Raw genomic sequence first — 56,341 nt, 5'->3', positions numbered from 1 at the left:
GTTGCCCTGGCCTGGGCGGCTAACCCCCAGACAAGGCCCAGCATCAGGTAGAAATGCCGCCAGTGATCGGTGTCGATCTGCACGCCTTGCAGGATGGTGGTGAACAGCACCGACCACAGAACGATCGCGTGGTTTTGCGTCGGCGTACGCTGGAAGACGAGCCGCCATCCCACATAGAAAGTCGCCGCCATCAGCGAGAGCCAGGCGATGCCGCCGAGCCAGCCATAGGAGGCGAAGGCGTTGATATAGACGTTGTGCGGATCCTGTTGGTAGAAAATCCAGCGGAAACGCAGCGGGCCAAGGCCATTGGGGTCGTCGAGCAGCATCGGAATCGAGCGCAGCTGGCTGCCGAACCGACCTGTGACACCCTGATCGTAGCTCTGATCGAGGCTGGCCCGGACCTCGAACACGGCGCGGATGTCCTCGAATGACAGCGCGATCATCAGCGCGACGAAGGCGAAGATCAGCGTAGCCAGCGTCAGGAGGACGATCCGCGCCCGGCGTGACGCGCTTGGCGCGGTCAGGAAGGTCAGCACCACCATCAACAGGACGGAGCCTGCGAGATTGCCCCATCCGCCGCGGGAGAAGGTCAGGAACAGGGCTGCAAGCGGCACGCTGATCGCGAAAAGGCCACGCAACAACCCGCACCGGCCGATGAGGATATGCTGGATCGCAAAGGCGATCGGCAGGACCAGGAACGGGCCCAGCACGTTGGGGTCCTTGAACGTTCCCGACGCGCGTTCATAGAGGGTGAAGATGCTGCCGAGGCCCGCGACGTTGAAATACCCCAGGATGCCGGCGATGCCGGCGCACCAGGCCGCGACGAGATAGCCCTTCCGGAGCGTCTCCAATCGCCCCAGCGCGTCCTCGGCCATGATGGCCGCAAGGACGACGGCCGTGATCATCAGGTAGAGCGAGACCGCGATGAAGCGAACCGAGTCGGGGTCGCTCATCCACGGGATCAGGGAAAAGAAGCCCCCGATATTGAACGCCAGCAAGAGCATCGCCAGCGGCAGCAGCTTCTGCGAGAAGCGGATGCCGGTCATGGCGAAGACGAACAGCACGATCAGGAACGATATCTCATAGGGCGACGGCTCGATCAGGGCGACCCAGCTCGACGCCGTCAGAAGCCAGAGTGAGCCGCGCTTGATGGCGGCGTGAGATACCGTCAGGCGGCTGTGTCCGCCGCCTTTGTCTCCATCCCTTTCCGCGAGCGCGCTCAATAGGCGTTCTCGTTCTTGGTCAGCAGCGAGAGCGGCGTCTTCACCAGGATGTAGAGGTCGAGCAGCACCGACCAGTTCTCGATGTAATAGAGGTCGTGCTCGACGCGGCGCTGGATCTTGTCCTCGGTGTCGGTCTCGCCGCGCCAGCCATTGACCTGGGCCCAGCCGGTGATGCCGGGCTTGACCTTGTGGCGGGCGAAGTAGCCGTCGACGACCTGCTCATAGGCGCGGTTCGAGGCGGTGGCGTGGATCGCATGCGGGCGCGGCCCCACCAGCGAGAGATCGCCCTTCAGGACGACGTTGAGGAGCTGCGGCAACTCGTCGATCGAGGTCTTGCGGATGAAACGGCCGACGCGGGTGACGCGCGGATCGTCCTTGGTGACCTGCTTGGCGGCGGCGAAATCGCTCATCTCATGGTAGAGCGAGCGGAATTTCAGGACTTCGATCAATTCGTTGTTGAAGCCGTAGCGCTTCTGCTTGAACAGGATCGGCCCCTTCGAATCGAGCTTGATCGCAATTGCTGTCGCGAGCATCAGCGGCGAGAGCGCGATCAAGGCGAGCGTGCCGACGATCTTGTCGAAGACGAATTTGACGACGATGTCCCAATCGGCGATCGGCCGGTCGAACACGTCGAGCACGGGCACGGCGCCGATATAGGAATAGGAGCGCGGCCGGAACCGGAGCTTCGACATATGCGCGGAGAGGCGGATGTCGATCGGCAGAACCCAGAGCTTGCGCAGCATGGTGAGCAGCCGCGCCTCGGCCGAGATCGGCAGGGTGAAGATCACCAGGTCGAGCTTGGTGCGGCGCGCGAACTCGACGAGATCGTCGATCGTGCCGAGCTTGGGGTAGCCGGCGACGAGATCGGGCGAACGGTCGTCATTGCGGTCGTCGAACACGCCGCAGACGCGCAAGCCGGTGTCGCGCTGCGCTTCCAGTGCGCGGATCAAGGCCTCGCCCGCCTCGCCGCCGCCGACGATCGCCGTGCGCCGCTCCAGCCGGCCCGAACGCGTGAGCTGGCGCACACTCAGCGTTACGACGAGCCGCTCGCCGAGCAGCGCGGCAAGGCCGCCGGCATAGAACCCGAGCAGCCAGATGCGCGAGACCTGGTCGCCGATCTTAAGGAAGAAGAAGGCCGCCAGCGCGATCATGAACAGGGTCGTCCAGCCGGTCACCAGCCTGACCGCCATGGCGATGAAATTTCTGAGCGCGCCGACATGGTAGAGCTGCAGCGCCTGAAAGGAGGCGAGCGCCCCGATCGCCAGCGCCGGAATCGTGACCTGGTAGGGCAGGGCGTTGTCGATATTGCCCGCCACATAGAGCCAGTAGACCAGCCCGCCCACGCCGACGACTGCCAGCACGTCGAAGAGCCGGACGAAGCCCTCGATCATCACGGGTGAGAGCGTCGGCTTGACCGGCATCGCGGCGATGCGCTCGGCCAGCGGGTGGAAGGCGCGGGTCGCGCCGCCCTTGGAAGGACCGAACATCTCGGATGTCGCGGCCGCGGCCGCGTCGACCTTGATCAGATCGCGAACATCGAAAGCGCCCATGACATGCCATCCCGGTCCGGCCGGCAAGCCGAGGCTTCCGGTCTTCTTGTCCTGCGTCTAGCGGAAAATGTTCACGGAAGGCTTAATCGGACCCGTCGTTCTTGCGGAGGATTCGCAAGGAAATTGGCTGGAAACGCCGCGTCGGCGAGCGCCGTTCCGGCGGTTTTGAGCCTTGCAAAAACGCGAAATCGAAAAGGGCGATTTTCGCTTGGCCGATCAAGGTATTAATCCAGGGTTTTGGCCGTCGTTTTCTATGGTTTTTGTCTTGGAAAAGTTGTTTTAAGTTGACAAAAAGCAACGTTGCGGGCATATCTGACTGCGATGAGTGTCTGAGAAGCACATTTCTGAGCGGACCATGAGAACGGCTTTGGGCCGTTGTCGCGATGCCGCCGTGCTGCTTTCGCGGTGTTTCCGCCGAAGCCTTTCAATCCGGATGCCGTCTTTCAAAACTCGAACTTTTGCCTAGCTGCCTAGCGTCGCCCCCGCGACGTCCAGCGCCGGCTTCGCCCGTGTGCAACATGTCTTTTCATTGGTTGGTTCTGCTCGCGGCCATCGCCGTCGAGATCGTCGCGACGGCGGCGTTGAAGTCGGTCGTCTCGGCGCCGTTCATGGTCACCCTCCTGCCGCTCATCCTGATCGGCCTGTCCTTCACCCTGCTCAGCGTGGCGCTGCGCGTCATTCCGCTGGCCGTCGCCTATGCGGTCTGGGAGGGGCTCGGCATCGTCGGCATCGCCGCCGCCGGGCACCTGCTCTTCGGCGAGCATCTCACGCCGACGCGGATCGTGGCGCTTTGCGCCATCATCGCCGGTATCGTGCTGCTCGAGCGTGGCGTCGGCGGCGAGGCGGAGGAGCATGAGGGGAGGCTGGCATGACCACCCCCCTTCTGCCGCAAGGCCTCGCCATCGCCTGGTTGATGCTGGCAGTCCTGCTCGAAGTCTCCGGCACATATCTGCTCAAGCTCTCCGACGGCATGAAGCGTTGGCTCACCGGCGGTGTCGGCATCCTGCTCGTGGTCGGCGCCTTCGCTGCCCTGGCTCAGGCGATCAAGGGCATGGATCTCTCCGTCGCCTATGCCGTCTGGGGTGGCGCCGGGCTGGTGATCACCGCGATCGTCGGCATGCTCGCCTTCGGCCAGCGCATCCGCCCCTCCGGCTGGGCCGGGATCGCGCTCGTCATCGCCGGCGTCGTGGCGCTCAAGCTGCTGTGACGCGGGCGGTCACCGCGTTGCGATAGGCGGCGATGACGCCGTCGATCATGGCGTCCAAGGAGAAATTTTCGCGCACATGCCCGGCGAGGTCGGCGGCTTGCGCCTGTCGCTCGGCGTCGGGGGTGGCGAGCGTCGCCCTGACCGCCTCGGCGAGGATGACTGGATCGTTGGCGGCGATCAGCCGATGCCTGTGGCGCGGGCCGTAGATTTCGTTGATGCCGCCGACATCGGTCGAGATCAAGGGCTGGGCCGCCGCCGCCGCCTCCAGGATGACATAGGGCAGCGATTCCGCCCGCGACGGGATCACCATCACGCGGGCCTTCGAAAGCGCCCTGCGGATCGGCGCCGGCGGCTCGAAGACGCATTGCTCTGCGATGCCGCGATCGATCGTCATCTTGCGCAGTTCGGCCTCGTCTGGCCCGGAGCCGACGATCAGGATGCGCGGCGTCAGCGCGTGCTGGCTCTTCAGCAAAGCGAGTGCGTCGATCAGCGTGTCGACGCCCTTGGCCGAGCGCAGTTCACCGAGATAGAGGAGGTCGAACGCCGCCTCGGCATGGTCGATCGGCTCGAACTCTGCCTCGGAGATGCCGTTCAGCACGATGCGGTGGTCGGTTCGCGGCATGTGCCCGACATAGGCCTCGAAGCGCCCGGCGATGAAGCGGCTCTCGAACAGGAACATGTCGGTTGCGCCTTCGAGCAATCGCTCGACGGCCATGTAGATCTTATGCTCGGCCCCGCCGGGCTTGTAGTTGAAGCTGCCGCCATGAGGCGTATAGGCCGTGGCATAGCTCCGGCCCAGGCTGAACAGCGCGGGAATGCGCCCATACACCCCGCCCTTCGAGCCATGGCAATGGACGATATCGGGCTTCAGCGCCTTGCGGACCGAGATCTCGCTCATCTGCGCCTTCGCGTCGGTCAGGCTCGGATAGCGCGACATCGGCACGCGGGTCACGCCGAGCGAAAGCTGGGGTGAGAGCTCGCGGAAGACATCGTCGGCGCGGGCGCCGCCCGTGGTGGCGTCGCAGAAGATACCGACATGGTGGCCGCGTTCGACCTGGCCGCGGGCGAGATCGAGCACGTGCCGGAACAGGCCGCCGAGCGGCGCGCGAAAGACATGGAGAATGCGCAACGGCTGCGCCTGCGTGCTGTCCGTCATCGGAAGCGCTCCGGACAGATCAGAACCAGCGTTCCTTGATGACGATCGTATCGCCCGGCTGGACGGCGTAGGTGATCGGCACCGTCGCGGTCACCAATTGGCCGTCGACCTGCCGCGTCACCTCGGCCGAGGAACGTTGCCCGCGCGGGGTGAAGCCGCCGGCGATTGCGACAGCCGTCTGCACTGTCATGCCATTGACGTAAGGAAACTGGCCGGAATTGGTGACCTCGCCCAGGACGAAGAACGGGCGGTAGGTGTCGACCTCGACCGAAACCTTGGGCTCGCGCAGATAGCCGCGTCGCAGCCGGCCCTCGATCGCCTTTTCCAACTGCTGGGTGGTGTGCCCTTGCGCCTCGATCGTGTCGATCAGCGGCATCGAGATGCGGCCTGCGCCATCGACCGCATAGATGTTCGAGAGGTTGTCCTGCCCGAAGACGATGATGCGCAGGCGGTCGCCGCTGGCGAGCCGATAGGGGCCGCTCGGCTGGGCCACGGCGTAATTGGCGTCGACATAGCGCGGTGCGCAAGCGGTCGCGGTCATTGCGATGGCCAGAGCAAGAGGGGCGAGATGGCGACTCATCACGAGCAATACCCATGCGGAAACTGAAATCAGGACTAGGCTGATATGGTTAAGAAAACCTGATGATGAACAAGGTTCGGCTGTCCGTTGCCGGCTTTAACTCGACACTAACCTTACTGGGCTTTGATGATGGTCGCGTTCTCTCCGGAGCGCCGCCAAGTGTCCGTGAAGGGAAGCGTCATGACAGCTCAGACCGAGAGCCAAGCGCGAACCGAGAGCCAGGCGCGTGATGCCGGCGAGGCGCGCGGTGACATGCTCGATCTGGCGGCGCTATGGACGGCGATCAAGCGTCGCAAGCTCTGGATCATCGCCCCGACGGTGGCGGCGCTCGGCCTGTCCTTCGTCGCGGTCAACCTCGTCCCCGCCCGCTACACCGGCGAGGCGCGCATCCTTCTGGAGAACCGCGACAGCTTCTATACGCGGCCGGGGCAGAGCACCGGCGAAAGCTCCGGGCAGCAATTCGACAGCGAAGGCGTGCAGAGCCAGGTCCAGGTCATCATGTCGCGTGACCTGGCGCGCGAGGCGATCAAGCGCATCGGCCTCGTCGGCAATTCCGAGTTCGATGCGGGCGCCGGAGCGCTGAGCGCATTGAAGAAGATCGGCGTGATGATCGGAATCGGCGGCCATCCGGCCGATCGCTCGCCGGAGGAGCGCGTCCTCGAGAAATATTACGACCGCTTGCTGGTCTATCCCGTCGGTCGTTCGCGCATCGTCTCGGTCGAGTTCACCTCGCGTGATCCCGAGCTCGCAGCCAAGGGCGCCAACACCATCGCCAGTACCTATCTGGAAACGCAGGAGGCGGCCAAGCAGGACACGGCGCGCAGCGCCTCCTCCTGGCTCTCGACCACGATCGAGCCCTTGCGCAAACGCCTCGCCGAGGCCGAGGCCAAGGTCGAGGAATACCGCTCGCGCAATGGCCTGCTGGTTGGCGCCAACAACACCACGATCACCTCCCAGCAGCTCACCGACCTCTCGGCTCAGCTTTCTGCCGCCCGCAGCCAGCAGGCCGAGGCGCAGGCCAAGGCCGGCCTGATCCGCGACGCGATCAAGCAGGGCCGCACCTTCGAGATTCCCGATGTCGCCAATAACGAGCTGGTGCGCCGCCTGATCGAGCAGCGCGTCAACCTGCGCGCCCAGATCGCACTCGAATCGCGCAATCTTCTCTCCGAGCATCCGCGGATCAAGGAGCTGAACGCCCAGCTTGCCGATCTCGAGGGCCAGCTCCGTGCTGCCTCCGAGCGTGCGGTACGCACCCTGGAAAACGAGGCCAAGATCGCCGGCCAGCGTGTCGAGAGCTTCACCGCCGCCCTCGATGGCCAGAAGAAGAGCGCCTCAACCGCGAATGACAGCGAGGTGCAGCTGCGCGCCCTGGAGCGCGAGGCCCGCACGCTGCGCGACCAGCTTGAGCAGTATATGCAGCGCTACCGCGAGGCGATGGCGCGCGATACCCAGAACGCCGCCCCGGCCGATGCCCGCATCATCTCGCGTGCCGTGGAGCCGACCGAGCCGTCCTTCCCCAAGAAGATCCCGACCATGGTCGTGGCGACGCTGGCGACCTTCATGATTGCGCTGGCTGCAGTCGCCTCGCGCGAATTGCTCAGCGGGCAGGCCGGTGCGCCGTCCGGCAAGCCGCAGCGTGCTCCGGGCTGGGTCGGCGGCGGCACGACCGCTCGCACCGACCCGCGCCGCGAGCGCGTCGCGGGGCTGCTCACCCATGCCGGCAGGCTCGGCCAGATCACGCTCGACCTCGATCGACCGGAAGAGACGCTGGCCGATCTCGCCGAGCGGATCGACGAGCCGCCGCGCGGCATGGCCCCCATGGTCGTCGTGCTGGATGGGGGTGGCGACGGCGCGACGACGGCGCGCGACCTGGCCGAACTTTTGTCCCAGCGCTGCCGCTGCATCATCGTCGATCTCGTCGTCGACGGGGATCTCAGCCAGCCTGGCTTCTCGGAGCTGCTCGCCGGCGAGGCGCTGTTCTCCGACATCATCACGCGTGCCGAGGGCTCGCGGCTGCATCGCATCGGCCCCGGTCATGCCGGCCGCGACGCGGTGCTGGCGGCGCCCGACCTCGTCGAGGTCGCGCTCGATGCGCTCTGCGAGACCTATGACTGGGTGCTGGTGGCGGCAGCCTCAAGCGACGACAGCGCCGTTCTGGCGCCGATCGCCGGGCGCGCCCAGGGCGGGCTCGTCATGGCCGGCCAGGTCGGCAACGGCCACGCGGTCGAGGCCGCCTATCGGCTCTCGGATCTGACGAAGGCGCCGGTCGCGCTCGTGCTCGATGCGCCCGTGAACTTCACTGGTGCGATGGCGACGATGCGCCAGCATGACGAGGAGCCGGCCTGAGGTTTGGATCTCGTTCGGAAACTCCAGCCCTCATCCTGAGAAGCCATTCCTGTGGGAATGGCGTCTCGAAGGATGCTCCCGGAGACTCCCGAACCACCTGGAGCATCCTTCGAGACGCTACTTCGCAGCTCCTCAGGATGAGGGCTGTGGGAATCCCTGACGGTCTCCGAGGGCCTATTCCTCGCTCGCGCTGCGGCCCCGGTTCAGCCAGCCCGAGGTGCGCTGCGCCAGTTTCAGCAGCACAGGCGAACTCTTGACCCGGCGCTTGAGCGCGCGCTTGGCCCGGGCCACGCCGGCGAAGGCGCGTCCCTTCACTGTGAGCGGCAGGAAGGTGTCGACCAGTTCGTCGCGGTCGTCGCAGATCGTCGTCTTGTAGCGTGCTTCGCCGACGCCAAGATCGAAGACGCTGATGCCTGCATGGCCTTTCAGCTTGATCAGATCGACCAGCAGGATCTCGCCGGGGCTGGTCTTGGCGACCTCGCTGTCCATGTCGAAAGAGGTCGCCATCCCGGAGAAGCGCTGGCCCTGAACCGCGCCGACATAGGTCGCGACCGAATGGCCCTCGACATCGAGCGAGTAGAGTTCGAGCGCAGGCGCGACCGCGCCTCCCGTCGCGGCGGCGCGCTGCAGGAAGGAGCGCATCGCCGGATCGGCGAAAGGATCGGGCACGCCCATGGCCCTGAAACGCGCGGCCTTCTGGATCAGGAAGGCGTCGATCACGCTGGCGATCTCGGCCTCGCTCTGCGCCTTGACCAGTCGCGACGCGCCGAAGCTGGCGAAGCGGTTGCGCTTGTTCTTGAGCTTCTTATGCGCGTGGCTGCTCATGGCACGCCGCAGCGCACCTTCGGAATCGCCCGGCGTGAGCGCCAGCTTATAGGCGCCGCTCGGGCTTGGCCCTGCCGCGAGCAAGGCCGTCGGGTTCGCCACGCCCTGCCACAGCGTCGGCTGGTTGACGAAGACGAAGGCGTCGAGCCCGCCGATCGCCGCCCCGATCTCGTCGAGCATCCGGTGCGTCGTTCCGGCATCGAGGGCTGCGGCGAAATCGGGCGCGTAAAGGCCCATATGGTAGTTGGCGTGCTTGCCGCCGATGAATTCGGCGAAGCGGATGCCGTTGCGGCGCGTGATGACCAGCGGCAGGATCGCGATGGCCTGGGCCAGCGCGTCGCGCAGCACGGCATAGCGAAAATCCATGCCGTGGGCCGCGCCGACTGTCTCGGCGAAGGGCTGCACCCAGCCATAGGCCTGATAGGGCGTCACCAGCGCATGCGCCTCAAGCGCGCGCCAATCGGCTTCGATGGCGGCGATGTCGGAGGAGATCGCGAGCGAGCGCCAGGGCCGGGCGCCGAGCGCGCTGCGGTTCTCGGTAAGGGACAAGGCCGAAGGGCGTTCGGCGAGTGCGGACATGCTCAGGCGGCCTCTGCGGGCAAATGATGCGCCCTTTTAACCCGCTATTGTGAACAGACCGGTCAAGCTCGCGTGAGCCGGACGGGAGATCGGTGAACAGCGTTACCGAGCGGTTGCCAGAGCAGGATGCGAAAAAGTGGGAACCGGTTTTTCGTATTGATCCTGCTCTAACTCCTTGATGAGAGACGGATTCAGATCTCAGATGGGATCACTGTGTGAGCCCATCTGAAGTCATCCGGCTCTTGGCATTTTCGAGCGAAGTGGACACCGGTTCGCGTGAAGAAAATGCGATAAAACAAAGAGGTAGAGCATGTCCGCGGGGAGAAACGCGGAAAAGCTCTAGGGATAAGCGATGACTCTGCGCCACAAAGCCTTCTCGGCCGTGTTCAAGGCGATCGCGCTGACCCGCGCCGACCGCTGGGGCAGGGGCCTTGCGCAAGGCGCGGGCGTGATCCTGACCTTGCACCATGTCCGACCGGTTTCCCCTGCGGGATTCCAGCCCAACCGCCTGCTGGAGATCACGCCGGAGTTTCTCGACCTGACCCTGACGCTGATCAGGGCTGAGGGTTATGACATCGTCTCGCTCGACGAGGCGGTCGCGCGCCTGACCAGCAACAAGCAGAGCCGCTTCTTCGTCGCGCTGACCTTCGATGACGGGTATCGCGACAATCTCGACCATGCCTGGCCGGTGCTGGCGAAGCATGAGGCGCCCTGGACATTGTTCGTGACGCCGGGCTTCGCCGACCGCAGCGCGCGGCTCTGGTGGCTCGAGCTGGAGGAGGCGATCCGCGCCCTGTCGCGCATCGCGGTGGAGCTGCCCGATGGCGGTTTTGCCGCTCGCACCGAAACCGATGCCGAGAAGCAGCACGCCTTCACCGCGCTCTACTGGCGTCTGCGCAAACAGCCGGAAGCGATTCTGCTCGCTGTGATTTCCGCCCTGGCGCAACAGGCCGGCATCGACCCGGTTGCGCTTGTCGAGCGCGAATGCCTGCCCTGGGAGACGCTGCGCGCCGTCTCGGGCGCGCCCGGCGTGACGATCGGCGCCCATACGCTCACTCACCCGATGCTGGCGAAGCACGAGGCCGGGATCGCCCGCAGCGAGATCGTCGAGAGCAAGGCGCGGCTGGAAGCGGAGCTCGGCATCCCCATCCGCCATTTCGCCTATCCGGTCGGAGATCCCGGCTCGGCTGGCCCGCGCGAATTCAAGATGGCGGGGAAGGCAGGGTTCGCCAGCGCCGTGACGACGCGGCCGGGCCACCTCTTCGACGCGCATGCGCGCCATCTCCACGCTGTGCCGCGCGTTTCGCTCAACGGTTTGCATCAGAGCGAGGAGGCGGTGCGGGCGCTGCTCTCGGGCCTGCCGTTTCTACTGTGGAACCGGGGGCGGCGGGTGAATGTGGGGTAGCCGGTTTTCCCTTCTCCCGCCAGGGGAGAAGGGAAGACGGCTTCACCTCTCGTCCTTGCGCTCCATCCAGCGGATCAGCGGCAGCAGCGGCAGCACCCAGGCGAGGCCGAGCGCGATATAGGCGATCGTCTGCACCAGCTTCGGCGCCTCGGTGATGCGGCCCTGCGCCAGCGCCATGGCGACGAGCGCGTAGATGCAGACGAAGACGAGGATCGCGACGGTGCCGATCAGCTTGCGGTGGCTCTGGGTCATGCTTCGTCTCCGGCCCTGCGAGCCGTCGGCTGCGGCAATGCGGGCGTTGTCGGGTCTATCTTGCGGGTCTATCTGTCACCCGCGCGCCTGATTGTGAAGCGCGGCATTGACGAGCGAAGGCGCAGCTTCCGTGACGATCGCCCTGGACCAGCCCGTTTCCCAGACGAGCAGCAGCACAAGCCACGCCGGCATCCGCCGCTGGCTCTGGATCGTCGCCGCGCTCGTCTTCGTCATGGTCATCGTCGGCGGCGCGACGCGTTTGACGGGCTCGGGCCTCTCGATCACCGAATGGAAGCCGATCACCGGAGCGCTGCCGCCGCTCTCGGAGGCAGCCTGGGCTGCCGAGTTCGAGAAATATCGCGCCAGCCCGCAATACCAGCTCCTCAATGCCGGCATGGCGATCGGCGAGTTCAAATTCATCTATTGGTGGGAATGGGGCCACCGCCAGCTCGGCCGCTTCATCGGCCTGGTCTATCTCGCCGGTTTCCTGGTCGTGGCGTTGCGCCGCCTGCTGCCCTGGCGGCGGACGCTCGTCCTCTTCGGCATGGGCTTGCTGCTGGGCCTGCAAGGGGCGATCGGCTGGATCATGGTGGCCTCGGGGTTAGAGCCCGGCATGGTCGCCGTCGCGCCCGTGAAACTGACGCTGCATCTCACCTTCGCCGGGCTGTTCTTCGCCTCGGTCATCGCCTTCGCGACCTCGTTGACACCGCCGCGGCGAATCGAGCCGGCGCGGGGACGAGCCGTCGCCTGGCTGCTGCTGGCGCTGCTCTTCCTGCAGATCGCGCTCGGCGGGCTCGTGGCGGGGGCGCGGGCGGGCTTCACCCTCAACACCTGGCCGCTGATGGACGGCGCACTCGTGCCGCCGGCCTCGATGCTGTTCGCGCAGAACCCGTTCTGGGAGAACTTCGTCGACAATGTCGCCTTGGTGCAGTTCAACCACCGCCTCGGCGCCTATCTCCTGCTCGCAGTCGCGCTCTGGCACATGCTCTGGCTGCGCCGCATCATGCCAGCCTCGGGCGCCGCCAAGCGCGCCGCCGCGATCACGGGCCTCGTCCTGGCGCAGTCGGCACTCGGCATCGTGACCTTGCTGCTGGTCGTGCCGCTCTGGGCGGGGCTGGCGCATCAGGCGCTTGGCTTCACCGTGCTCGCCATGGGCGTGGTGCATCTGACGCGGACGGAGGGGGCTGCGCGCGCCGTGTCGTCATTGCGAGCGTAGCGAAGCAATCCAGGAGCGGCAGCGCTCGACGCCCCCCTAGATTGCTTCGTCGCTATGCTCCTCGCAATGACGGTCAGCCCAGCGCCTGATCGAGATCGTCGATCAGATCGACGACGTCCTCCAGCCCGATCGAGAGCCGCACCACCTCCGGCCCGGCGCCCGAAGCCGTCTTCTGCGCGTCGGTGAGCTGGCGGTGGGTGGTCGAGGCCGGGTGGATCACCAGCGAGCGGGTGTCGCCGATATTGGCGAGATGCGAGAACAGCTTGAGGTCCGTGACCAGCTTGACGCCGGCCTCGTAGCCGCCCTTGAGGCCGATGGTCATGACCGCGCCGCCGCCCTTGGGCGAATAGCGCTGGGCGAGCTCGTAATATTTATTGCCGGGCAGGCTGGCATAGCTGACCCATTCCACCGCCGGATGGCTCGACAGATGTTTGGCGACGGCCAGCGCGTTCTCGCAATGGCGTTGCATGCGCAGCGGCAGGGTCTCGATGCCGGTCAGGATCAGGAAGGCGTTGAACGGCGAGAGCGCCGGACCCATGTCGCGCAGGCCGAGCACGCGGGTCGCGATGGCGAAGGCGAAATTGCCGAAGGTCTCGCCCAGCACCATGCCGTTATATTCGGGTCTGGGCTTGGACAGCATCGGGTAGCGGTCGTCACCGACCCAGTTGAACGAGCCGCCATCGACGATGATGCCGCCGACGGAATTGCCGTGCCCGCCCAGGAACTTGGTGGCGGAGTGCACGACGATGTCGGCGCCATGCTCGAAGGGGCGGATCAGATAGGGGCTCGCCATCGTGTTGTCGACGATGAGCGGGATGTTGTGCTTTTTGGCGATGGCCGCGATGCCGGCGATGTCGACCACGACGCCGCCGGGATTGGCGATCGATTCGATGAAGATCGCCTTTGTCTTGGGCGTCACCGCAGCGGCAAAGCTCTCAAGATCGTCGGAATCGGCCCAGATCACGCCCCACCCGAAGTTCTTGTAGGAGTGGTTGAACTGGTTGATCGAGCCGCCATAGAGCTTCTTGGCGGCGACGAACTCGTCGCCCGGCTGCAGCAGCGCGTGAAAGGTCAGGAACTCGGCGGCGTGGCCCGAGGCGACGGCGAGTGCCGCGGTGCCGCCTTCGAGCGCAGCCACGCGCTCCTCCAGCACCGCATTGGTCGGGTTGCCGATGCGGCTGTAGATATTGCCGAAGGCCTGCAGGCCGAAGAGCGAGGCGGCGTGGTCGACATCGTCGAAGACGAAGCTGGTGGTCTGGTAGATCGGCGTGGCGCGCGCGCCGGTGGCTGCGTCAGGGGCCGCGCCCGCATGGATGGCAAGCGTGTGGAAACCCGGTGCGCGGTCGGTCATGGCGTGCTCCCTGAAGACTTCTGACTTCGAGACGATGCGTTCGTTTTAAAGAACGGTCTTGACGGCGTCAATTCGGGGGGCGGGTGCTCAAGGGCGGGCTGCGAGCTGCGGTCCGATATGCTCCGGCCTGATGCCGAGGCCGACGATGCGCGCCGGGATGCGGCGCAGGATCGGGAACCAACCGAACAGCCTGACCAGGAAGGGCGGGCCTAGCGGCGCATCGCTGTCGGCGCGCGCCAGGAGCGGCGAGATGATGCGGTTCTGCGCCAGGACCTGGATGCGTTGCGTCGCCCTGGTCGGGAACTCCCGGCGTTCCTGCACGGCTGCGAGATCGGCGTCTGCCAGCCGCTTCTCGCGCAAGGGCGCGGCGAGGCGATTGGCCGCCGCGACCGCGTCCTGCACCGCGAGATTGACCCCGACGCCGCCGATCGGCGACATCGCATGCGCCGCATCGCCGATGCAGATGAGGCCGGGGCGCCACCATCTCTCGAGCCGGTCGACCGCGACCGTCAGCAGCTTGATCTCGCCCCAGTCCGCGATGACGTCGATTCGATCGGCGAACCAGGGCGCGAGCTTGACGATGCCCTCGCAAAAGGCCTGGAGCCCGGCCGCGCGCAGTGCGTCGAACCGGCCCTTGGGAATGACGAAGGCGCATTGCCAGTAGTCACCCCGGTCGAGCGTGACGAGCAGGCGGCCATTGGCGACCTGACCGCCGGTCTGGCCCGGGTCGCCCGCCTCGCGCGGCAGCCTGAACCAAAGCACGTCCATCGGCGCGCCGATATCGAGGCTCTTCAGGCCGGACGCTGCCCGGATGTCGGAACGGCGCCCATCGGCCGCGACGACGAGATCGGCGCGGATGCGCAGCGGGCCGTCATCGGCCGTGCCGGTGAGGCCGACGATCCGGCCATCCTCCTCGATCAGCCCCTCGGCCTTCGCATTCATCAGCAAGGTGAAGCGCGCCTGTTCGCGGCCTCTGTCGGCCAGGAAATCGAGAAAATCCCACTGCGGCATCATCGCGACATAGGGAGCCACGACCGGCAGATGCGAGAAATCAACGAACTGAATGGTCTCGTCGCCGAAGCGGATGGCAAGCTCGCGGGTCTTGGTGTGCGGCAGCTTGAGGAAATCATCGAGCAGGCCGAGCTCGTGCATCACTTGCAGCGTCGAGGGGTGGATGGTGTCGCCGCGGAAATCGCGCAGGAAGTCGGCATGCTTCTCCAGCACGACGACATCGACGCCGGCTCGCGCCAGCAGGAAGCCGAGCATCATCCCGGCCGGGCCGCCGCCGGCGATGCAGCAGGTGGTGGTTCGTTCGTTCATCACGAGCTCCTCCAGTGGCGTGTCGTGGCTGCGGCGCGACCGCTCCGTCGGGTCAAGAACGCCGCCAGCGATGGGCTTGTTCACAATCATGGTGGCTGGGATAAAAGCGCGCATTTTTCGCACACAGCCCAAGCCTGCCAATTCCGCTTCGGGCACGGCGTTGACAGTCCCGACGAGCCGGCCGAATTTGTGCAGCGCAAGGCTATGGGGGGATGACGATGGCTGGTCGGTGTGCAATCGCGGCAGCGGGCCTCCTCGCTGGCTTTTTCGTTCTCACAAGCCCCGCCCGGGCGATCTGGCTTTCGGAGAGCGGCTCGGTCGCCACGCTGAGCGGTCCGTTCGCTACCGGCGACGAGACGATCTTCAAGGCTTTTCTCGACAAGCCGCGCTCCCAGCCGATCCGCGTGCTCTATCTGTCGAGCGCCGGCGGCAAGATCAATCCGGCCATGGCGATCGGCCGGATGGTGCGCAACGCCGGCATTACCACGGTGGTCGACGCCGACAGTGCCAGCTGTGCCAGCGCCTGCACCTATGTCTTTGTCGCTGGCGTGCGCCGCCACTACGTCAATGGCGGCAATGTGACCGAGGGCATGAACGCCCGCAACGGGCTGGGCTTCCATCCTGTCCACCGCGACGGTGGGCGCAACGAGGGCAAGACGTTCAGTGACAAGGGCAGCGAGCGCGTACGCGCCTATTATGCGCAGATGGGCACGCCGCGCGCCGCCGAGCTGATGGACAAGGCGGCGTTCGACACCTTCTACCGCCCGAACGGGCAGACGGCGCTGACGCTGCGTATCGCGACGAGCTTGTCGGCGCCCTGAGCGCCGGTGCTGGACCCGCTCGGGCCCGTCACGTCCCCGGCCGGTGGATCGTCAGCTTCTGAAATCCCTTGCCTGCGAGCACGGGCTTCTTCGAGGAGAGTATCCGCGAATTGATGCCCTGCCAGCCGATCTCGCCCGAGAGCCGGCCATATTCGATCTTGGGGCAGCGATTCATGATCACGGTGACGCCCTTCGCCTCGGCCCGCGCGGCGGCCTCGTCATTGCGCACCGAAAGCTGCATCCAGATGACCTTGGGTAGCGGATCGAGCGTCAGAGCCTCGTCGGTGATCGGTCCGGCGGCTTCCGAATTGCGGAAGATCTCGACCATGTCGATCGCGCCGGGGATCTCCTTGAGCGAGCCATAGACGGTCTTGCCCAGCAGCGTCTGTCCGGCGAGGCCGGGATTGACCGGGATGACGTCATAGCCGCGATCGAGCAGGTATTTCGTTACGATCCAGCTCGGCCGCGCCTCGTTGCTGGAGGCTCCGACCAGCGCGATGCGCTTCACGCTCTTGAGGATGTCGCGGATCAGGCTGTCGGGGTAGGCGTCGTGAGGCATGTAGCTGATCCGGCGGGAGGGCAAGCGCGGTTCTACACCGGTGCTGGCGGAGCGTCGATCTCGAAGCGCGAGCGGCTCGCCCAGCGGAAAATCCGCCGGAAACGACAGATTCGGCTGTGAAGCCCTGCCGCAGCGGCTGGAGCCGCAAGCGGGGCGTGCTAAATCCTAGAGCATTGATCCTGCTCCTGCTCTGCGTCTCCAGACCCCGACCCGCCGCTCCGGAACTCCATGCGCGTCCTGCTCGTCCTGATCGCCTTCGGCATGATCGCCGTGCCCGCTCTGCTGGCGCTGTCGCGTGACGACGCATCGCGTGGCCGGCGCATCGGCAGCGCGCTGGTGATCTTTCTGGCGCCGGCCATCGCGCTCGGGATGATCCATGGCGTGCCGGAGCTCAATGGCCGGGCGCTGGACTATCCGATCGTCTGGACCACGTTGCGGCTGGTGCTCTCGGCGCTCGCGCTGATCCTGCCCTGGTGCCTCTATGTCTGGCTTGCTGGCTCGCGCCGCTGAGCCCTTTCGAGATTGCTGACATGACCGAACCTGCCGACACCCCGACGATCGACCACGCCTTCACCGGCGACAGGCGCGGGGCCGCGCATGACCCGACCTATGCCGGCGCGCTCTCCTTCATGCGCCGGCGCTACAGCAAGGACGTCACCGGCTGTGATCTGGTGATCTGGGGCGTGCCTTTCGACCTTGCCGTCTCGAACCGGCCGGGCACGCGCTTCGGCCCGCAAGCCCTGCGCCGGGTCAGCGCGATCTTCGACGGCGATGCGCAATATCCCTCGCGCATTGACCCGTTCGAGCATCTTTCGGCTGTCGATTACGGCGATTGCCTGCTGCCGCGCAGCGATCTCCAGGGCTGCGCCAAGGCGATCGAGGAGGGGGCGGCGAAGATCATCGCCAGCGGCGCCCATCTCGTCACGCTTGGCGGCGACCATTTCATCACCTTGCCGCTGCTGCGCGCCCATGTCGCCCGCCATGGCAAGCTCGCTCTGGTGCAGTTCGATGCGCATCAGGACACCTGGGATGACGGTGTCGGCGCGATCAGCCACGGCACCTTCGTGCTGGAGGCCGTGCGCGAGGGGCTGATCGATGTCGAGCGCTCGATCCAGGTCGGCATCCGCACGGTTGCGCCGCGCGATTGCGGCATCGCGGTCATCGACGGCTACGCCGCGCAGGCGCTCGGCGTGGACGAGGTGGCCGCGCGCATCAGGCAGCGGGTCGGGCAGGGCCCGGCCTATCTGACCTTCGACATTGACGGGCTCGACCCGGCCTTCGCGCCGGGCACCGGCACGCCGGTGGCGGGCGGGCTCTCCTCGGCGCAGGGGCTTGGCATGGTCTGGGGCATCCGCGACCTCGATTTCCGCGGCATGGACGTGGTCGAGGTCTCGCCGCCTTACGACCACGCCGACGCGACAGCGATCGCCGGCGCGGCCGTGGCGCAGCATTACATCCAGGCGCTGGCGCTGAAGAAGATGGGGTGATGCGGCTGAATCGGTTTGGCAGCGCTGCGGCGCAACCGATTCAGATCATTGAGATAGGTCCCCTCGTCATGCTCGGCCTTGCGCCGAGCATCCACGTCTTGAACACGATGCTTGCCGGACGAAGACGCGGATGGTCGGGACAAGCCCGACCCTGACGACAGAGCGTTGGCTTGCGTCGAGATTGACACGGTAGCCTCCCTCCATCATATCCCTCCCTATGATCACGAACCCGATCCGACGTCGCCCGACCATGGCCGCCCCTGCGCGACCGCGATGACGCTCGGCTGCTAGTCCGATTGTCCGCGACCGCGCCATGAGCGCGGTTTTTTTATGTCTGAAGCCGACGAAGCAACCTGCTTTCGCACCCATCGGGGGTCCAGATGAGCCAGAACCTGAAATCCATCTTCATCGACGGCGAGGCCGGCACCACGGGTCTCGGCATCCGCGACAGGCTCGCGGCCCTGCCCGAGGTCGTGGTCAAGAGCATCAGTGCCGACAAGCGCAAGGATCCTGCCGCGCGCAAGGAGATGATGGCGGGCGTCGATCTCGTCGTGCTCTGCCTGCCCGATGATGCGGCCAGGGAATCGGTCGCACTCGCCGATGAACTCGGCGGCGACGCGCCCAAGATCGTCGATGCGGCGACGGCTCATCGCGTCGCGCCGGACTGGGTCTATGGTTTTGCGGAGATGGCACCCGGCCATGCCGAGAAGATCGCCAACGCCAACCGCGTCTCCAATCCCGGCTGCTATCCGACCGGCGCGATCGCTCTGTTGCGGCCGCTGGTCGATGCCGGCCTGCTGGCGCAGGACCATCCCATTACCGTCAACGCAGTGTCGGGCTATTCTGGCGGCGGCAAGAGCATGATCGAGGCCTATGAGGCTGGTGCAGCTCCAGCCTTCGAGCTCTACGGGCTCGGCCTCCATCACAAGCACCTGCCGGAATTGCAGCTCTATTCGCGCCTGATGCGGCGGCCGATCTTCGTGCCCTCGGTCGGGAATTTCCGGCAGGGCATGCTGGTCTCGATCCCGCTGCATCTCGACATGCTGCCGGGCAAGCCGACGACCGCCGCGCTCGAGGCTGCGCTCGCCGCGCACTATGCCGGCTCGACCTATGTCAGCGTGGTGCCGAGCGCTCAGGCCGGCGGCAAGCTGGAGCCGGAATCGCTCAACGACACCAACCGGCTCGAACTGCACGTCTTCGGCGACGACGCGCTGGGGCAGGCGGTGCTGGTCGCCAAGCTCGACAACCTCGGCAAGGGCGCGTCGGGTGCGGCCGTGCAGAACATCCGGCTGATGCTGGGGCTCACCGAGGGGTGATTCCGGCCGTCACGAAAATGTGAAGAGAGACCTGTCCTATCACAAGGCCGCTTTCGCGGGTGCATCGTAGCATAACGTCCGTTGCGCGCCGCGAAGGCGCTGCGAAAGGATTGATTCTTGCCGACGGCCGCACCTCCGGAAAACCAACTGATCGACCGCATCTACGAGGCGGCCATCGTCTCCGAGGGATGGCCGGAGGTGTTGCGGGCGACAGCCGAGGTTGCCGGCTGCCGCGAGGCGCTGTTCGGCACGATACTGGACGGGGAGGCGCGCCTGACGGCGTCGAGCGCGGCCTTCGAGAATACCTATAACGACATCATGCTGCGCCTGCCCGTGCCGGTGAACCAGCGCAGTTTGCGGCTTCTCGCCAGCCGGCATGCGGGCTTCATCACCGATACGGATGTGTTCACGGCCGATGAGCTCGCCACCGAACCGCTCTATCAGGACATGCTGATCCCTTCCGGCTATGGCTCGGCTGCGGCGACGGCGATTACCTGTCCTTCCGGCGATGTGATCGTCGTCCATTGCGAGCGCGGCTTCGACGAAGGCACGGTGGAGCCCGAGGCGCTCGCCTCTCTCAACCGCTTGCGGCCGCATTTCGCACGCGCCGGCCTGCTGGCGCGGCGTCTCGGGCTGGAGCGGGCGAAGGCTGCCGCACAGGCGCTCGAAATGATGGGTTTACCTGGCGCCGTGCTCGGACCGGGCGGACGCATTCTCAGCGCTAACACCCTGCTGAGCGCGCTGATGCCGGCGGTTTTCCGCGACCGGCCGGCGCGGCTCGGGATCGTCGACGCCGCCGCCGACCGCATGCTGGAGACGGCCATGGCAGCGCTCGCCTATCAGGCTCATGACGCGGCGGTGCGGTCGATCGCGATCCCGGCAGGGCAGGGGCACCCGCCCATTGTCGTGCATCTCTCGCCTGTGACAGGTCGGGCGCGCGACGTGTTCACGCTGGCGAGCGCGATCCTGGTCGCGACGCCGGTACGGCCCCATCGCATTCTGGGCGCCGACCTCATCGAGGGCCTGTTCGACCTGACGCCGGCGGAAGCGAAGCTCGCGGCGATGATCGCCGCCGGGCACGCACCCCGGCAGGCGGCGCAGCGACTCGGCGTGACGGAGGGGACTGCGCGTACGACGCTCAAGCGCGTCCTCGCCAAGACGGGGGTTCACCGCCAGTCGGATCTCGTCGGTATGCTTCAGGGCGCTGCGAAGCTCGGCTGACGAGGTGGCAGGATAAACCCCTATGCCCCCATTTGGGGGGTGCGCGGATCGCGGCGGCGTGAAATTTCTGGAAACACATGCAGCCGATCGGCTGCAGTTCGGGGCGCCGCCACTCCGGCGGACCGCTTCCGGCGGGCTCTCATGGCAGATGAGGGCCGTTTGCCGGTTGAAGCTTACGCCACCATGACCGGGTCAAGCGGTCATGGTGGCGCTTTTTTTAAAGCTCTCAGGAAGCCTTGAACGGCACGAAGTTCTGCTTCTGCGTACCCAGCCCGTCGATGCCGAGCGTGACGACTTCGCCGCCCTTCAGGAAACGCGGCGGCTTGAAGCCGAGGCCGACGCCGGGAGGCGTACCGGTGGTGATGACGTCGCCGGCATCCAGGCGCATGAACTGGCTGATGTAATGTACCAGATAGGCGGCGCCGAAGATCATCGTCTTGGTCGAGCCGTTCTGGACGCGCTCGCCATCGACCTCGAGCCACATGCCGAGATTCTGCACGTCGGCAATCTCGTCTGGCGTCACCAGCCAGGGGCCGAGCGGTCCGAAGGTCGGGCAACCCTTGCCCTTGGCCCATTGCCCACCGCGCTCGGCCTGGAACTCGCGCTCCGAGACGTCGTTGCAGACGCAGAAGCCGGCGATCGCGGCCATGGCGTCCTTCTCGTCGATATAGGAGCCGCCGTCGCCGATGACGATGGCGAGCTCGACCTCCCAATCGGTCTTCACCGAGGCCTTCGGAATCATCACGTCGTCATAGGGGCCGACGATGCAGTTCGGCGCCTTGTTGAACAGGATCGGCTCCTTGGGGATCGCGGCGCCGGTCTCGGCGGCGTGATCGGCGAAGTTGAGGCCGACGGCGATGAAATTATGCACGTCGCCGACGCAGGCGCCGATTCGCGGCGAACCCTGGACGAGTGGCAGCGATTCGGGATCGAGAGCCTTGAGCTTGGCGAGCGAGGCTGAGCCGAGCGTCTTGCCGGCGAGATCCGAAATGACGCCGGAGAGGTCGCGCAAGCCACCCTTGGCATCGAGAAGAGCTGGTTTTTCCTGGCCAAAAGCGCCGTATCGCAGCAGTTTCATGGTGTTTCCCCCTGTTTCAATCGATCTAAGTCGGGTGGCGCGCACCTGAGCGGATGGGGCGCGCAATGACAAGTGAGTTCCCGCGCATGACGCGGCTGCGTCTGGATAGCCATGAGATTGTTGCGCCGATGCAACGTATCCCGCGAAAGCAACATGCCCGGCAATCGGGCTGCCCTGCGTGGTTTTTAGCCGGGTGTGTCGAAATCGACGATAGTTCGCATGTAAACGATCGTTTTACCCATGCTGCTTCGCGACGATGCGAGAAATCGCCAGGTTTTTAGCGGTTTTCCGGCATGACGCTTCGGAAACAAGCGAAGTTGCGGCGTTTTCAGGGCGCTTGCGGCGGGATTGCGGCGAAACCGGCCTCACGTCATGGTGGTGTCAGCGAGGCGCTTCGACCTCGAAAGATGCAATCAAAGGGATGGATTAGGATGAAGAGCACCGTTCGCCTCATCGCCGCGGCAACCGTTTCGGCAGCTGCTCTTCTCGCGGCTGGCTCTGCCTCCGCCAGCTCCTTCGCCATCCGCAGCGGCCAGAGCGCTGAAGGGCTCGGCATGGCCTATGCCGGCGCTGCCTCCGGCGGTATCGGCATGGGGTCGATGGCCTGGAACCCGGCCACGATCACCATGTTCCCCGGCCGCAACAGCAACTGGAACTTCACCTATCTCAACGCGAATGCCGATTATCAGCCGACTGCGGCCACGCGCCTTGGTTCGCCGCTCGGCCCGCTGAACCCGATCCAGAACGGCACCGGCAATCTCGGCGGCGACGGCGCCTTCATCCCCGCCTCCTACAGCGCCTGGCAGCTCACCGACCGCTTCTGGCTCGGCGTGACCACTGGCGCGCCCTATGGGCTGCGCTCCAAGCCCGACCAGCAGGTCAATGCCGGACAAGTCTATGGCCGCTCGGCCAAGGTGCAGACGATCAACGTCTCGCCGAACGTCGGCTACAAGGTGAACGACTGGCTCTCGGTCGGCGCCGCGCTGCAGGTCCAGTATTTCAATGCCGCGCTGAAGCAGGCTTCGGGCGTCGGCCCGACGGCGGCGCCGGTCATCATCGAAGGCGATACGATCGACTTCGGCTATCGCTTCGGTTTCACCCTGACGCCGTTCCAGGGGACCTCGATCGGCCTGGCCTATCGCTCCGAGGTGCGCCAGACGCTCGAGGGCACGTTCCGCACGCCGCTCGCGGTCGTTCCGGTCAAGGCCAACCTCAACCTGCCCGATTCGGTCGTGTTGGGCGTGTCGCAGGTGATCAATGATCAGTGGCAGGTCCATGCCGGCGTGGAATGGACGAATTGGAGCCGCTTCCGCAACATTCCGATCGTCGCCAAGGCGAACGGCGTGCCGGTCACGAGCCTGAACTTCCAGTATGACGATGCCTGGTATTTCTCGCTGGGCGCGGAATACAAGTACAGCAACGCGCTGACGCTGCGCGCCGGTGTCGGCTACGAGCTCTCGGCCGTGAACGACCGCAACCGCACGATCTTCATCGCCGACAATGATCGCCTCTGGCTCTCGGCCGGCTTGAGCTATCAGGTCACCGACAAGCTGAAGCTCGATCTCGGCTACACCTATATCGATGTGAAGAAGGCGAGCGTGAACTACACCGGCAGCCATCCTCAGCAGGCCGCCGTGTTCTACACTGCCGAGGCCAAGCCCTTCATCCACATCGCCTCGGTCGGCCTGACCTATCGCTGGGACGACCCCGCCGAGGCGATCCCGGTGCGCCCGGTCGTCCGCAAGAACTGAGCGGAGCTTCCGCACAAAGGAAAGGCCGGCCTTCGGGCCGGCTTTTTGTTGTGAGCTTAGGGCGCGCGCGGGGCTGTGAAGGCTTGCTGCGGATGGGCCGCGGTCATGGCGGCGGCCCGGCTTACGAGATGTCCCCGGCTCCTAGAGCATTTCCGCGTTTCTCCGAGGTGCGGAAATGCTCTACTTCGTTGTTTTGTCGTACTTTCTTCACGCGAACCGGGGTCCGCTTCGCTCGAAAATGCTCTAGCTTTTCGGGCCAGCTATGGTCACTGTTCCTGCGTATCGGCTGGAGCAGCCGCAAGACCGTCGATGCCGCTGCGCGCGACGGAGCCCGCCAGAAAACCGCTTGAGCGCATCTCACTGAGGGCCGCGTTGACCAATTGAAGCCGATCCTGATGATCGATCGGCACGGCCACGGCTTGCGGTACACCATAAAAATTGTCGTCGAGCATTCGTAGGCCGGGAACGCCCAGCGTCGCGCTGGAGAGCCGCTGTCGCCCGCCCGCGAAGGCAATCACGTCCCCGGTCCGAAGCCACTGGACAGCGTCTCGCAAGGTATAGTCGGGCGTCTCTCGCACTTTCGCTGCGATCAGCCGCCCTTTCAGCCACACGCCGACACTGTCATCGGTGTTCACCCCGATCACCTGAGTGGGTCGGTCAAGCTCCTTCACAGAGCGGAGCGGGGAATCTGCACTCACAAGCGCGCTCTGCTGCACCAGCATGTACGTCCGGGAGTAGAGCACGATACCAGTGCGCGCCGGGTTAGGAGCGACAAATCCGATGTCCGCCTGGCCGCTTCGGACCGCCTCAAGCACGGCGGCGGCCGTCGGAAGGGGCGTGATGCTGACCGGCACGTCCGCCCGGCGGCCCAGTTCGCGCGTGATGTCGGCGATCACACCTGAAACTGTGCCGGTTGCCGGGTCGAGGCGAGCCTGTGCGACGTTCGTACCGATATATGCAACGCGCAGCGTGCCGCTCGGCGCCAGCACTGGGTCGGCAGCCTGCACCGGACAGGCGAGCAAGACCGCAATGAACGTGAGCAGGGCACAGCGCATGGGAAACCTTGGCAAGAGCAACCTCGGCATGTGAAACCTGGGCATGTGAAACCTCGGCATGGGAGACCTCGGCCCATTGTTGAGCGTCAGGGTATCGTGGTCACCACCTTATCCGCTCCGGCGCAGCCCGCCCCGCCGCAATCTCCCGTCCTAAGCCTTCATCTTCACATAGCTTCCCGGAGCCTCGCCGAGCGGCTCGAGCTTGCCGTCGCCGGGTTGGCGTGCGGGCACGCGCTTTGGCGCCTGCGCCTCGATCCAGGCGAACCAGTGCGGCCACCAGGAGCCGGGATGCTCGGCGGCCGCCGCGATCCAGTCCTCGTAGCGTCCTTCGGCCTTACCGCCGGTCCAGTACTGATACTTGACCTTGGCGGGTGGGTTGACCACGCCGGCGATATGGCCCGAGCCGGCCACGACGTAATCGACCGGCCCGCCGAAGCATTGCGAGCCGAGGAAGACCGACGGCGCCGGGGCGATATGGTCCTCGCGCGCGGCCAGATTATAGATCGGGATCGTCACCTTCTTCAGGTCGAGCGTCTTGCCGCCGATGCGCATCTCGCCCTTGGAGAGCTTGTTCTCGAGATAGCAACTGCGCAGGTAGAAGGAGTGGTTGGCGGCCGGCATCCGGGTCGAATCGGCGTTCCAGTAGAGCAGGTCGAAGGCGGTCGGCGCCTTGCCCTTGAGATAGTTGTTGATCGCATAGGACCAGATCAGGTCGTTCGGCCGCAGCATGTTGAAGGCGCCGGCCATGCGCGAGCCGTCGAGATAGCCGCTCTTGGCCATCTTCTCCTCGACCGCGCGAATCTGGTCCTCATCGACGAAGACGGATAATTCGCCGGCCTTGGAGAAATCCACCTGCGTCGTGAAGAAGGTGGCGCTGTCGATGCGCTTGTCCTTTGCTGCCGCCATATAGGCCAGGGAGACGCCGAGCAGCGTGCCGCCGACGCAATAGCCGATCGTGGTGACGCGCTTCTCGCCCGTTGCCTGTTCGACGGCGTCGAGCGCAGCAAAGACGCCCTCGCGCATATAGCTCTCGAAATCCTTGGCAGCGTGGCGCTCGTCGGGGTTGACCCAGGAGATGCAGAAGACTGTCAGCCCCTGCGACACGCACCAGCGGATGAAGCTCTTTTCGGCGTTGAGGTCGAGGATATAGAACTTGTTGATCCAGGGCGGCACGATCAGCAGCGGGCGCTTCAGCACCTGCTCGGTTGCGGGCGCATATTGGATCAGCTCCATGATCTCGTTGCGGAAGATCACCTTGCCCGGCGTGGTGGCGATGTTGACGCCGACCTCGAAGGCATGCGCGTCCGACTGGCGGATCTTGAGCTCGCCCTTGCCGGCCTCGATGTCCTCGGCCAGCATCTTCATGCCGCGCACGAGATTGTCGCCGTTCTGCCGCAGCGTCTCGCGCAGCAATTCCGGATTGGTCGCGACGAAGTTCGAGGGTGAGAGCGCGCCTGCGATCTGCTTGACGTAGAAACGTGCCTTCTCGCGCGTATGCGGGTCGATGTCCTCGGTGCGTTCGACCATGTCCTCGGCCCAGCGCGAGCCGATGAGATAGGCCTGCTTGACGAAATCGAACATCGGATGCGCCGACCAATCGGGGTCGTTGAAGCGCGCGTCGCGCTTGTCGGGCTGCGCCACGGGCTCGGCCGCCTCGCCGCTGACGCGCTTCAGCGTGGCGCTCCACAGGCTGAGGAAATCGGCGGTGATCGAGGCCTGCGCCTCCATGATCTTGCGGGGATCGCTGACCCAGCGCTCGGCGACTCGGCCAAGCGTCTTGACCATCTCGCTGACCTCTTCGGTCGCAGCCGGTTTGGCCTCGCCGCGCTCGATCGGCTTCAGATAGGCGGCGGTGACCTTGCCGTATTCCTCGACCAGACGGCCCATATTCTGCGTGAATTGATCGAAGTCGGGCGCTAGGGTCTCCGGCGCGGCATCGGGCGAACCGGCGTCCAGTCTCGGCTTGTCGTCCTTTGGCCGATTCATGGCGCCTCTCCCGTCGCTTTATTCTGCGGGGCAGCTTAACACTCCCCATTTTGGTCCCATTAAGGACGTAGCCGATATGATTGACAAACAAAAATCGACAATGCGCCGGAACCGCTCATGCCGCTCGATCCGCCCAAGCTCTTCGATGTGCCCATGACGAAATCGATGATCATGCTGCTGGGGCCGACTATGCTTGCCCTGTCGCTGGCAGGCTGCGCGGGCGAGGGGCCGGTCAAGACGGTCGCCGAAGTCGCCGGAATCGCCACCACTCCGCAAGAGGCCAAGAGCTTCGTGCAGCAGACCCGCCCTGTCGATCCGGCATATATCCCGATCAACAAGACGATCGCCGTCAATCCTTTATGTGCGGGCCCGACCCCGCCGCCGGCCTATACGCCGACGGGTCAAGCCGCCCGTTTCACGGCTCCCGTGCCTGATCAGAAGCCGACCGACCCCTGCAAGCGGCGCGCCGAGTTCAAGCAGATCGAGAGCCAGCTCGAGGCCAGGCGCATTGCCAATGATGCGGCAGGGTCCCAGGCCGTCTCGCTCGGCAAGGCCTTGCCGGCGCCGGCTCCCGCTGCGGCGCTGCCGACGAACTGAGCCGGCATCGGTGGGAGAAACCGGCCTTTCCCTGACGTTCGATCGATTCTTGCGTTTTTAGGGCTGCCATGACCGAAGATGCGGTGCTAAGCACCCTTGGCGCAAGGATTATGACTTGCGCGCATCACAAGTCCGCCGTCCTGGCGAGGGATCTGTTCGATATGGCCGATTTTCACCGCATCAAGCGCTTGCCGCCTTACGTTTTCGAACAGGTCAACAAGATCAAGGCAGCCGAACGCGCCAAAGGCGTCGACATCGTCGATCTCGGCATGGGCAATCCCGACCTGCCGGCCCCAAGGCATGTCATCGAGAAGCTGGTCGAAACCGCCGGCAAGCCGCGCACTGACCGTTATTCGGCCTCCAAGGGCATCGGCGGCCTGCGCCGCGCCCAGGCGCATTATTACGAGCGGCGCTTTGGCGTGAAGTTGAATCCGGACACGCAGGTCGTCGCGACGCTCGGCTCCAAGGAGGGCTTCGCCAATATGGCGCAGGCCATCACCGGCCCGGGCGATGTCGTGCTGGTGCCCAATCCGAGCTATCCGATCCACGCCTTCGGCTTCCTGATGGCGGGCGGCGTCATCCGCTCGGTGCCGGCCGAGCCGACGCCGGCGTTCTTTCCGGCGCTGGAGCGGGCGATCATCCATTCCGTGCCGAAGCCGATCGCGCTCGTCACCTGCTACCCGGCGAATCCGACGGCCTTCACCGCCTCGCTCGATTTCTACCGTGATCTCGTCGCCTTCGCGAAGAAGCACGAGCTGATCCTGCTCTCCGACCTTGCTTATGCCGAGGTCTATTTCGACGACAACAACCCGCCGCCCTCGATGCTGCAGGTGCCGGGCGCGATGGATGTGGCGGTCGAGTTCACCTCGATGTCCAAGACCTTCTCGATGGCGGGCTGGCGCATGGGCTTCGCCGTTGGCAATGAGCGGCTCCTCGCTGCGCTTGCGCGGGTAAAATCCTATCTCGATTATGGCGCCTATACGCCGATCCAGGTCGCGGCGGCTGCTGCCCTGAACGGCCCCGATGATTGCATCCGCGAGATGCGCGAGATCTACCGCAAGCGCCGCGATGCGCTGGTCGAGAGTTTCGGCAAGGCCGGCTGGGACGTGCCCGTGCCGCAGGCCTCGATGTTCGCCTGGGTGCCGATTCCGGAGAAGTTCCGCCATCTCGGCTCGCTGGAGTTCTCGAAGCTCTTGATCGAGAAAGCCGAGGTCGCGGTCGCGCCAGGTATCGGCTTTGGCGAGCATGGCGACGATTTCGTCCGCATCGCCATCGTCGAGAACGAACAGCGCATCCGCCAGGCGGCCCGCAATGTCGGCCGCTTCCTCAAGACGGCCGACCAGACCCTGCACAACGTCATCCAGATGCCGAAGGCGGGGTGAGGGCGGAAGCCAATCCGGGGCGCGACGCCAATACCATCCACCGCGTCATCCCGGGCTTGCCCCGGGATCCATCGAAGGGCGTCATTCTCGGGCTTGACCCGAGAATCTCATGACCAGCCAGCTGAAATCAGAGATGGCCGGGCCAAGCCCGATCATGACGCACTTCGAATTCCGGGTCTGTGCAGAGTTTATCCTTGGGCCGGCCAAAGACCGGACCCGGGGGCTGCGTCCGGGATGACGCAGAGGATGTCAGAAGGACCGTAAGGACTGGACCGCGCCGCCCAAACATGGGAACCCCTTGGCGGCGGACATTCTCGTCCGGACTTGGACCGAGGCGCGTGAGATGTTCTCAAAAGGCCGTCTGATCGGCATCGGCTTCGGCCTGTTCGCGTTGATCTGCCTCGTCGCCACCTTTGACTATTCACGCGGGCGACTGCCCCAGACGGATTCGCCGCTGGTCGCCGATGTACTGGCCGCGACGATCGCGCGCGATTGCGGCCGGGACGCCACCGAGATCGTCGCCCGCTATATCCCCCTGGGCACTGAACAGGCGCAGGCCGAGCAGGTTCTTGAGAGCGTGACCATCGTGCCGCCGAAGCCCTGGTTCTGGAGCCCGATGATCGAGAACTCGACGGCCTGGGACGGAGCCTCGGTGGAGGCGCTGCGGACGATCAAGGCCACGGCCTTCGGCAACAACCTGCTGCGGATCCATCTGAGCTTCGCGGACAAGAAGGTGAAGCGGATTGCAGCCGAGGTGGTCTGCCGCTTCGAGTGACCATATCTATGCGGAGAACCTGTCATGACGATCGTGGTTCAGCAGGAAAGTCCGGACCAGCCGAGCGTTGTTGATTTCCTCGGGAAGGCTGATGAGCGCTCCTCGGCGCTCTATCCCTCGGAGAGCAGGTTCGGATCGCCCCTGACCGCGCTGCTGGCGGACAATGTCCGTTTCTTCGTCGCGAGAGCGGATGGCAAGGCGCTGGGATGCGGCGGCTATGCCGTCTTCCCGGATGGCTCGGCTGAAATGAAGCGCCTGTTCGTCGATCCCGATTCGAGAGGGCAGGGCGTCGGCTTCCGGCTCGTCCAGGCGATTGAGGCTGCTGCTGCCCAGGACGGCGTCCGGCAAATCTTCCTGGAGACGGGCGTCAAGTCGCATGAGGCCTTGGGGCTCTACCGGCGCATCGGATTCAAGCAGTGCGGACCGTTCGGCTCCTATGCCAACGACCCGTTGAGCATCTTCATGGTCAAGTCGCTCAAGCCGGCGTGAATGGCCTATCATCCCGACCTGCGCCGTTGACTCGCGCCTCCCCTCATGCGACCCCGCGCCATATGACCCTCGCGCCTCCCTCGCCACAATCCTCGCCGCTTCGCATCGGCCTTGCCGGGCTTGGCACCGTTGGAGCCTCCGTGCTGCGCATCCTGCGCCGGCAGGAGAATGCGCTCGCCGCCCGCTGCGGCCGCGCCATTCGCGTCACCGCCGTCTCGGCGCGCGACAGGACCCGGGATCGCGGCGTCGATATTGCCGGCCTGACCTGGTTCGACGACCCCGTCGCGCTGGCGAAATCCTCGGAGATCGACTGCCTGGTCGAGCTCGTCGGCGGCTCGGACGGCCCGGCCAAGGCTGCGGTCGAGGCGGCGCTCGCCGCCGGAAAATCGGTCGTCACCGCCAACAAGGCGCTGCTCGCCCATCATGGCGTGGCACTGGCGACGCTTGCCGAGGAGCAGGGCGTGGCGCTGGCCTTCGAGGCGTCGTCGGCCGGTGGCATCCCGGTGGTGAAGACGCTGCGCGAGGCCTTGTCGGGCAACAATGTCACGCGGCTCTATGGCATCCTGAACGGCACCTGCAATTACATCCTCTCGCGCATGGAGATGGAGGGGCTGACCTTCGAGGCCTGCCTCGCCGACGCCCAGCGCCTGGGTTACGCCGAGGCAGACCCGACCTTCGATGTCGAGGGCTACGACACCGCCCATAAGCTCGCCATCCTGACCAGCCTCGCATTCGGCACGAAGATCGACGCCGAAGCGATTCATGTCGAAGGCATTTCCTCGATCGCTCCGCTCGACCTGAAGATGGCCGACGAGCTCGGCTACCGGATCAAGCTGCTCGGCGTTGCAGAGCGGACCAAGACCGGCATCGAACAGCGCGTGCACCCGACCATGGTGCCGAAATCCTCGGCCATCGCGCAGGTGATGGGCGTGACCAACGCCGTCACCATCGACGCCGACGCGGTGCGCGAGATCACCCTGGTCGGTCCCGGTGCGGGCGGCGACCCGACGGCCTCGGCCGTCGTCGCCGATATCGCCGATGTCGCGCGCGGCACGGCGGGCCTGCCTTTCGGCCTGCCTGTGGCGCGGTTGGAAACGCCGACCCGCGCGCCGATGCAGCGGCATGAGGGCGGCTATTACGTCCGGCTTGCCGTGCTCGACCATCCCGGCGCGGCGGCCGCAATCGCGACCCGCATGGCGGAAGCCGACATCTCGCTCGAAAGCATCGTCCAGCGCCGTTCGGAGAGCGCGGCTGCGCGCGATCCCTCCGGGCGTTCCGGCGCGCCGGTCCCGGTCGTGCTCATCACTTACGCCACCAGCGAGTCCGCGATCCGGGCGGCGCTGGAGAAGGTCTCTGCCGACGGCCATATCGCGGAACCGCCGCAAGTCATCCGTATAGAGCGGGAGTAGGCAATCGGCAGTCGGCAGTAGCCACGTCCGACTGCCCGCTGCCGATTGCCGACTGCCCATAGGGAGCCATCCATGTCCGAAGATCTCCGTATTTCCCCGAACCAGATCATCGAGCGTTATCTCTCGATGGAGCTGGTCCGCGTCACCGAGCGCGCCGCGGTCTCGGCCGCGCGCCTGCGCGGTCACGGCAATGAGAAGGCGGCGGACCAGGCGGCGGTCGACGCCATGCGCCGCGAGCTCAACCGTTTGCCGATCGATGGTGAGATCGTCATCGGCGAGGGCGAGCGCGACGAGGCGCCGATGCTCTTCATCGGCGAGAAGGTCGGCACCAGGCAGGGCCCCAAGGTCCATATCGCCGTCGATCCGCTCGAGGGCACGACGCTTTGCGCCAAGGACATGCCCGATTCCATCGCCGTGATGGCGATGGCCGAAGCCGGCAAGCTGCTCAACGCGCCCGACGTCTACATGAACAAGATCGCGATCGGCCCGGGCTATGCCCGCGGCGTGGTCGATCTCGACGCGTCCGCGACCGACAACATCCATGCGCTGGCCAAGGCCAAGGGCGTCAAGCCGAGCGAGATCTCGACCCTGATCATGGACCGCCCGCGTCATGCCAAGCTGATCGAAGAGGTCCGCAAGACCGGCTGCTCGATCCGCCTAATCACCGATGGCGACGTCGCCGGCGTGATCTACTGCACCGAGCCGGACAAGACCGGCATCGACCTCTATCTCGGCATCGGCGGCGCGCCCGAGGGCGTGCTGGCGGCAGCCGCGCTGCGCTGCGTCGGCGGCCAGATGCAGGGCCGCCTCATCCTCGACACCGAGGAGAAGCGCGCCCGTGCTCTCACCATGGGCATCACCGATCCGAACCGGAAATACAGCATGGAGGAGATGGCTTCGGGCGACACTATCGTCTGCGCCACCGGCGTCACCAATGGCGGCATGCTGAAGGGCGTCAGGTTCGGCAAGGACGTCATCGAGACCGAGACGATCGTCTATCGCTCGATCACCGGCACCGTGCGCCGGATCTATGGCGAGCACCGCGACTTCGCGAAGTTCAAGCTGGATTGAGCACGAGGGGCGAGAGCCTCGCCGAACCCCAGCGCGTTTTCGAGCGAAGTGGATACCGGTTCGCGTGAAGAAAGCGCTTTAAAACAAGGAGCTAGGGCAGTCGAACGATCCGATTGGATCGGAAACTGCTCTAGAGAGCCATGCCGCGCCCGACGCCGTCTTCAGCGCTCAATCGCCTCCGCGTGCTCGATCTCTCGCGCGTCCGGGCGGGGCCGACCTGCGTGCGGGTCTTCGCGGATTTCGGCGCCGATGTGATCAAGGTCGAGAGCCCGCCGGGCTTCGACCCCAACGAGAACATGAGCGGGCCGCGGCATGGCTATGACATGCAGAATCTGCATCGCAACAAGCGCTCGCTGACGCTCAACCTGAAGACGGAAGGCGGCGCGGCAGTCCTGCGCAAGCTGATCGAGAGCGCCGACCTCCTGGTCGAGAACTTCCGGCCCGATGTGAAGGAGCGGCTCGGCCTCGATTTCGAGACGCTGCACGCGCTTAATCCGCGCCTGATCCTGGTCTCGATCTCAGGCTTCGGCCAGAGCGGGCCTTACCGGACGCGCGCGGGCTTCGACCAGATCGCCCAGGGCATGGGCGGAATGATGTCGGTGACTGGGCTGCCTGGCCAGGGCCCGGTGCGCGCCGGCATCGCAGTCGCCGATTCCGCCGCCGGGCTTTATGGCGCGATCGGCGCGCTGGTGGCGCTGCAGGAGCGCGCGGTCTCCGGCAAGGGCCAATGGGTCCAGACCTCGCTGCTCGAAGCCCAGATCGCGATGATGGATTTCCAGGCGGCGCGCTTTCTGGTCGAAGGGCAGGTGCCGCCGCAGGCCGGCAACGACCATCCCTATTCGACGCCGATGGGCGTCTATGCGACGCGCGACGGCCACATCAATATCGGCGTCGGCGCGGAAGGGCATTGGCGCTCCTTCTGCGGGGCGATCGACCGCCCCGACCTCGCGAGCGATCCGCGCTACGACAATATGGCGAAGCGGCTCAAAGCGCGGCCCGAATTGCGCGTGCTGATCGAAGGTATCCTGACCACGCAGGACAGCGCCCATTGGCTGGCTGCTTTCGAGGCGGCGGCCGTGCCGGCCGGGCCGATCTATGCGGTCGATGCGATGTTCGACGATCCCCAGGTCCAGCATCTGGGCATTGCGCAGCCGGTTTCGCATCCTGTGCTCGGCGATATCCGCGTCATCGGCGAGCCTGTCGGCTTGTCGCGCACGCCGGCTTCCGTGCAGACGCCGACGCCCGAAGCCGGCGAGCACAATGCCGAGATCCTGCGCGAGCTCGGCTATGACGAGGCGGCGATCACGCGTTTGAAGGATAGTGGCGCGATCTGAAGGAGCCAGGACAGCATGGACGACGAGATTCTCTACACCGTTGCGGACGGCATCGGCACGATCACGCTCAACCGCCCCCAGGCCCGCAACGCGCTGACCTTCGCGATGTATGAGCGGCTCGCCGCGATCTGCGGCGATCTCCCCGGCCATGGCGACCCGAAAGTGCTCGTCCTTACCGGCGCAGGCGAGAAGGCTTTTGCCGCCGGCACCGACATTACGCAGTTCCGCGCCTTCAATACGCCAGAGGATGCGTTGGCCTATGAGAGTCGGATCGACCGTATCATCACGGCGATCGAAAGCTGCCCGGTCCCGACCATCGCGGCGATCTCGGGCGCGGTCACGGGTGGCGGTGCCAGCATCGCCTGCGCCTGCGACATCCGGGTCGCGACGCAATCGGCCCGCTTCGGCTTTCCGGTGGCGCGCACGCTCGGCAATTGCCTGTCGATGAGCAACTACGCCCGGCTCGCGACGCTGCTCGGCCCGGCCCGCGTCAAGGACATCGTCTTCACCGCGCGCTTGATCGAGGCGGAGGAGGGACAGCGCATCGGGCTCTACAACGAGCTCGTCGCCGACCATGCCGCGCTCCTCGTCCGGATGCGCGAACTGGCCACGACGATCGCAGGCCATGCGCCTTTGACGATGCGCGCGACCAAGGAAGCGCTGCGCCGCATCGCCAAGGCCAATGGTCACCCACAGGGCGATGACCTTGTCCTGATGTGCTATATGAGCGCCGATTTCCGCGAGGGTATGGAAGCCTTCCTCGGCAAGCGTGCGCCGCACTGGCAGGGCAAGTGAATCGGACGAAGCGGCGGCCGGAAACATCTGTTTTGACTCGGAACCACGCCGTCATCCTGGACAAGCCGCGTAGCGGCGCAGCTCCGGGATCCATCGGAGGGCTCCGGAACTCTACGATGGATCCCGGGCCTCCGCTTCGCTACGCCCAGGATGACGGCGTGGTTCCGAACTAGAACAGCATGCTTTAGCCGACCGCCTTCGCCGCGGCGCGCCCGGCGGTTCGGCCGGAGAACAGGCAGCCGCCGAGGAAGGTGCCTTCGAGCGCGCGGTAGCCATGCAGGCCGCCGCCGCCGAAGCCGGCGGCTTCTCCCGCCGCGTAGAGCCCGGGCACCGGCTCGCCCGTCCCACCCAGCACGCGCGCGGACAAATCCGTCATCAGCCCGCCCAATGATTTGCGGGTCAGGATATTGAGCCTGACGGCGATCAGCGGACCATGCGCCGGGTCGAGGATGCGATGCGGCTTGGCTGTCCGGATCAGGCGGTCGCCGAGATAGGCGCGGGCGCCGCGCAGCGCCGTGACCTGCAGGTCCTTGCCGAAGGGGTTGTCGAGCGTGCGGTCGCGCGCCTCGATCTCGGCCCGTAGCTGCGCCTCATCGATCAGCGCCTCGCCGGCAAGCGCATTCATGCGCGCGACCAGCCGGGAAAAATCGCTCTCGACGATGAAATCCTCGCCCTTGTCCATGAAGGCCTGGACGGGCGCGGGCACGCCGCCGCCGGCCCGTCCCAACACCTGGCGCCAGCTTTTGCCGGTGAGGTCGGGATTTTGCTCGGAGCCCGAGAGCGCGAATTCCTTGGCGATGATGCTGCGGTTCAGCACGAACCAGGAATAGTCGTAGCCCGTCTTCATGATGTGCTCGAGCGTGCCGAGCGTGTCGAAACCGGGAAACAAGGGCACCGGCAGGCGGTTGCCGCGCGCATCGAACCAGAGCGAGGAGGGGCCGGGCAGGATGCGGATGCCGTGTCGCGGCCAGATCGGCGCCCAATTGGCTATGCCCTCGACATAGTGCCACATCCGGTCGCCATTGATCAGCCGGCCGCCAGCAGCCTCTGCGATCGCCAGCATCGCGCCATCGACATGGTCGGGCACGCCTGAGAGCAGGCGCCGGGGCGGAGCGCCCAATCGCTGCGGCCAGCTCGCCCGGACCAGATCATGATTGCCGCCGATGCCGCCGGAGGTGACGATCACGGCCTGCGCCTTGAGTGCAAAAGCCCCGACCACATCGCGCGAACTCTTCGCCCCGCGCTCGACCGTGCTCGCCTCCAGGATTTCGCCCGCGACGCCGTCGACCGCGCCGGCGCTGCGTGAGAGCGCGGTGACGCGGTGGCGAAAGCGCAGTTCGATCAAGCCACGCGCCTGCGCCTCCTTCGATCTGCGCAGGAACGGCTCCAGCACGCCGGGCCCGGTGCCCCAGGTGACATGGAAGCGCGGCACCGAGTTGCCGTGGCCGCTGGCGAGAGAACCGCCGCGCTCGGCCCAGCCGACGACGGGGAACCAGCGCATGCCCATCCCATGCAGCCAGGCGCGTTTCTCGCCCGAAGCGAAATCGAGATAGGCCTGCGCCCAGGCGCGCGGCCAGTCGTCCTCGGGGCGGTCGAACCCGGCCGAGCCGAACCAGTCCTGCGCGGCGAGTTCGCGCGAATCGCGAATGCGCAGCCGGCGCTGCTCGGGCGTGTCGACCATGAACAATCCGCCGAGCGACCAGAAGGCCTGCCCGCCGAGCGATTGCTCGGGCTCCTGGTCGAGCAGGATGACCTTGCGGCCGGCATCAGCGAGCTCTGTCGCGGCCACGAGCCCGGAGAGACCGGTTCCGATGATGATGACGTCCGCGTCCTGCCCCATATATCCTGCCCCAAGCCTGCTGCCCTTTCCCGGCTGCTTGCCGCCCAGTATGGCGATCCTCCAGGGCCCGGCAAGGCAGGGTAGGGGTCATGTCAGGGCTGTCGCATTTGGCCCCACAGCCGTCATCCTGAGGAGCGCTTCCGCAGGAAGCGTGTCTCGAAGGATGCTCCAGAAGGCGTTTCGGGAACCTCCTGGAGCATCCTTCGAGACGCAGCCTCCGGCTGCTCCTCAGGATGAGGGCTCAAAAATCCAAAGGCGATTCCTCTGGGGTCCATGTAGCGGTTGACGAATGCACGCGCCTGCGCGACCCCCTTTAGCTATGAGTCTCATTCCCCAGCGCCTTTTTCTCGGCGTGTCCCACTCCGTGCTCGGCCGGCCCTGGCGCGACAGGCTGGACGCTGCGGGGCTCGGTCGCGCCGAGGCCCTGGCGCAGCTCGAAGGCATTCCCGACACCTTGTCGCGCCTGCTCGCCGGGCGCGGCGTCGAGCCTAGCGAGGCTTTGCGCTTCCTCGAACCGCGCCTGCGCGACCTCCTGCCCGATCCCGCGACATTGACCGATATGGAAGCCGCCGCCGCCCGTCTCGCCGAGGCGGCGCAGCGGCGCGAGAAAGTCGCGATCTTCGGCGATTACGATGTCGACGGCGCCTGCTCCGCTGCCCTGCTCGCGGGCTTCCTGCGTCAGGCCGGCGCGCAGCCGCGCATCCATATCCCCGACCGCTTGATCGAGGGCTATGGCCCCAACAGCGACGCCATCCGCACACTGGCCGGCGAGGGCGCGACGCTGCTGGTCACGGTCGATTGCGGCACGACCAGCCATGAACCATTGGCCGAGGCGCAAAGGCTTGGGCTCGATGTCGTCGTCCTCGATCACCATCAGGCGCCCGAATTGCTTCCGCCCGTCGCCGCGCTGGTCAATCCCAACCGGCAGGACGATCTCTCCGGGCTCGGCCATCTCTGCGCGGCGGGCGTCGTCTTCCTGACGCTCATTGCCCTCAGCCGGACATTGCGGCGGCAAGGCTTCTGGGCGGGCAGGGCGGAGGGCGAGCCCGATCTGCTGGCGGCGCTCGATCTCGTGGCGCTGGCGACGGTGGCCGATGTCGTGCCGCTCAAGGGCCTGAACCGTGCCTTCGTGCGCCAGGGCATTGCCATATTGCGGGGGCGGACGCGCCCCGGATTGGCCGCGCTGATGGATGTCGCGGGCCTCGATGGCCCGGTGCAACCCTGGCATCTCGGCTTCCTGCTCGGCCCGCGCATCAACGCCGGCGGGCGCATCGGCGATGCGGCGCTGGGCGCGAGGCTCCTGCTGACCGAAGACGAGATCGAGGCGCGCAGCATCGCGACCGAACTCAACCGGCTGAACCAGGAACGTCAGGAGATCGAGCGGCAGGCGGTGCTGGAAGCCACCGCGCAGGCCGATCATGCGCTGATGCGCCTGCCCGACCAGCCCGTGCTGATGGCGGCCTCCGCCGATTGGCATCCCGGTATCGTCGGCCTCGTCGCGGCAAGGCTGAAGGAGCGCTTCCGGCGCCCGGCCTTCGCGCTCGCGCTGAACGGGGAGGGCGGCGCGACGGGGTCGGGCCGTTCGGTCGCCGGCGTCGATCTCGGCCGGGCCGTGCGCGAGGCGGTCGAGGCCGGGCTCGCGGTCAAGGGCGGCGGTCACGCCATGGCGGCGGGCATAACGCTGGCCGGCGGCCAGGCTCCCGCCTTCCAGGCTTTCCTGGCCGAGCGGCTGGCGATGCAGGTCGCGGCGGCTGATGAGGCCGAGGCGCTGCTGATCGATGCGGCCTTGAGCGCGGGCGGCGCCAATCCGCGCCTGCTCGCCGAGATCGACAAGGCGGGGCCTTTCGGCGCGGGCAGTCCCGAGCCGGTCTTCGTCTTTCCCGCGCATCGCCTGGTCGAGGCTGTCGAGATCGGCAGCGGCGGCCATGTCCGCATCAAGCTCAAGAGCGGCGATGGCGCCACCGTGGGCGGCATCGCCTTCCGCGTCGCGCAGGAGCCGCTGGGACGCGCCTTGCTGGCGGCGCGCGGCGAGAGCGTCCATCTCGCCGCGACGCTGACGCTGAACCGCTGGGGCGGCCGCGAGAGCGCCGAGCTGCGCGTCCTCGACATGGCGCGCCCGGGTTGATCGTCATCGTTTTTTGGGGGAGAGCGGTGGCGGCGGGCCTGCCCGGACTTTCCCCGGATATCGTCAAACTGGTGCTTGCAGAGGGCGCGCCCTGCCACTATACCTCGCCCCGCTTCTCGACGGGCAGCCGTCGATTCAGAGGCCCGCGACCTTCGTCTATCGGTTAGGACACCAGCCTTTCACGCTGGGGAGACGGGTTCGACTCCCGTAGGTCGCGCCACTCATGTATGGGTGGTCTAGCTAGTTGAAAATAAAGAAAAAACAGAGATGGAAAATCGAGGGCGTCCCCCACGATATCACCGATCTGTGTCCGCCATCGGCTTTGTTCTGACCAGACTCGCGAAGACCCCGATCAGCCACGTCAGGTGAGCCGGCTGGTTGTCGGGCACGGGGTTGTGTGCGTCAAGATCTGCAAAATTGGTTGGCCGTGACGAAGGTCATGCGGCTTGCCTCAGGGCGGTCTTCTTGTGCTCTCCGTCGTTCGGGTTGAGGCATCGGTTCGCCTCTGTCCCGTTCTCGCGGGTTACTCTCTCGCTGCCGAGGCTTGACACAACGATCTCGATATATCGTATATCTACTGCGCGCCTTTTACGCGATCTCATCTAAAGGGGACGCCATGTTGCGACAGGACCTGAGCAAACGCGGTGTTCTCCTGGGTGGCGCGGCGGCGCTGGCGAGCCTCGTCGTTCCCACTGCCTCCCGCGCGGCGCCGAAGGCGATGACCGCCGTGCTCGAATCCGAGGTGGTGATCCTCGATCCGCATGCCACGACGGCCGCGATCACGCGCACCTTCGCCTATCACGTCTTCGACACGCTGTTCGCGATGGACCTCGCAGGGACGATCCATCCCCAGATGGTGGACTCGTTCGAGACCGCGCCCGACGGCCTGAGCTGGCGGTTCAAGCTGCGCGACGGCCTTGCCTGGCATGACGGCGCGCCGGTCAAGGCCTCGGATTGCGTCGCCTCGCTCAAGCGCTGGGCTCGCGGCGATGCGCTCGGCAAGATGCTGATGGCTGCCGCGTCTGGCATCGAGGCGGTCGACGAGCGCAGCTTCAGGATCGTGTTGCGCGAGCCCTTCCCGCTGATGCTGGACGTGCTGGGCAAGCCCAATGCGCCGGTGCCGGCGATGATGCCCGAGCGCATTCTTCCGGCCGGAGACGAGCGCATCAAGGAGATCATCGGATCGGGACCGTTCAAGTTCAAGGCCAGCGCCTGGCGATCGGGCGATCGGATGGTTCTCGAGCGCTTCGAGCAATACAAGCCGCGCTCCGAGAAGCCCGATTTCCTGGCCGGTGCGAAGGTGGTCAAAGTCGACGAGGTGGTCTTGCGCGCGATGCCTGACGACGCGACGGCGGCGACCGCACTGATGGCAGGCGAGATCGACTACATGCAGTATCTGCCCTTCGACTGGCTCGACAAGCTCGAGAAGGCGCCGAATGTGAACGTCATGGCCCTGACCGGCCTCGACATGTTCCAGGGCAATTTCCGGCTCAACCATGCGTCCGGCCCCTTTGCCGACCGGGCGGTTCGCGAGGTGCTCTGGAAACTGGTCGACCAAGGCGAGGTCCTGCAGGCCATCGGTATCCCCGATCGCTATCTGGTCAAGAACTGCCCGTCCTTCTTCATGTGCGATGCGCCTCTCAGCAGCACGGAGGGCGCAGCCGCCGCCAAGCTCTCCATCGAGGAGGCTCGCGCGGCCCTCAAGAAGACCGCCTACAAGGGTGAGCCGGTGGTCTTCCTGACGGTTGCGGGCTCGATCTCCCAGACGGCCGGGGCTGTGCTGGCGGACAATATGCGCAAGGCCGGCTTCACCGTCGACGAGCAGGTGATGGACTGGGGCACGGTTCTCGCGCGCCGGGCCAAGAAAGATGGCTGGGCGATCTTCCCGGTCTATGCCAACGGCATCGACATGATGTCTCCGCTGACGCATTTCTACATCGGCAACAACTGCGCGAACTATGCCGGCTGGAGCTGCGACGCGGCGATCAGCGAGAAGCTCGCAGCCTATGCCAAGGCGCCTGATCCGGCCGCGCGCAAGCGCATCGCGGCCGCGATCCAGGTCGAGGCCTACAAGGACACGCCCTCGGTGATGTGGGGCCAGTTCAGCCGGCCGGCGGGCTACCGCTCGCGCGTCAAATCGATCGTGCAGTCCAGCTTCCCGATGTTCTGGCAGCTCACCCTCGACGCCTGAACCGCCAAAACGCGCCTGACGAGAGATGCCTATGACGACCGCTGCCGATCGCGACGCCCTTGAGGCGGCCCTGCCGCCGCTGTCGGGCACCTTGTCTCTGCCTGGTCTGGAGGCTCCCGTTTCCGTCCGGCGCGATGCCTGGGGCATCCCGCATATCAAGGCGGTGGGCGAGGCGGATGCCTACCGGGCGCTCGGTTTCGTGCATGCGCAGGACCGTCTCTTCCAGATGGAGCTGACGCGCCGCAGGGCGCTGGGCCGCGCTGCCGAATGGCTCGGGGCCGAGGCGGCCGAGGCCGACATCCTGGTGCGGCGGCTGGGCATGGAACAGGCTTGCCGGCGCGATTACGACGCGCTGGCGGGCGAAACCAAGGCGATGTTGCAGGCTTATGCGGCCGGCGTGAACGCATTCCTGGAATCCGGCGCGCCGGTCCCTTGCGAATATACGCTGCTGGGTGCGACGCCCGAGCGCTGGGAGCCCTGGCACAGTATCGCGGTGATGCGGCGGCTCGGCCTGCTGATGGGCTCGATCTGGTTCAAGCTCTGGCGGATGCTGGCGCTGCCGGTCGTGGGTGCCGAGAACGCGCTGAAGCTTCGCTACGACGATGGTGGACGCGATCTGCTCTGCATTCCTCCTGGCGGCCAGGCCGAACGCTTCGAAGCCGATCTGGCGGCGCTTGGCCCCGCTGTCGACGCCCTGCTCAAGGCCATGGGGGGCGACGCCTCGGATGCCGCCGGAGGCGGCAGCAACAACTGGGCGGTCGGCCCGGAGCGGACGGCGACGGGGCGCCCCATTCTCGCGGGCGATCCCCATCGCGTCTTCGAAATTCCCGGCATGTATACGCAGCATCATCTCGCCTGCGACCGTTTCGACATGATCGGCCTGACCGTGCCGGGCGTGCCGGGCTTCCCGCATTTCGCCCATAATGGCAGCGTCGCCTACTGCGTCACACATGCCTTCATGGACATCCACGACCTCTATCTCGAGCAGTTCACCGATGCGGGCAGGGCGGTGCGCTTTGGCGAGGGTTTCGAGCTCGTCAGCCACCGGCGCGACCGCATCGCCGTCAGGGGCGGGGTCGATCGGGAGTTCGATATCTTCGAGACGCGCCATGGTCCTGTGATCGCTGGCGATCCCCGCGCGGGGGCCGGCCTGTCCCTGCGCTCCGTCCAATTCGCCGAAACCGACCTCTCCTTCGATTGCCTGACGCGGATGCCTGCGGCCTCGACCGTCCCGGAGCTCTACGAGGCGACGCGCGGCTGGGGCCTGATCGACCATAATCTCGTCGCCGGCGACACGGCCGGCACGATTGGCCATCTGGTGCGCGCCCGCGTGCCGCTGCGCTCGCGCGACAATGGCTGGCTGCCCGTGCCCGGCTGGGCGGCCCAGCATGAATGGCGGGGCTGGATCGCGCATGACGCGATGCCTTGCGTCATCGACCCGCCCGGCGGCCTGATCGTCACCGCCAACAACAGGGTCGTGGCGGATGATCATCCCGACTATCTCTGCACCGATTGCCACCCGCCTTATCGCGCCGAGCGCATCCTGCAGCGGTTGGATTCAGGGGCGCCCTTCGCCGTCGCTGACGCAGCGGCCATCCATGCCGACACGCAATCCCCGCATCTCGAACTATTTCGCACCCGCCTCGCCGCACTGGGCCAGCGCGAGCAGGCCGACGCGGAGCAGCTGCGGCAGGATCTGCTAGCCTGGAACGGCCACATGGACGCGGAATCGGCCCCGGCTGCCGCCTATAATGCCTTCCGGCGGGCCCTGACGCGGATCGTCACCGTGCGCAGCAGGCTGGAGCAGGCGACGGCGCATCGTTTCGCAGCGGTGGCGCCCGGCGTCTCGCCGCAGGGCCAGGTCTGGTGGGCGGTGCCGACATTGTTGCGCGACGACGATGCCGGGATGCTGAACGGCCTGACCTGGGACGACGTGCTGTCGGAGGCGCTTTCCGAGGCGGCGGCGACGCTCACGGGCAAGACATGGGGCGAGGAGCACCAGCCGCGCTTCGCCCATCCGCTCTCTGCACAGTTTCCCGACTGGGCGCAGCGGCTCGATCCGCCGTCTTTGCCGGTCGGCGGCGACGGCGACACCGTGCTCGCGATCGGGATCGTGCCATCGGCCGGCCCCGTGGCGACCTATGGTGCGCTGTCGCGCTATGTCTTCGATGTCGGCAACTGGGACAACAGCCGCTGGGTCGTCTTCCACGGCACCTCCGGACACCCGGCAAGCCCACATTACGCTGACCAGAATACGCCCTGGAGCGCCTGCGAGATGGTGCCGATGCTCTACGACTGGGAGCGCATCGCGGTTGAGGCGCAAACGCGGCAGGAGCTGGTGCCGCCTCGCGCCTGAGGCGGCCGATCAGCTCGCGCCAAATCCTTCCGGCAGCCTCGGCGTGCGCAACCCGGCCGTCTCGCCGCCATCGACCGTCAATACGGCGCCGTTGACGTAGCTCGCCTTGTCCGAGAGCAGCCATTCGACGACGTCGGCGACCTCGCCGGGATCGCCGAGGCGGCCGGCGGGAATACGCAATTCGAGCTGCCGCAGCCGCAGCGGGTCGGCCAGCACCTTGGACATCATCCGGGTCGCGATCTGTCCGGGGCAGATTGCGTTGAAGCGGACCTGCTCGCCGAATTCGAGCGCCAGCGCCTGCGTCATTGCGATCACCGCTGCCTTGGAGGCGCAATAGACAGCCAGCCCCTCCTCGCCGAGCTTGCCCGCGACGGAGGCGACATTGACGACCGCACCCTTGCCCGCGCGCAGGCCGCTGAGCGCATGACGCGTGAACAGGAAGGCGCTGCGGGCATTGGCGTTCATCACGGCGTCCCAATCCTCGAGGGTCGCCTCGGCGAAAACCATGCGCCGTCCGAGCCCGGCATTGTTGACCAGGCCGGCAAGGCGGCCGCCGCCGAGGTCGAGGGCGGCCTCGACGACGCGTCGGCAGTCGGGCTCGCTCGTGACGTCGCCGGCGACGAAATGCGCGCCGGGCGCCTGCGCCGCCAGCTCTTCGCCCGCCGCCACGTCGCGGCCGGTGAAGACGACGCCGCGCGGCGCGAGGCGTTCGACGCAGGCCCGGCCGATGCCATGTGTGCCGCCCGTGACGATGATCATCTCATCTCTCCAGATATCAGGGAAACCTAGAGCATTTTCGCGTGAAGCGGGTACCGGTTCACATGAAGAAAATGCTCTAAATCAAAGACATAGATCAATTTTTTGATTCGAAGAAGCGCGGACGGGCTCTTGCGTTCAGCCGCTCGACAGGCGGCCGCGCCCGTATTCGGCGTAGCGTCCGAGCACGGTGTCCATCTCGTCCCGGGTGAGATGGACGATCTCGCCGGCCTGGCGCGCCAGCAGCAGCTGTCGCGCCAGCATTTCGAGTTTGACCGTGCGCGCAAAGGCCTGCGCCAGCGTCGAGCCGATGCAGACCATGCCGTGATTGGCCATCAGGCAGGCGCTGTGACCCGCCAGCGACGCCACGACGCCTTCGGCGAGCGCGGTCGTGCCGAAGGGCGCATAGGGCGCGCAGGGGACCTCGTGCCCGCCAAAACTCGCCACCATGTAGTGGAACGGCGGCATCGGGCGGCGCAGGCAGGACAGCGCGACGCAACAGTCGGGATGAGCGTGGATCACGGCCTGGGCAAGCCCGGCTGCGTAGATTCCGCCATGGATCGCCCATTCGCTGGAGGGCGTGCCCTGCGATAGCGCGGTGCCGTCGAATCGCGACAGCACGAAATCATCCGGCGCCACTGTCGCGCCGTCGGCGCCTGTCGGGCTGATCAGCATGACGTCCCCCAGGCGCAGGCTGATATTGCCGGCATTGCCGAGGCTCAGGCCCGATCCCTCGATCTTCCGGTAGATTTTGCAGAGCTCGACGCGGGCATCGGCTTCCAAGATCGCGGCGGTCACGGCTGCTCTCCTTGTTCCATGCTCGCAAGCATCGGCAGCAACATGTCCTCGGGGCCGAGCTTGCCCGATTTGAGGCAGAAGGCCAGCGGTGTCGCCCCCTCCGACAACGCCTGCGAGATGCCCGGGGCGCGGTAGGCGCCGGCGCGTAGCGAGCGGATCGCGAGGCGATCCAGTACGGCCCCCGAGGTCTCGCCGCCCGCGATCAGGAAGCGCCGCACGCCCTGTGCCCGCAGCGCCTGCGCCAGTTTCGACAAGATCTCCTCGGCGAGCGAGGCGGCGCGACGCTGGCCAAGCCTGACTTGCACGGCCGCGACCGCGTCGGGGTCGGCGGATGTCGCGATCGCGACGGGGCCGTCGGCGAGGCGGGGCAGGGCCCAGGCGAGCGCCTCGGCCACTGTCGTATCGGCATCACCAACGGCGGCGAGGTCGAGCATGAGCACCGGGCGATCTCGGCCGAAGACTTCGAGCTGCCGCCCGGTCTTCTCGGCGCAACTGCCGGCGAGCACGACGCCTGGCCCCGGGATGGGCGGCAGGCGTGGCACGTCGACTGTGGGATGGACGAGCCCGCGCTCACGCCAGAGCGCCGGATAATACGCGGCAATCGAGGAGTTGCCGGTCATCAGCGGCCAGGAGACGGTCAGCGCCGCCAGCGCTGCGAGATCGTCGGGCACCGCGGCGTCGGCGAGCGCGAAGCCGATGCCGTCGCCAATCAGCTTTTCGCAATGACGGGTCATCGCCTCCAGGCCGGCGCGCACGACCTGCTGCGGAATAAGGCCGACCGGTGTCGTCGTCTGCTGCTGCAGCACGCGCACGAGGTCGGGATCGGTCATCGGCGTCAGCGGATCGTGCCGTTTCGGCGATTCCGAGATCAGTCTGTCGTCGGCGAAGAGATGGCCCTGGAAGACGCGTCGCCCGGCCTCCGGGAAGGACGGGCAGAACGCGGCAAGCCGGCTGCCGGTCAGTTGGCGCAGCGCATCGGCGCAGTTGCCGATATTGCCATGGGGCGTGGAATCGAAGGTCGCGCAGTATTTGAAGAAGAGCTGCCGCGCCCCGCGCTCGATCAGCCAGGCACCGACGCGGCTGATATCGGCCACTGCCAAAGCGGGCTCGGCGACGCGCGTGCGCCTTGCCACCACGATGGCCGGATCGCTCACCGTATCGGGCAGCTCGGTGACGAAAGCACAGGGCACGCCACCGGCCCGGATCATCGCGGCCAGTTCGAGGCCGCCGGTCAAGTCGTCGGCGACCGCACCAAATACGAGACTCATCGCCTTCTCTCCCTAGACGGGATTCGAATATATCATATACTGACTATCGTCCATGGGTTGGCACAAGCCCTGGCTGGTCAAGGCCTGACTGGGAGAGACGCGATGCGCCAGGCGAGGACACCATGAGCGGCGGAGCCGAGCGGCAGCCGGCGCTGCGCATCCGTGATCCCCGGGAACTCGCTGAGATCGCCTTGCAGCTGCGGCGCAAGGTGATCGAGCTCGTCGCGCCGACCGGGCAGGGCTATGTCCAGCAAGGTCTCGGCGCGGCCGATCTTTTCGCGGTGCTCTATTTCGCCGAATTGCGGCTCGATCCGGCCGATCCCGACTGGACGGCGCGCGACCGGCTCCTGCTCTCGACCGCGCACAACACGGCGATATTCTATGCCACGCTGGCGCAGCGCGGGCTCGTTCCGGCCGCCAAAATCAGCGATTACTGCAAGGACGGCTCACCCTTCGAGGTGAATGCGTCGGAGCGGGTCGGGACCGTTGTCGAGGCGACATGCGGCTCGTTGGGGCAGGGCCTGTCGGTGGCCATCGGCATGGCGCTGGCGGCCCGCCGGCGCGGTGATGCCAGCCGCATCTATGTCATCCTGGGCGATGGCGAGCTTCAGGAAGGGCAGGTCTGGGAAGCGGCCTTGCTCGCCGGCAGTCTCGGCCTCGACAATCTCTGCCTGCTCATCGACGACAATCGCATGCAGGTCGAAGGCCATGTCGACGGCGTCGTCAAGCTCGAGCCGATCGCCGGCAAGTTCGCGAGCTTCGGCTGGGCGCAGGAGGTTGTGGACGGCCACGATATTCCTGCCCTGCTCGGGGCGCTCGACCGGGCCCGCGGAACGCCCTCCCGTCCGACATGCCTGGTCGTGCGCACCTTGGCCGGCAAGGGCGTGCCGATGCTCGAAGGCATTCTGGCGCATAATCTGAAGCTGCCCGCCGATGTCGCCACTGCTGCGATGGCGGCCTTGTCCAACGCAGGGGACGTGCCGTGACATCCATGACCCCCGACACGCTGACGGTCCAGGATTTCAACCAGCGCGGCGCGGCGGCCGCACCCAGCCGCAAGTTCTATGGCGAGACGCTGCTCGAGCTGGCGCGGCAGGATCCGAGAATCGTCTGCCTGACTGCCGACCTGACGCTGCCGACCGAGACGGACCTGTTTCGCGACGCCCTGCCGGAGCGCTTCCTGCAGGTCGGCATCGCCGAGGCCAACATGATCGGCATCGCCGGGGGCATGGCGCGCAGCGGCGAGATCCCCTTCGTGCATTCCTTCTGCGTCTTCGCCACGCGCCGCTGCTACGACCAGATCGCCATGCAGGTCGCTTATCCCAGGCTGAACGTGAAGATCGTTGGCGTCATCCCGGGGCTGACCACATTGCTGGGCGTCTCTCACCAGGCGATCGATGATATCGCGCTGATGCGGGCGCTGCCCAACATGACCGTGATCGAGCCGAGCTGCCCCGCCGCGGTTCCCGCAGCCGTCCGGGCCGCCGCGGCCCATGACGGCCCGGTCTATCTCCGGCTGAAGCGCGCGGACGGCACCGAGACCGCGCTTGGCCCCGACGAGTGGTCGCTTCCGATCGGCGTCGCCCGCATGCTGCGCCAGCCGGGGGAGGGGCTGCTCCTCGCCTGCGGGATGATGGTCGAGCAGGCGCTGCGGGCGGCCGATCTCCTGGCCGGGGAGGGCATCGCGGTCGGTGTCGTCGATGTGCCGACCCTGAAGCCGCTCGACCCGCGCATCGTGGCGATGACTGAGGGCATGCGGGCGGTCGTGACCTGCGAGAACCATTCGATCATCGGCGGCCTGGGCAGCGCGGTCGCCGAGCAACTGATGGAGGCGGGCGTCCGCACGGGCTTTGGCCGTATCGGCGTGCGTGACGTCTTCGCCGAGGGCGGCACGACGCCCTATCTATTCGCGCGCTATGGCCTGGATGCCGCGGCGATCGCGCAGGCCTATCGCGAGGTGCGCGGGCGCGGCTCGGTCTGAGGGCCGGACTCGCGGGCGAGATTGCGCGTGTCGCCGCCCGACTCCAGCAGCTTGACCAGTTTTTCGCCGCCTTGGATCATGTCGGTCTGCACCGCCTCGCGCACACCTTCGCCGTTGCGGGCGCGCAGGCGCTTGAGGATGCGCAAATGCTCGTGCGGCCCCGGATAGGTCGGCCGGGCATGGGGATAATGGTAGTTCAGCAGCGGGCCGTTGCGCATCCAGATGTCGTCGAGCAGCGCGAGCAGCTCCGGCATGTCGGCGGCCTCGTAGAGCCGATGATGGAAGCGCCAGTTCGCGCGCACGGCGTCCGACCAGCGTCCCTCGGTCTCGGCCGCCGCGAGTTCGGCGTGCAGGGCGGTCATCTGGGCGATGCCCTCGTCGTCGATCCGGTCCGTCGCCCGCTCGGCGGCCAGCCCCTCGAGGAACAGCCTGATCGTCCTCAACTCGAGATACTGGGCGAGCGACATATGGGCGACGATGATCGAGCGTCCGTCGATCAATTCGAGCGCGCGCGCCCGCACCAGTTGCATCAGCGCTTCACGGATTGGCGTCTCGGACACCCGCATCGAGGCTGCGAGCTCGCGGATCTTGAAGCGGTGGCCCGGCCAGAACCGGCCTTCCATCAAAGCGAGGCGCAGATTGTTGTAGACGATGCGCGTCAGGCTATCGCGCGCGACAGGCTCGATCGCGCCGCCCTGCAGGAAGTTGTCGTCGGCGCTCGCCACTTTTGTCCAGTCTCCCATGGGCTTTCGCCGATCGCTGCAGCCTTAGAGCAAATCGGCGCCGTTCGAAATGCGCAAAACGAGGCAGAGAAGGGCGTCATCGCCGACCCCGGTCTTCGTGGTCTGAAACCTGCTTGCCAAGACGGATATATCAAATATTCTTCCTGGCGATAAGGGGAACGCATGGTGCAGCCGGTCGAAGTATCCAGTCGATCCGTGGGGATCGGGATCCGCGGAATCGTCAAGCGATTCGGAGCGGTGACGGCTGTCGACGAGGTCTCGCTTGCGGTCGAACCGGGCGAATTCCTGGCGCTGCTGGGTCCGTCCGGCTCCGGCAAGACGACCATCCTGATGGCGATCGCCGGCTTCGAATATCCCGATGAGGGCGAGATTCTGGTCGGTGGCGAGGACGTGACCTGGACGCCGCCCTACCACCGCAATCTCGGCATGGTCTTCCAGAAATACACCTTGTTTCCGCATATGAGCGTGCTGGAGAACATCGCCTTCCCGCTCAAGATGCGCGGCGTCGGCCGGGCCGAGCGCGAGGAGCGGGCGCGGACCGCGCTCGCCACCGTCCGGCTCGACGGCTTCGGCGAGCGCAAGCCGGCCCAGCTTTCGGGCGGCCAGCAGCAGCGCGTCGCGATCGCCCGCGCCATTGTCTACAAGCCGCGCGTGCTGCTGATGGACGAGCCGCTCTCGGCGCTCGACAAGAACCTCCGCGAGGAGATGCAGATCGAGACCAAGCAGTTGCAGCGCGAGATCGGCGTCACCGTCGTCTTCGTGACGCATGACCAGACCGAGGCCCTGACCATGGCCGATCGCGTCGCGGTGCTGGACCATGGCCGGCTGCAGCAGATCGGCACGCCCCACGAACTCTATGAGGCGCCCAAAAGCGCCTTCGTCGCCGGCTTCATCGGCGAGACCAATTTCTGGCAAGGCGAGGCGCGTGGCGCGGCAGCGGCGGGACGTGTCGTGTCGGTCGAACTCGCCGAGGGCGTCACGATCGAGGCGACAGCCGTCGATGCCGTGACCGAGCGGGCCAAACTCCGCGTTGCGATCAGGCCGGAGCGGCTGAGTCTGACGGCGCCCGAGCAGGGGCTGCTCTCGGCGCGCGTGGAGCAGGAGATCTATGCCGGCAACGCGACCACGCTGCTCCTGAGCACGGCGAGCGGGCAGAGCCTGAAGCTGCGCCTGCCGGCCGGGAGCGCAATGCAGGCGCCAGCGATGGGAGATCTCGTCGGCCTGCGCTGGGCGGCGCAGGATGCGCGCGCTTTTGGCGGTGCCGCATGAGTGCGCGGCCGCATCGCTGGCTGCTCGGCGGGCGCCATTACAGCAGCGCCGCGAGCCTGGCGCTGGCGGCGCCGTTCCTCATCCTCGCCTTCGTGACCTTCCTGCTGCCGCTGGGCTCGCTGCTGCATGAGAGCCTGTTCGTGCCGGCGCCGACGCTGGCGCATTACGAGCGCGCGGTCACGGCGCCGGTCTATCTGCGGGTCATGCTGCGCACGCTGCGCATCGCGGCGATCGTGACCGCGCTGGCGCTGCTGCTGGCCTGGCCGCTGGCCCTGGTGATGGCGCGCAGCACGGGGCTCAAGCTCGCGATCCTCGTCGCGTCGGTGCTGCTGCCGCTCTGGACCTCGGTGCTGGTGCGCACCTATGCCTGGATGGTGCTGCTGCAGAAGAACGGTGTCATCAACCAGATGCTGATGGCTTCGGGCCTCGTCGATGAGCCACTCAAGCTGCTTTACACCGAGACGGCGGTGGTGATCGCGATGGGCCACGTCCTGCTGCCCTTCATGGTGCTCCCGATCTATTCGGCGCTGCGCGGCATCCCCGACGATTACAGCCGGGCGGCGCAGATGCTCGGCGCCTCGGAATGGGCGACGTTCAGGGAGGTGATTTTCCCGCTCTCCTTGCCGGGCGTGACCTCGGGCTGCCTGATGGTTTTCCTGCTGGCGCTGGGCTTCTTCGTGACGCCTGCGCTGATCGGCGGGCCGCAGCAGATGATGATCGCGACGCTGGTCTCCCAGCAGGTTCGCGAGATGCTCGACTGGTCCTTCGCCGGCGCGCTGGTCGGTGTGATGCTGGCCTTCGTGCTGCTGCTCGCCTTGATCTTCAAGCGCGCCGTGCGGCTCGACCGCTTCGTGGGGTCGGCATGAGCGCGCCCCGCCGGACGGGCTCCCAGCGCCATGCGGGCCGCGCCATGCTCGGCGCTGCCGCCTATGCCGTCACGATCTTCCTGCTGCTGCCGACGCTGGTGATCGCGCCGATGTCGGTGGGCCCCGAGCGCTATCTGCGCTTTCCGCCGAACGGCTTTTCGCTGCGTTGGTATGCCGAGTATTTCGCCGATTCCGACTGGGTGAACGCGACGCTGTTCAGCCTGGAGGCGGGCATCATCGCGACGCTGGCGGCGACCGTGATCGGCACGATGCTGGCGCTGGCGCTCGTGCGCGGCCGCCTTCCTGGCAAAGGGCTGATCGAGCTCTTGGTGATCGGGCCCGTCATCGTGCCGCATATCGCGCTGGCCGTGGCGATGTTCCTCGTCTTCGAGCAGCTACGCCTGACCGGCACGCTGCTTGGTTTTGCGATGGCGCACACCATCCTGGCGCTGCCCTTCGTCGTCTTCACCGTGCTGGCGGCGCTCTACCGCTTCGACGCCGATCTGGAGCGCGCCGCCGTGTCGTGCGGGGCAAGTCCGCTGCGCACCTTCCGCCATGTCACACTGCCGTTGATCGCGCCGGGCGTCGTCTCGGCGGCGCTGTTTGCCTTCATCATTTCCTTCGACGAGGCGGTGGTGTCGTTCTTCATTTCGAACCTCGACCGCAAGACGCTGCCGCGCAAGATGTTCGAGGACATCGACTACAACGTCTCGCCGACGCTGGCAGCGGTCGCCACCATGCTGACGCTTCTGACCGTTGCCGCGTTGGTCGGCAGCCACTTCGTCAAAAGCCGTCTCGACCGACGCACGCGATCGGCCGAGCCATGACAGCAGTCCCATCGGTCCAAACGTAAAAGAAGGGGAGCCTCGCGATGAGCATCGACAGCAAGACTTCGATGACGACACGACGTAACACGACGCGCCGCCAAGTGCTGGCGGGAGCCTTGGGGGCGACGACCTTCGCGATCGGCGGCCGCGCCCTGGCCCAATCGAAGGAGGTCATCATCGCCACGACCGGCGGCCTGATGGAGCGCAGCTTGCAGGAGCATTTCTACAAGCGCTTCGAGGCCGAGACCGGCATAAAGGTGCGCTCGGTGCCGATCGAGCTCCCCGACCAGTGGGCCCGGGCACGCGCCGGCCTGCGCAGCGGCAATATTCCCTTCGACGTCGTCACGGCGACGCCGCCGGATCTGATCCAGCATGCAGATCTGATCGAGCCGATCGATTGTGCCGGCCTGCCGGGCATCGTGGCCCATGGGCTGCCCAATGGCTGTTTTCCGCGCGGCATCATCCGGACCGCCGGCGGCATGGCGCTGACCTGGAGCAAGAAGGCGTTCCCCAATGGCGGGCCGCAATCCTGGGCCGATTTTTTCGATGTCGCGAAGTTCCCCGGACCGCGCTCGCTGCCCGATACAGGCGACCGCGAATGGTGGGTGCCGCTGGCCGCGCTGCTGGCCGACGGCGTTGCGCCCGACAAGGCGTTCCCGATGGATGTCGACCGCGCCTACAAGAAACTCGACGCGCTCAAGCCCCATATCGCGGCCTGGTGGAAGAGCGGTGACAACGCGATGCAGATCATGCGCGGCGGCGATGCCGTGATGATGATGGTCTATTCGAGCCGCTCGGTCCCGCTCGCCAAGAGTGGCGAGTTCGACTTCACCTGGAACCAGGCCATCCGCGACGTCGGCAACTGGGCGGTGCTGAAGGGCAGCCCGAATGTCCAGAATGGCATCAAGTTCCTCGATTTCTTCGTGCAGGACGGCAAGGAGCACGTCGCTTTCAGCGAGAAGGTCTCGTTCGATTCCAACAACCGCGAGGCGCCCGGTCTGGTACCACCGGAGGAACGGCGGTTCCGGCCGTCCTGGCCCGACAACTGGTCGAAACTCGTCATCGCCGACTACGAGTGGATTGCCGTCAACCGCAACGCCCTGCGCGAGCGCTGGGTCACCTGGCTGACGAAATAGGCTCAGTCGCTACTTAGTCGCCCCTTGGCCGGCGCTGCCCGAGCGGCGCCGGCTATCCCGCTCGGCAGGAATGAAGCCCGCATGCTCGTCAATTATCCCGAGGCCGCGCATTGGCAGGTCGACCCGTCGCGGCAGGATCTGGTCGACGAGATGCGCGCCCGGCCGCGCGGCCCCCACAGCCATGACCTGCAGCGGCTGCTGCACCGCATGCGCTGGGCCGGTGTCGGCAAGCGCCATGTCCTGATCACGCTCGAGCCCGGGCGTCGCTGGATGCTGGCCCGCCTGCCGGGTCGGCGCGGCGCTCCGGTCGAGACCTTCCCCAACCGCGTATTCACGAGCCTCGTCGAGGCCGAATGGGCCGTCTTCGTCATGCGCTGGGAAGCGCTGACGGGACAGAAGCTCGACTGAAGGATCGCCCGCATCATGAGAGATACCACCGCCGTCCTCGGCTATGCCTGGCCGCTCGTCGTCTCGCCGGGTGAGACCGTGAGCTTTCATCTGTCCAGCCCGACGCTCGATGCGGCCCACGCCCGCATCGTCCGGGTGCGCTGTGCTGATCCCGATCCCGACGGCCCGGGCCTGAAGCTAGCTGAGCCCGGCAGCGCCATCGACGGCCGGGTCGCGCTGCGCGACCAGCCGATCCATCCGGGTTCCGCCGCGATCATCGCCGACAGGCCGGCCCTGAGCGCGGCTAGCCTGACGGCGGGCTGCTTCATCTACCCGACGGCCCCGCTGGCCGGCCCCCAGACCGTGATGTCGCGCTGGCGCGCCGATCTCGGCCAGGGCTGGCGCCTGCGGCTCGATCAAGCGGGGCATCTCGTCTTCGAGGTCGCTGGCGCGGCCGGCGCTGCGACCATTATATCCGCCAGGCCGGTGCTCGAGCGCGAATGGGTGTTCGTCGGCGCGAGCTACGACGCTGCCAGCGGCGCGATCACGCTGATCCAGCGCAGTCTGGACACCTTGGGCGGGCGCGACAGCAGCAGCGTCACGACGGGCCAGGCGCCCGCCGGCCTGGCCTGGCCCGCTGAGACCGCGCTCGTCTTCGCCGCTCACGCCCTCCAGGGCGGCTTAGCCCCGCTCACGGGCGGCCATTTCGACGGCAAGATCGACCGGCCGCGCCTGTTTCGCGAGCCCTTGTCCGAGGAGACCCTGCGGCGGGCCTGCGAGACGCTGGCGCCGTCGCCTGCCGATCCCGCGCTGGTCGGCGCCTGGGATTTTTCGCAGGAGATGGCCAGCGACCGGGTGCGCGACCTCTCGACCAACCGGCTCGACGGCCAGCTCAGGCACATGCCCATGCGCGCCATCGCCGGCGCCAACTGGGATGGCTCGGTGGTGCAATGGACGGAACGGCCCGAGCTTTATGGCGCGATCCATTTCCACAGCGACGACATGGCCGATTGCGGCTGGCAGCCCGATCTGGCGCTTGAGGTTCCGTCCGACTGGCGCAGCGGGTTCTACGCGCTGAAGCTGACGGCCCGCGAGGGCAGCGACGATCCCGTCGAAAGCTATGTTTCCTTTTTCGTGCGGGCCCCGCTCGGCCAGGCGAAGGCAAGGCTCGCTCTGGTGGCGACGACCGCGACCTTCCTTGCCTATGCCAACAGCGCGCTCCGGCTCGATCAGGTCCATGCCGAGGCCATGCTGGAGGGCGTCATCGCGCTCTCGCGCGACGACGTCTACATCCAGGAGCACCGCGAGCTCGGGCTCTCGACCTACGACACCCATAGCGACGGCAGCGGCTGGTGCTACTCGACGGCCAAACGCCCGATCCTCAACATGCGGCCGCTCGGCAACACCTTCAATTACGTCAACGACACGCACATCATCGACTGGTTGGAGGAGCTCGGCTTCGACTACGACGTGATCACCGATTGCGATATCGACAGGCACGGCGCCCAGCTGCTGGAAGCCTATGACTGCGTGATCACGCCGTCGCATCCCGAATATTACAGCCGCAACATGATCGACGCCTTCGACGCCTATCAGCGCAGCGGCGGCCGGCACATCTATCTCGGCGGCAACGGCTTCTACTGGCGCATCGCCTGGCATCCGACGGAGCCCTTCCAGATGGAGATCCGCCGCGGCATGAGTGGCTTGCGCACCTGGGAGGGCGAACCCGGCGAGAACGGCCTGTCCTTCACCGGCGAGCCCTCGGGCCTCTGGCGCACCCACGGGCGGCCGCCGCAGCGCCTCGTCGGTGTCGGCTTCGACGCCCAAGTCTTCACGCGCTCCTATCCCTACGAATGGCTTGAGGATGCGCGCGACCCGCGCGTGGCCTGGCTGGTCGAAGGCGTCGATCTGGCAAAGCCGCTCGGCGATTTCGGACTACGCGGCGGCGGCGCGGCCGGGCTCGAGGTCGATCGCGTCGAACCGACTTTGGGTTCGCCGCCGCATCTGCTGCGCCTGGCGACGGCCGACCGGCTCGACTATGGCGGCGTACCGACGCTGGAGGAGCTGCGGACGCTGCATCGCGGCACGATGGGCGACCAAAACGCACTAGTGCGTGCCGACATCGCCTTCTTCCCGACCGCGGCCGGCGGCGCGGTGTTTGCGACAGGCTCGATCGCCTGGTGCTGCGCGCTGACCTGCAACGGCTATGACAACTCGGTCAGCCGCGTGACGGGAAATGTCCTGCGTCGCTTCCTGGACCCGGCGCCTTTCGAGGGCTTCGACGACTGAACCGGGGCGGCCGGGAAACCGGCCACTCGCTCCTGCTGGCGGTCGATGGCTCAGGCCAGGCCGACGAGATCGGACGCCGCACGCAACTGGGCCAGGAGCATCGCCTTGCCGGGAACCGTTCTGCAGCCGCGTGCGGCGGCGGTCGCGAGAAACGGCGTGACCTCCGGTGTCATGACGACTTCAGCCGCGATCGCGCCCGGAGGAAGGCGGGAGGCATCGAGCGGCAGCGCATCGCCATCTCTCATGCCGAGCGAGGTGGTGTTGATCGCGATATCGCAGGCAGTGGCATCGGCATCGGCGACATCAATGCGGCAGGCGGGATAGGCACGGCCGACCGCGGCAGCGAGTTCGCGCGCCTTGTCGGCAGACCGGTTCACGATGGTCAGTTCCGCAGCACCCGCCTCGGCCATCGCAAAGGCGATCGCGCGGCCTGCGCCGCCGGCCCCGGCCTGCAGCACTCGGGCTCCCCGGATCTCGACGCCGGCCGCGATCAACCCGCCGACGAAGCCGAGACCGTCGACATTGTCACCGTGCAGGCTGCCGTCAGGGTTGCGACGCACGAAATTGACCGCGCCCACTAGCCGCCCACGCTCGCCGACGGAATCGAGCAGGTCGAGGACGGCGATCTTGTGGGGGATCGTGACGCCGAACCCGGCGACATTGCCAAGGACCCGCAGCGTCGCGAGAACTTTTGGCAGGTCGTCCGGCGCGACATGGAGAGGGGAGACGGCCGCGTCGATGCCGCGACCGGCGAAATGTTCGTTGAGCAGCGCCGAGCCGATGATATGCGCGACCGGGTCGCCCAGAATGAACAGGATACGCGTCTTGCCGGTGATGCGGGTCATGTCACAGCCTCGGCAGAGCGATCGGGTTCAGGCCGCGGCGCGGCTGCGCGCGGCGACCGCCGCAAGAGCTGTATCGGCCACCGCCAGCGCCTCGTCGATCTCCGCTTCGCCATGGGCGGCGGACAGGAACATGTTGTGGCGCGGGTGGAAATAGACTCCGCGCGCCAGCGCCGTCTGGCAGAACAGATTGCCCTTGGCGAAATCGGCGTCGTCCTCGAACAGGATCAAGGGCATCTGCACCGGGCCGCTTTGGCGCAGGGCGACCCCGTGGCGTGCGGCCGATGCCTCGATCCCTTCGCGCAGGCGCGCTCCCATCGCCTCCAGCCGCGCGACGATGTTGTCGCGGCGCAGCACGGTGAGCGTCGCCACCGCGGCGGCCATCGGCGCGGCGGCGCACCAGAAGGAACCGGTCACGAAGACCTGCGCTGCCGCGTGGCGCAGCCAGTCCCGGCCGGTGACGGCGGCCAGCGCGTGGCCATTGGCGATCGACTTGCTCCAGGCTGCGAGATCGGGCCTGACACCGAGGCG

At 66.5% G+C, this 56,341-nt stretch carries 49 protein-coding genes and 1 tRNA gene (2 of these 50 cut by a window edge); 31 read left to right on the top strand and 19 right to left on the bottom strand.

What is annotated here, in order from left to right; genetic code table 11:
* Together J2Y55_RS09345 and J2Y55_RS09340 are read right to left on the bottom strand one after the other, a co-directional pair.
* Nucleotides 1–1,223 carry the 5' portion of an O-antigen ligase family protein gene (locus J2Y55_RS09345; RefSeq protein WP_310151184.1) on the bottom strand. Its footprint begins 16 nt before the window's first position, so 1,223 of the gene's 1,239 nt are visible here — the first part of the coding sequence; the start codon lies at nt 1,221–1,223; the stop codon falls past the left edge of the window.
* Nucleotides 1,220–2,773 carry an undecaprenyl-phosphate glucose phosphotransferase gene (locus J2Y55_RS09340; RefSeq protein WP_310151181.1) on the bottom strand — a complete coding sequence of 518 codons (1,554 nt, stop codon included), beginning with the start codon at nt 2,771–2,773 and terminating at the stop codon, nt 1,220–1,222. The genes J2Y55_RS09345 and J2Y55_RS09340 overlap by 4 nt, the downstream gene beginning before the upstream one ends.
* Before the next feature lie 518 nt (nt 2,774–3,291).
* Here J2Y55_RS09340 and J2Y55_RS09335 point away from each other — a divergent pair.
* Together J2Y55_RS09335 and mdtI are read left to right on the top strand one after the other, a co-directional pair.
* A complete protein-coding gene (locus J2Y55_RS09335; RefSeq protein ID WP_310151178.1) occupies nt 3,292–3,645 on the top strand; it encodes a DMT family transporter in 354 nt (117 codons plus the stop codon).
* Nucleotides 3,642–3,980, top strand: coding sequence for a multidrug/spermidine efflux SMR transporter subunit MdtI (gene mdtI, locus J2Y55_RS09330; RefSeq protein ID WP_310151175.1), 339 nt, complete (start codon nt 3,642–3,644; stop codon nt 3,978–3,980). Before J2Y55_RS09335 ends, mdtI begins: the two co-directional genes overlap by 4 nt.
* On the opposite strand, the gene J2Y55_RS09325 is transcribed toward mdtI, so the two are convergent.
* Both J2Y55_RS09325 and J2Y55_RS09320 read right to left on the bottom strand, forming a co-directional pair.
* A complete protein-coding gene (locus tag J2Y55_RS09325) occupies nt 3,967–5,136 on the bottom strand; it encodes a glycosyltransferase family 4 protein (protein WP_310151172.1) in 1,170 nt (389 codons plus the stop codon). The genes mdtI and J2Y55_RS09325 overlap by 14 nt on opposite strands.
* 19 nt (nt 5,137–5,155) lie before the next feature.
* Nucleotides 5,156–5,716 carry a polysaccharide biosynthesis/export family protein gene (locus J2Y55_RS09320; protein ID WP_404978869.1) on the bottom strand — a complete coding sequence of 187 codons (561 nt, stop codon included), beginning with the start codon at nt 5,714–5,716 and terminating at the stop codon, nt 5,156–5,158.
* Nucleotides 5,717–5,896: 180 nt separating this feature from the next.
* On the opposite strand from J2Y55_RS09320, the gene J2Y55_RS09315 reads away from it, so the two are divergent.
* Nucleotides 5,897–8,062, top strand: coding sequence for a GumC family protein (locus J2Y55_RS09315; protein ID WP_310151165.1), 2,166 nt, complete (start codon nt 5,897–5,899; stop codon nt 8,060–8,062).
* 174 nt (nt 8,063–8,236) lie between these two features.
* Here the strand turns inward: J2Y55_RS09315 and J2Y55_RS09310 are convergent, their stop codons facing one another.
* Nucleotides 8,237–9,466: a GNAT family N-acetyltransferase gene (locus tag J2Y55_RS09310; RefSeq protein ID WP_310151162.1), complete on the bottom strand. Its 1,230-nt coding sequence runs from the start codon at nt 9,464–9,466 to the stop codon at nt 8,237–8,239.
* A gap of 352 nt (nt 9,467–9,818) precedes the next feature.
* Here J2Y55_RS09310 and J2Y55_RS09305 point away from each other — a divergent pair, with 352 nt between their 5' ends.
* Nucleotides 9,819–10,871, top strand: coding sequence for a polysaccharide deacetylase family protein (locus tag J2Y55_RS09305; RefSeq protein ID WP_310151158.1), 1,053 nt, complete (start codon nt 9,819–9,821; stop codon nt 10,869–10,871).
* A 42-nt stretch (nt 10,872–10,913) separates the two neighbouring features.
* Here the strand turns inward: J2Y55_RS09305 and J2Y55_RS09300 are convergent, their stop codons facing one another.
* Entirely contained in the window at nt 10,914–11,123 is a 210-nt protein-coding gene (locus J2Y55_RS09300; protein ID WP_310151153.1) for a DUF2842 domain-containing protein, read from the bottom strand.
* Between the two features lie 106 nt (nt 11,124–11,229).
* On the opposite strand from J2Y55_RS09300, the gene J2Y55_RS09295 reads away from it, so the two are divergent.
* On the top strand, nt 11,230–12,339 hold the full coding sequence (locus J2Y55_RS09295) for a COX15/CtaA family protein (RefSeq protein ID WP_404978868.1): 1,110 nt from the start codon (nt 11,230–11,232) through the stop codon (nt 12,337–12,339).
* Nucleotides 12,340–12,412: 73 nt separating this feature from the next.
* On the opposite strand, the gene J2Y55_RS09290 is transcribed toward J2Y55_RS09295, so the two are convergent.
* Together J2Y55_RS09290 and J2Y55_RS09285 are read right to left on the bottom strand one after the other, a co-directional pair.
* Nucleotides 12,413–13,690 carry an O-acetylhomoserine aminocarboxypropyltransferase gene (locus J2Y55_RS09290; RefSeq protein ID WP_310151147.1) on the bottom strand — a complete coding sequence of 426 codons (1,278 nt, stop codon included), beginning with the start codon at nt 13,688–13,690 and terminating at the stop codon, nt 12,413–12,415.
* Nucleotides 13,691–13,777: 87 nt separating this feature from the next.
* The gene (locus tag J2Y55_RS09285) at nt 13,778–15,010 is read right to left on the bottom strand and encodes an FAD-dependent oxidoreductase (protein WP_310151144.1); all 1,233 of its coding nucleotides are present in this window, start codon (nt 15,008–15,010) and stop codon (nt 13,778–13,780) included.
* Nucleotides 15,011–15,228: 218 nt separating this feature from the next.
* Between J2Y55_RS09285 and J2Y55_RS09280 the strand changes: the two genes are divergently transcribed.
* A complete protein-coding gene (locus J2Y55_RS09280; RefSeq protein ID WP_310151141.1) occupies nt 15,229–15,831 on the top strand; it encodes a COG3904 family protein in 603 nt (200 codons plus the stop codon).
* Between the two features lie 28 nt (nt 15,832–15,859).
* On the opposite strand, the gene J2Y55_RS09275 is transcribed toward J2Y55_RS09280, so the two are convergent.
* On the bottom strand, nt 15,860–16,390 hold the full coding sequence (locus tag J2Y55_RS09275; protein ID WP_310151138.1) for a CoA-binding protein: 531 nt from the start codon (nt 16,388–16,390) through the stop codon (nt 15,860–15,862).
* Between the two features lie 228 nt (nt 16,391–16,618).
* Between J2Y55_RS09275 and J2Y55_RS09270 the strand changes: the two genes are divergently transcribed.
* The 4 genes from J2Y55_RS09270 to J2Y55_RS09255 all read left to right on the top strand — a co-directional run bounded on the left by J2Y55_RS09270 (nt 16,619) and on the right by J2Y55_RS09255 (nt 20,414).
* The gene (locus J2Y55_RS09270) at nt 16,619–16,900 is read left to right on the top strand and encodes a hypothetical protein (protein ID WP_310151135.1); all 282 of its coding nucleotides are present in this window, start codon (nt 16,619–16,621) and stop codon (nt 16,898–16,900) included.
* 20 nt (nt 16,901–16,920) lie between these two features.
* Nucleotides 16,921–17,877, top strand: coding sequence for an agmatinase (gene speB, locus J2Y55_RS09265; protein WP_310151131.1), 957 nt, complete (start codon nt 16,921–16,923; stop codon nt 17,875–17,877).
* Nucleotides 17,878–18,257: 380 nt separating this feature from the next.
* Nucleotides 18,258–19,193, top strand: a complete 936-nt coding sequence (argC, locus tag J2Y55_RS09260) for an N-acetyl-gamma-glutamyl-phosphate reductase (protein WP_310151128.1) — start codon at nt 18,258–18,260, stop codon at nt 19,191–19,193.
* Nucleotides 19,194–19,310: 117 nt separating this feature from the next.
* Entirely contained in the window at nt 19,311–20,414 is a 1,104-nt protein-coding gene (locus tag J2Y55_RS09255) for a helix-turn-helix transcriptional regulator (protein WP_310151125.1), read from the top strand.
* 226 nt (nt 20,415–20,640) lie between these two features.
* On the opposite strand, the gene J2Y55_RS09250 is transcribed toward J2Y55_RS09255, so the two are convergent.
* On the bottom strand, nt 20,641–21,492 hold the full coding sequence (locus tag J2Y55_RS09250) for a fumarylacetoacetate hydrolase family protein (RefSeq protein WP_310151122.1): 852 nt from the start codon (nt 21,490–21,492) through the stop codon (nt 20,641–20,643).
* A gap of 431 nt (nt 21,493–21,923) precedes the next feature.
* Here J2Y55_RS09250 and J2Y55_RS09245 point away from each other — a divergent pair, with 431 nt between their 5' ends.
* Nucleotides 21,924–23,243 carry an OmpP1/FadL family transporter gene (locus J2Y55_RS09245; RefSeq protein WP_310151119.1) on the top strand — a complete coding sequence of 440 codons (1,320 nt, stop codon included), beginning with the start codon at nt 21,924–21,926 and terminating at the stop codon, nt 23,241–23,243.
* 266 nt (nt 23,244–23,509) lie between these two features.
* Here J2Y55_RS09245 and J2Y55_RS09240 read toward each other — a convergent pair whose 3' ends face one another.
* Together J2Y55_RS09240 and J2Y55_RS09235 are read right to left on the bottom strand one after the other, a co-directional pair.
* Nucleotides 23,510–24,298, bottom strand: a complete 789-nt coding sequence (locus tag J2Y55_RS09240; RefSeq protein ID WP_310151116.1) for a transporter substrate-binding domain-containing protein — start codon at nt 24,296–24,298, stop codon at nt 23,510–23,512.
* A 150-nt stretch (nt 24,299–24,448) separates the two neighbouring features.
* Nucleotides 24,449–26,284 carry a PHA/PHB synthase family protein gene (locus J2Y55_RS09235; protein ID WP_404978867.1) on the bottom strand — a complete coding sequence of 612 codons (1,836 nt, stop codon included), beginning with the start codon at nt 26,282–26,284 and terminating at the stop codon, nt 24,449–24,451.
* A 117-nt stretch (nt 26,285–26,401) separates the two neighbouring features.
* Between J2Y55_RS09235 and J2Y55_RS09230 the strand changes: the two genes are divergently transcribed.
* The 8 genes from J2Y55_RS09230 (at nt 26,402) to J2Y55_RS09195 (ending at nt 34,136) form a co-directional block, all read left to right on the top strand.
* The gene (locus tag J2Y55_RS09230) at nt 26,402–26,881 is read left to right on the top strand and encodes a hypothetical protein (RefSeq protein WP_310151113.1); all 480 of its coding nucleotides are present in this window, start codon (nt 26,402–26,404) and stop codon (nt 26,879–26,881) included.
* 161 nt (nt 26,882–27,042) lie between these two features.
* Nucleotides 27,043–28,263 carry an LL-diaminopimelate aminotransferase gene (locus J2Y55_RS09225; protein ID WP_310151110.1) on the top strand — a complete coding sequence of 407 codons (1,221 nt, stop codon included), beginning with the start codon at nt 27,043–27,045 and terminating at the stop codon, nt 28,261–28,263.
* A gap of 343 nt (nt 28,264–28,606) precedes the next feature.
* The gene (locus J2Y55_RS09220; RefSeq protein ID WP_310151107.1) at nt 28,607–29,038 is read left to right on the top strand and encodes a hypothetical protein; all 432 of its coding nucleotides are present in this window, start codon (nt 28,607–28,609) and stop codon (nt 29,036–29,038) included.
* A gap of 24 nt (nt 29,039–29,062) precedes the next feature.
* Nucleotides 29,063–29,527: a GNAT family N-acetyltransferase gene (locus J2Y55_RS09215; RefSeq protein WP_310151104.1), complete on the top strand. Its 465-nt coding sequence runs from the start codon at nt 29,063–29,065 to the stop codon at nt 29,525–29,527.
* A gap of 62 nt (nt 29,528–29,589) precedes the next feature.
* A complete protein-coding gene (locus J2Y55_RS09210) occupies nt 29,590–30,936 on the top strand; it encodes a homoserine dehydrogenase (protein ID WP_310151100.1) in 1,347 nt (448 codons plus the stop codon).
* A gap of 72 nt (nt 30,937–31,008) precedes the next feature.
* Complete coding sequence (glpX, locus tag J2Y55_RS09205) at nt 31,009–32,007, top strand: class II fructose-bisphosphatase (protein ID WP_310151096.1); 999 nt, start codon at nt 31,009–31,011, stop codon at nt 32,005–32,007.
* Nucleotides 32,008–32,147: 140 nt separating this feature from the next.
* Nucleotides 32,148–33,341 (top strand): CaiB/BaiF CoA transferase family protein, encoded by a 1,194-nt coding sequence (locus tag J2Y55_RS09200; protein WP_310151092.1) that lies wholly within the window; start codon nt 32,148–32,150, stop codon nt 33,339–33,341.
* Between the two features lie 15 nt (nt 33,342–33,356).
* A complete protein-coding gene (locus tag J2Y55_RS09195; protein ID WP_310151088.1) occupies nt 33,357–34,136 on the top strand; it encodes an enoyl-CoA hydratase/isomerase family protein in 780 nt (259 codons plus the stop codon).
* Between the two features lie 184 nt (nt 34,137–34,320).
* On the opposite strand, the gene J2Y55_RS09190 is transcribed toward J2Y55_RS09195, so the two are convergent.
* Complete coding sequence (locus tag J2Y55_RS09190) at nt 34,321–35,976, bottom strand: FAD-binding dehydrogenase (RefSeq protein ID WP_310151085.1); 1,656 nt, start codon at nt 35,974–35,976, stop codon at nt 34,321–34,323.
* 319 nt (nt 35,977–36,295) lie between these two features.
* Between J2Y55_RS09190 and recJ the strand changes: the two genes are divergently transcribed.
* From recJ to J2Y55_RS09170, 4 genes are all read left to right on the top strand, one after another.
* Nucleotides 36,296–38,101 (top strand): single-stranded-DNA-specific exonuclease RecJ, encoded by a 1,806-nt coding sequence (gene recJ, locus J2Y55_RS09185; protein ID WP_310151082.1) that lies wholly within the window; start codon nt 36,296–36,298, stop codon nt 38,099–38,101.
* A 145-nt stretch (nt 38,102–38,246) separates the two neighbouring features.
* Nucleotides 38,247–38,321, top strand: a tRNA-Glu gene (locus tag J2Y55_RS09180).
* A 396-nt stretch (nt 38,322–38,717) separates the two neighbouring features.
* Complete coding sequence (locus J2Y55_RS09175) at nt 38,718–40,292, top strand: ABC transporter substrate-binding protein (RefSeq protein WP_310151079.1); 1,575 nt, start codon at nt 38,718–38,720, stop codon at nt 40,290–40,292.
* 31 nt (nt 40,293–40,323) lie between these two features.
* Nucleotides 40,324–42,648, top strand: coding sequence for a penicillin acylase family protein (locus tag J2Y55_RS09170; RefSeq protein WP_310151076.1), 2,325 nt, complete (start codon nt 40,324–40,326; stop codon nt 42,646–42,648).
* A gap of 9 nt (nt 42,649–42,657) precedes the next feature.
* Here the strand turns inward: J2Y55_RS09170 and J2Y55_RS09165 are convergent, their stop codons facing one another.
* The 3 genes from J2Y55_RS09165 to otnK all read right to left on the bottom strand — a co-directional run bounded on the left by J2Y55_RS09165 (nt 42,658) and on the right by otnK (nt 45,470).
* Nucleotides 42,658–43,407: an SDR family NAD(P)-dependent oxidoreductase gene (locus J2Y55_RS09165; protein WP_310151073.1), complete on the bottom strand. Its 750-nt coding sequence runs from the start codon at nt 43,405–43,407 to the stop codon at nt 42,658–42,660.
* Nucleotides 43,408–43,542: 135 nt separating this feature from the next.
* The gene (locus J2Y55_RS09160; protein WP_310151070.1) at nt 43,543–44,202 is read right to left on the bottom strand and encodes a class II aldolase/adducin family protein; all 660 of its coding nucleotides are present in this window, start codon (nt 44,200–44,202) and stop codon (nt 43,543–43,545) included.
* Nucleotides 44,199–45,470 carry a 3-oxo-tetronate kinase gene (gene otnK / locus J2Y55_RS09155; RefSeq protein WP_310151067.1) on the bottom strand — a complete coding sequence of 424 codons (1,272 nt, stop codon included), beginning with the start codon at nt 45,468–45,470 and terminating at the stop codon, nt 44,199–44,201. Before otnK ends, J2Y55_RS09160 begins: the two co-directional genes overlap by 4 nt.
* A gap of 122 nt (nt 45,471–45,592) precedes the next feature.
* On the opposite strand from otnK, the gene J2Y55_RS09150 reads away from it, so the two are divergent.
* On the top strand, nt 45,593–46,456 hold the full coding sequence (locus J2Y55_RS09150) for a transketolase (RefSeq protein ID WP_310151064.1): 864 nt from the start codon (nt 45,593–45,595) through the stop codon (nt 46,454–46,456).
* A 5-nt stretch (nt 46,457–46,461) separates the two neighbouring features.
* The gene (locus J2Y55_RS09145) at nt 46,462–47,451 is read left to right on the top strand and encodes a transketolase family protein (RefSeq protein ID WP_310152009.1); all 990 of its coding nucleotides are present in this window, start codon (nt 46,462–46,464) and stop codon (nt 47,449–47,451) included.
* Here J2Y55_RS09145 and J2Y55_RS09140 read toward each other — a convergent pair.
* A complete protein-coding gene (locus tag J2Y55_RS09140; protein WP_310151063.1) occupies nt 47,418–48,176 on the bottom strand; it encodes a GntR family transcriptional regulator in 759 nt (252 codons plus the stop codon). The two genes, J2Y55_RS09145 and J2Y55_RS09140, sit on opposite strands and share 34 nt — an antisense overlap.
* 255 nt (nt 48,177–48,431) lie before the next feature.
* On the opposite strand from J2Y55_RS09140, the gene J2Y55_RS09135 reads away from it, so the two are divergent.
* From J2Y55_RS09135 to J2Y55_RS09110, 6 genes are all read left to right on the top strand, one after another.
* The gene (locus J2Y55_RS09135) at nt 48,432–49,463 is read left to right on the top strand and encodes an ABC transporter ATP-binding protein (RefSeq protein WP_310151060.1); all 1,032 of its coding nucleotides are present in this window, start codon (nt 48,432–48,434) and stop codon (nt 49,461–49,463) included.
* Nucleotides 49,460–50,329 carry an ABC transporter permease gene (locus tag J2Y55_RS09130; protein ID WP_310151057.1) on the top strand — a complete coding sequence of 290 codons (870 nt, stop codon included), beginning with the start codon at nt 49,460–49,462 and terminating at the stop codon, nt 50,327–50,329. The genes J2Y55_RS09135 and J2Y55_RS09130 overlap by 4 nt, the downstream gene beginning before the upstream one ends.
* The gene (locus tag J2Y55_RS09125; RefSeq protein WP_310151053.1) at nt 50,326–51,156 is read left to right on the top strand and encodes an ABC transporter permease; all 831 of its coding nucleotides are present in this window, start codon (nt 50,326–50,328) and stop codon (nt 51,154–51,156) included. Before J2Y55_RS09130 ends, J2Y55_RS09125 begins: the two co-directional genes overlap by 4 nt.
* Nucleotides 51,157–51,200: 44 nt before the next feature.
* Nucleotides 51,201–52,292 carry an extracellular solute-binding protein gene (locus J2Y55_RS09120; RefSeq protein ID WP_310151050.1) on the top strand — a complete coding sequence of 364 codons (1,092 nt, stop codon included), beginning with the start codon at nt 51,201–51,203 and terminating at the stop codon, nt 52,290–52,292.
* 81 nt (nt 52,293–52,373) lie between these two features.
* A complete protein-coding gene (locus tag J2Y55_RS09115; RefSeq protein ID WP_310151045.1) occupies nt 52,374–52,700 on the top strand; it encodes a N,N-dimethylformamidase alpha subunit family protein in 327 nt (108 codons plus the stop codon).
* 15 nt (nt 52,701–52,715) lie between these two features.
* Nucleotides 52,716–54,968, top strand: a complete 2,253-nt coding sequence (locus J2Y55_RS09110; protein WP_310151042.1) for a N,N-dimethylformamidase beta subunit family domain-containing protein — start codon at nt 52,716–52,718, stop codon at nt 54,966–54,968.
* A gap of 50 nt (nt 54,969–55,018) precedes the next feature.
* On the opposite strand, the gene J2Y55_RS09105 is transcribed toward J2Y55_RS09110, so the two are convergent.
* Nucleotides 55,019–55,813 (bottom strand): shikimate dehydrogenase family protein, encoded by a 795-nt coding sequence (locus J2Y55_RS09105; RefSeq protein WP_310151037.1) that lies wholly within the window; start codon nt 55,811–55,813, stop codon nt 55,019–55,021.
* Between the two features lie 27 nt (nt 55,814–55,840).
* Nucleotides 55,841–56,341: the 3' portion of an aminotransferase class III-fold pyridoxal phosphate-dependent enzyme gene (locus J2Y55_RS09100; protein WP_310151034.1), read on the bottom strand. It continues 741 nt past the right edge of the window; 501 of the gene's 1,242 nt are visible here — the last part of the coding sequence; the start codon falls outside the window, past its right edge — the gene reads right to left on this strand; the stop codon is at nt 55,841–55,843.

The organism is Allobosea sp. BE125, from assembly GCF_031456075.1.
Taxonomy (GTDB): domain Bacteria; phylum Pseudomonadota; class Alphaproteobacteria; order Rhizobiales; family Beijerinckiaceae; genus Allobosea.
This window is presented reverse-complemented; position numbering and strand designations above follow the sequence as displayed.

Excerpts from the sequence above, each read along its gene's own strand:
- J2Y55_RS09340 (WP_310151181.1), bottom strand. The coding sequence starts at position 2,773 with ATGGGCGCTTTCGATGTTCGCGATCTGATCAAGGTCGACGCGGCCGCG.
- J2Y55_RS09335 (WP_310151178.1), top strand. The coding sequence starts at position 3,292 with ATGTCTTTTCATTGGTTGGTTCTGCTCGCGGCCATCGCCGTCGAGATC.
- mdtI (WP_310151175.1), top strand. The coding sequence starts at position 3,642 with ATGACCACCCCCCTTCTGCCGCAAGGCCTCGCCATCGCCTGGTTGATG.
- J2Y55_RS09325 (WP_310151172.1), bottom strand. The coding sequence starts at position 5,136 with ATGACGGACAGCACGCAGGCGCAGCCGTTGCGCATTCTCCATGTCTTT.
- J2Y55_RS09320 (WP_404978869.1), bottom strand. The coding sequence starts at position 5,716 with ATGAGTCGCCATCTCGCCCCTCTTGCTCTGGCCATCGCAATGACCGCG.
- J2Y55_RS09315 (WP_310151165.1), top strand. The coding sequence starts at position 5,897 with ATGACAGCTCAGACCGAGAGCCAAGCGCGAACCGAGAGCCAGGCGCGT.
- J2Y55_RS09310 (WP_310151162.1), bottom strand. The coding sequence starts at position 9,466 with ATGTCCGCACTCGCCGAACGCCCTTCGGCCTTGTCCCTTACCGAGAAC.
- J2Y55_RS09305 (WP_310151158.1), top strand. The coding sequence starts at position 9,819 with ATGACTCTGCGCCACAAAGCCTTCTCGGCCGTGTTCAAGGCGATCGCG.
- J2Y55_RS09300 (WP_310151153.1), bottom strand. The coding sequence starts at position 11,123 with ATGACCCAGAGCCACCGCAAGCTGATCGGCACCGTCGCGATCCTCGTC.
- J2Y55_RS09290 (WP_310151147.1), bottom strand. The coding sequence starts at position 13,690 with ATGACCGACCGCGCACCGGGTTTCCACACGCTTGCCATCCATGCGGGC.
- J2Y55_RS09285 (WP_310151144.1), bottom strand. The coding sequence starts at position 15,010 with ATGAACGAACGAACCACCACCTGCTGCATCGCCGGCGGCGGCCCGGCC.
- J2Y55_RS09280 (WP_310151141.1), top strand. The coding sequence starts at position 15,229 with ATGGCTGGTCGGTGTGCAATCGCGGCAGCGGGCCTCCTCGCTGGCTTT.
- J2Y55_RS09275 (WP_310151138.1), bottom strand. The coding sequence starts at position 16,390 with ATGCCTCACGACGCCTACCCCGACAGCCTGATCCGCGACATCCTCAAG.
- J2Y55_RS09270 (WP_310151135.1), top strand. The coding sequence starts at position 16,619 with ATGCGCGTCCTGCTCGTCCTGATCGCCTTCGGCATGATCGCCGTGCCC.
- speB (WP_310151131.1), top strand. The coding sequence starts at position 16,921 with ATGACCGAACCTGCCGACACCCCGACGATCGACCACGCCTTCACCGGC.
- argC (WP_310151128.1), top strand. The coding sequence starts at position 18,258 with ATGAGCCAGAACCTGAAATCCATCTTCATCGACGGCGAGGCCGGCACC.
- J2Y55_RS09250 (WP_310151122.1), bottom strand. The coding sequence starts at position 21,492 with ATGAAACTGCTGCGATACGGCGCTTTTGGCCAGGAAAAACCAGCTCTT.
- J2Y55_RS09245 (WP_310151119.1), top strand. The coding sequence starts at position 21,924 with ATGAAGAGCACCGTTCGCCTCATCGCCGCGGCAACCGTTTCGGCAGCT.
- J2Y55_RS09240 (WP_310151116.1), bottom strand. The coding sequence starts at position 24,298 with ATGCGCTGTGCCCTGCTCACGTTCATTGCGGTCTTGCTCGCCTGTCCG.
- J2Y55_RS09235 (WP_404978867.1), bottom strand. The coding sequence starts at position 26,284 with ATGAATCGGCCAAAGGACGACAAGCCGAGACTGGACGCCGGTTCGCCC.
- J2Y55_RS09230 (WP_310151113.1), top strand. The coding sequence starts at position 26,402 with ATGCCGCTCGATCCGCCCAAGCTCTTCGATGTGCCCATGACGAAATCG.
- J2Y55_RS09225 (WP_310151110.1), top strand. The coding sequence starts at position 27,043 with ATGGCCGATTTTCACCGCATCAAGCGCTTGCCGCCTTACGTTTTCGAA.
- J2Y55_RS09220 (WP_310151107.1), top strand. The coding sequence starts at position 28,607 with ATGTTCTCAAAAGGCCGTCTGATCGGCATCGGCTTCGGCCTGTTCGCG.
- J2Y55_RS09215 (WP_310151104.1), top strand. The coding sequence starts at position 29,063 with ATGACGATCGTGGTTCAGCAGGAAAGTCCGGACCAGCCGAGCGTTGTT.
- J2Y55_RS09210 (WP_310151100.1), top strand. The coding sequence starts at position 29,590 with ATGACCCTCGCGCCTCCCTCGCCACAATCCTCGCCGCTTCGCATCGGC.
- glpX (WP_310151096.1), top strand. The coding sequence starts at position 31,009 with ATGTCCGAAGATCTCCGTATTTCCCCGAACCAGATCATCGAGCGTTAT.
- J2Y55_RS09200 (WP_310151092.1), top strand. The coding sequence starts at position 32,148 with ATGCCGCGCCCGACGCCGTCTTCAGCGCTCAATCGCCTCCGCGTGCTC.
- J2Y55_RS09195 (WP_310151088.1), top strand. The coding sequence starts at position 33,357 with ATGGACGACGAGATTCTCTACACCGTTGCGGACGGCATCGGCACGATC.
- J2Y55_RS09190 (WP_310151085.1), bottom strand. The coding sequence starts at position 35,976 with ATGGGGCAGGACGCGGACGTCATCATCATCGGAACCGGTCTCTCCGGG.
- recJ (WP_310151082.1), top strand. The coding sequence starts at position 36,296 with ATGAGTCTCATTCCCCAGCGCCTTTTTCTCGGCGTGTCCCACTCCGTG.
- J2Y55_RS09175 (WP_310151079.1), top strand. The coding sequence starts at position 38,718 with ATGTTGCGACAGGACCTGAGCAAACGCGGTGTTCTCCTGGGTGGCGCG.
- J2Y55_RS09170 (WP_310151076.1), top strand. The coding sequence starts at position 40,324 with ATGACGACCGCTGCCGATCGCGACGCCCTTGAGGCGGCCCTGCCGCCG.
- J2Y55_RS09165 (WP_310151073.1), bottom strand. The coding sequence starts at position 43,407 with ATGATCATCGTCACGGGCGGCACACATGGCATCGGCCGGGCCTGCGTC.
- otnK (WP_310151067.1), bottom strand. The coding sequence starts at position 45,470 with ATGAGTCTCGTATTTGGTGCGGTCGCCGACGACTTGACCGGCGGCCTC.
- J2Y55_RS09150 (WP_310151064.1), top strand. The coding sequence starts at position 45,593 with ATGAGCGGCGGAGCCGAGCGGCAGCCGGCGCTGCGCATCCGTGATCCC.
- J2Y55_RS09145 (WP_310152009.1), top strand. The coding sequence starts at position 46,462 with ATGACCCCCGACACGCTGACGGTCCAGGATTTCAACCAGCGCGGCGCG.
- J2Y55_RS09130 (WP_310151057.1), top strand. The coding sequence starts at position 49,460 with ATGAGTGCGCGGCCGCATCGCTGGCTGCTCGGCGGGCGCCATTACAGC.
- J2Y55_RS09125 (WP_310151053.1), top strand. The coding sequence starts at position 50,326 with ATGAGCGCGCCCCGCCGGACGGGCTCCCAGCGCCATGCGGGCCGCGCC.
- J2Y55_RS09120 (WP_310151050.1), top strand. The coding sequence starts at position 51,201 with ATGAGCATCGACAGCAAGACTTCGATGACGACACGACGTAACACGACG.
- J2Y55_RS09115 (WP_310151045.1), top strand. The coding sequence starts at position 52,374 with ATGCTCGTCAATTATCCCGAGGCCGCGCATTGGCAGGTCGACCCGTCG.
- J2Y55_RS09110 (WP_310151042.1), top strand. The coding sequence starts at position 52,716 with ATGAGAGATACCACCGCCGTCCTCGGCTATGCCTGGCCGCTCGTCGTC.
- J2Y55_RS09105 (WP_310151037.1), bottom strand. The coding sequence starts at position 55,813 with ATGACCCGCATCACCGGCAAGACGCGTATCCTGTTCATTCTGGGCGAC.